The following is a 57671-nucleotide window of genomic DNA, read 5'->3' on the forward strand; positions in this document are numbered from 1 at the left end:
CCCCCCTCGGCCCGGGCCTGCCTCCGGACCAGCCTGCCACCCCTGTCAAGCGCCTCCCCCACACACCACGGGACCCACCAGCCACCGCCAAGGATTCGGCTGCCGGGGTGGGGGGCCGTGTAGCGCGGGCTTCCTTCGGCACCGCCAAGGAGGCGGTGGTCCGGGTGGGAGTGGAGTGGCGAAGCTCAAGACTCGCGCAAATCGATGGACCGTGCACGCATCCGCTTCCTAGGGTCGCGGCATGCCCGACATATCGCTGAACGTGATCGTGTTGTTGTGCCTGGCTTCCGCGGGAGCCGGCTGGGTCGATGCCGTGGTCGGCGGGGGCGGGTTGATCCAGTTGCCCGCGCTCATGGTGGGGCTGCCCGGGAACCTGGCCCCGACCTACGCCCTGGCCACCAACAAGGCCGTCAGCGTCGTCGGTACGACGGGGGCCGCGATCACGTACGTGCGGAAGGCGCCGGTCGACGTCCGGCTCGCCGTGCGCATCGGGGGTGCGGCGCTGCTCGGGTCGGCGGCCGGGGCGCTGCTCGCGGGCGGGATCAGCAAGGACGTGCTGAGGCCCGCGGTGATGGTGGTGCTCGTGCTGGTCGCCGGATTCGTGATCTTCAAGCCGGCCTTCGGGACCGCGCCGGCGAGCGGGCCGGTGACGCGGCGGCGGATCCTGCTCGCGATCCTGCTCGCGGGCTGTGGGATCGGCTTCTACGACGGGCTGTTCGGGCCGGGTACCGGGACGTTCCTGGTGCTCGCGCTGACCGCCCTGCTGCACCTCGACCTCGTGACCGCCTCCGCGACCACGAAGATCGTCAACGTCTGCACCAACCTCGGCGCCCTGGCGATGTTCTCGTACCAGGGGGTCGTGCTGTGGAAGCTGGCCGCCCTGATGGCGGTGTTCAACCTGGGCGGCGGGATGCTGGGGGCGCGGATGGCCCTCAAGAAGGGCAGCGGGTTCGTGCGGGTCGTGCTGCTGACGGTGGTGTGCGTCCTGGTGGTCAAGCTGGGGCACGACCAGTGGGTCGCATGGCAGCCCGCGGACGTCGCCGGGGGCGTTCCGGGGCGCTGACGCGGCCGTCGGTGCGTCAGTACGTGCCCGTCAGCCGGGCGAAGACCACCACGTTCCCGCGGTAGCCGGTGCGTGGGGAGAAGCCGCCGCCGCAGGTGATCACGCGCAGCTCGGCGCGCGGGACCGGCCCGTACACGCGCGCGTCCGGGAAGGCGGAAGCGTCGTACACCTCGACGGCGTAGACCGTGAACACCGCGGTGCGCCCGTCCCGGCGCGGCACCTCGACGGCCGCGCCGCGGTGCAGCGCGCCCAGGTCGTAGAAGACCGACCGCCCGCGTGCGTCGTCCACGTGTCCGGCCACGATCGCGGCGCCCGCCGCCCCGGGCGCCGTCCCGTCCCGGTACCAGCCGGCCAGGTCGTGGCGCTCCGGCGGGGGCACTTCGAGGCGGCCGTCGGGACGCAGGCCGAGCCCCGTGAGCGCGGCATCGACCCCGATGGCCGGGATCCGGATGCGCAGCGGCGGGGCGGCGGGCAGCGGGGCGACGGTCCGGCCGTACGCCGCCGCGGCGGGGTCGGAGCCGCGGGCCTCGGCGGGTGCGGGCTGGGGCGGGTTCACGATCTCGGCGGAGCCGCTGCTGATCAGCCAGATCCCGGTGCACGCGGCGATGGCGAGGAGCCCGCCGCGGCGCGCGGTGCGTGGATCGCGGTGCATGGGGCCTACCCCCTCGGTGAGGCCTCGGTGAGGTGGGCGGGTGGGCCGCCGCCCGGCTCCGCGGCGGGGACGCGCGCGGAGCGGGGCGGCGGGGGACGGTGCCGGGGGAGCGGTCCGTCGGGCCGCGGGCACGGCCGGGGGCGGGACGGTCCCTGTCCTGGGGCAGGGACGGTCGTGCCGGGTCCGGCCGGGCCGCGCGGGTACGGTGCCGCTCCGCCGCGTCAGGTCCGCGTGCCGCTCGCCCGGCGACGCAGGACCCAGGCACCGCCGACGGCGGCCGCGGCCAGAAGGGCCGCGCCTGCCGCGATCTTGGCGGGGTCGGTCTCGGTGGTGGTGCCCCCGCCGACACCGGTCTCGACGTGGCCGTGCGGGAGGCGCCCGCCGCCCTCGTCACGGCCCTGGCCCTGGTCGTGACCGGCCTGGCCCTGGTCGCGTCCCTGCCCCTGGTCGTGTCCCTGCCCCTGGCTGTGGCCCTGGCCCTGGTTGTGGCCCTGCACGTCGTGGCTGCCCGCCGTGACGACCAGGTCGCCGGTGGCGAACTTGCCGTTCGTGCAGGTGGCTCCGATGGGGTAGGTGCCCGGCGGGGTGTCGCGGCCGACCTTGAACTGGCCGACCACGTCCTCCTTGTGCGTGGTCGCGGCCAGCCGGAACCGGCCGCCGCCGACCATGGTGGCGTCCCCGTCCGCCGTCCCGCCCGGGCCGCAGGCCGTGGTGTTGACGGTGACGGTCGCGCCGGGCTCGGCGGACCGGGGGCTGACCTCCAGGTCGGCGAACTCCCCGGCGGAGGCGGCGCCGGCGGGGCCGAGCAGGGCGATGGCGATCAGGGTGCCGGTGATGAGGCGGGGGCTGCGCATGTCGCTCCTCGGGGCCGCGGTGGGTCATTTCCGAGGAAAGGGCGGCCGGAGCGTCCGTGCCTGCCGAGCCGGACCGACCGCGTCCGGCGGCCCCGGCGTGTCGCGCGTCCGTCGCCGCGTACCCGCACGTCAGAGCGTTGCCGAGGCCCCGTTCCGCCAACCCGGGGAGGCCCGCCCCAACCGGGTGACGGTGACCGCTGCGCCCCGCCCTGCCGGATGACGGGGCGTCGGGGGTCGGGCAGCCCCGACGGTGGGCCGGCGGCCCGGGTCCGTCGTGGCGCCGCGGTCCGGCCGCGGTGGGCCGATCCGGGTGCCGGGCCCGGGCGGGCGACCGCGACAATCGAGGGGCACCCGATCGACGCGCCCGCGGACTCCGCGGACGCGCAACCGCCGCACCACCGCACACACCGGCGGGTCCCCGGCCGCAGCCGGGCCGGGACCCCCACCACAACCGAGGGAGGCCCCGTGACACCGGTCGAACGGCCCATCCTGACCGTGCTCACCACCGTCGACGCGGCGGAGGTCGCACAGGACCTGGCCCGGGGCGCGGTCGAGGCGCGCCTCGCCGCCTGCGCCCAGATCGGCGGGCCGGTGACCTCCGTCTACCGCTGGGAGGGCGAGGTGCGGACCGCCGAGGAGTGGCAGGTCGTGTTCAAGACGACCGAGGACGCGTACCCGGCCCTGGAGGCGCACCTGCTGGCCGCCCACCCGTACGACACCCCCGAGGTCATCGCCACCCCCGTGGTGCGCGCCGCGGCCGGCTACCGGGCCTGGGCGGCGGCGGAGGTGCGGGGCGAGTGAACCGTACGGAGCTGCCCTTCTTCGTCTACGGGACGCTGCGCCCGGGAGAGTACAACCACGACCGCTACCTGGCCGGCCGGACCGCCGCCGAGGAGCCGGCCCGGCTGCCGGGCGCCGTCCTGTACGAGGGCCCGGGCTGGCCGTACGCCGTCGAGGCGGCGGCGGACGACCCGGCGGGGCCGGTGGTGGGCGCGCTGATCACGCCCGCGGAGGGGCTGTACGGCGAGCTGCTCGGCGTACTGGACCGGCTGGAGGACTACTACGGGCCGGGCCGGCCGCAGAACGTGTACGACCGGCTGCCCCGGCCGGCGGTGCGCGCCGACGGCACCACGGCGCAGGCGTGGGTGTACCTCGCCGCGCAGCCGCTCGCCCGGCGGCTGCGGGCCTCCGGGCGGCTGATAGCCAGCGGGGACTGGCTGGACCGCTAGCGGGCGCCGGCAGCGTGGTGGCGGCCGCTCAGGCGGCGGCCGCCCACGTGCCGGCCGCTCAGGCGGCGGCGTCCGTCGTGGTGGCGCCGGCCTCCGGCGTGGTCCCCGCCGAACCCACCGTCTCCACGCGCACCGCGCACACCTTGAACTCCGGCATCCGCGACACCGGGTCGAGCGCGGGGTTCGTCAGGGTGTTGGCGCGCCCCTCGCCGGGCCAGTGGAAGGGCATGAACACCGTGTCCGCCCGGATCGTGTCCGTGATCCGGGCCGGGGCCACCGCCCGCCCGCGTCGCGAGACCACCGCGAGCGGCTGTCCTTCCACGGCGCCCAGCGACTCCGCGAGCCGCGGGTGCAGTTCCACGAACGGCCCGGGCGCGGCCGCGTTGAGCTCGTCGACCCGACGGGTCTGGGCCCCGGACTGGTACTGCGCGACCACCCGCCCCGTGGTGAGCAGCAGCGGGTAGGCGGTGTCCGGCTCCTCGCCGGCCGCCCGGTGCTCGACGGGAACGAACCGGGCCCGGCCGTCCTCGGTGGCGAACCGGTCCAGGAACAGCCGGGGTGTTCCCGGGTGGTCGGCGGTCGGGCAGGGCCAGAACACCCCGTCCTCGCGGGCGATGCGCCCGTAGTCGATGCCCGCGTAGTCGGCCGGGCCGCCCGCCGAGGCGCGGCCCAGCTCGGCGAAGACCTCGGCCGGGTCGGTGGGGAACTTCTTCTCCAGGTCCGGTTTGCCGTGCCCGGACCCGAGCCGGGCGGCGAGGCCGTGCAGCACCTCCAGGTCGCTGCGCACCCCCGGCGGGGGCGTCAGCGCCCGGCGGCGCAGCAGCACCCTGCCCTCCAGGTTGGTGGTGGTGCCGGTCTCCTCCGCCCACTGGGTCACCGGGAGCACCACGTCCGCCATGGCCGCGGTCTCGGAGAGCACGACGTCGGCGACCGCGAGGAAGTCCAGGGCGCGCAGCCGCTCCTCGACGTGGCCCGCGCGCGGGGCGGAGACCACCGGGTTGGAGCCCATCAGCAGCAGGGCGCGCGGCCCGGTGTCCGTACCGAGGGCGTCGAGGAGCTCGTACGCGCTGCGGCCCGGCCCGGGCAGGTCGTCCGCGTCCACTCCCCACACCTCGGCGACGTGCGCCCGGGCGGCGGGGTCGGTGAGCTTGCGGTAGCCGGGCAGTTGGTCGGCCTTCTGGCCGTGCTCGCGGCCGCCCTGGCCGTTGCCCTGGCCGGTGAGGCAGCCGTACCCGGACAGCGGGCGGCCGGCCCGGCCGGTGGCCAGGCACAGGTTGATCCACGCGCCGACCGTGTCGGTGCCCTTGGACTGCTGCTCGGGCCCGCGGGCGGTGAGCACCATGGCCGACTCGGGCGCGCAGAACATCCGTACCGCCTCGCGGAGCTTGGGCACGGGGATCCCGGTGACGCGCTCGACGTGCTCGGGCCAGTGGGCCATGGCGGCGGCGCGGGCGGTAGGCCAGCCGGTGGTGCGTTCGGCGATGAACTCCTCGTCCGTGCGCCCCTCCGCGACGATCAGGTGCAGCAGGCCGAGCGCGAGCGCCAGGTCCGTGCCGGGGCGCGGGGCGAGGTGCAGGTCGGCCTGTTCGGCGGTGCGGGTGCGACGGGGGTCGACGACGATCAGGGTGCCGCCGTTCTCCTTGAGCTCCGTGAGGTAGCGCAGGGCCGGGGGCATGGTCTCGGCGAGGTTGGAGCCCACGAGGATCACGCAGCCGGTCTTGGGGACGTCGGCCAGCGGGAACGGCAGGCCGCGGTCGAGGCCGAAGGCCCGCTGGTGGGCCGCGGCCGCCGAGGACATGCAGAAGCGGCCGTTGTAGTCGATCTGGCTCGTGCCGAGCGCGACCCGGGCGAACTTGCCCAGCGCGTACGCCTTCTCGTTCGTCAGCCCGCCGCCGCCGAACACCGCGACGGCGTCCGCGCCGTGCGCGCGGCGGTTCCGGTCCAGGCCCTCGGCGACGGTGTCGAGGGCCTCCTCCCAGGTGACCGGTTCGAGCCTGCCCGTGGCGTGGGATCGGATCAGGGGCTCGGTGAGGCGGACCCGGGAGGAGAGCAGGGCGGGGGCGGTGCGGCCCTTGCCGCACAGCGCCCCGCGGTTGACGGGGAAGTCGGTCCGCTCCTCGACGGCGAGCGGGCTCTCGCCCCGGCCGGGGGCCAGGTTCATCCCGCACTGCAGGGCGCAGTACGGGCAGTGGGTCGGGGTCGCCGTCGCGGGGTGCATGCCGTCCAGCCTGCGGCGCGGCTGTTACGCCTGGTCGCGGCCCCGCGTTACGCCGTGGGTACGCCGACCTCCCAGTGCGGGGGCGGGGGCGGTGAGCCGCTGGGGCTGGGGCGGGGCGGGGCGGGGGCGGGAGAGGGGAGCGGGGGTGGGGCTCGGGCCGGCTTCGGGGGGATGCCGGGGTCGGGGTGGGCTCGCTTCGGGGGGTGGGCCGTGTGGGTCCCCTCGGCGCTTGACGGGGGCGGCCTGCAGGCCCTGCGGCAGGCCCACCCCGAGGGCTTCGGGGCTTCGGCCGGGCCTGCGGCCCCCCTCGGCCCGGGCCTGCCTCCGGTCCAGCCTGCCACCCCCGTCAAGCGCCTCCCCCACACACCACACGGCCCACCCGGCACCGCCATGGAGCCGGCAGCCGGGGGGACCCGCACAGGAGGCTCCGCGGGGCAGCACCACGGCGCACCGCTCCGAAGCGAGGCCACCCCGACACCGCCCGCGCCGGGGTCCGGCGTGGCTAGGCTGGCGGGGTCAGGACTGGAGGACACGATGACCGCCACGCTTCCCGAGTGGCTCTACCCGCCGCGCCCGAGCGGTTGGGAGGCCGACGACCTCGACCACATCCCGAACCTGCCCCGACACACGGAACTGATCGACGGAGCGCTGATCTTCATGATGTCGCCCCAGCGGTCGTGGCACGATCGCATCATCCGTCGCCTGACGTCCTCGCTGGAGGACCAGGCGCCGGACGGGAGCACGGTCGAGGCGCAGATGACCGTGCGGCTCAGCCAGAAGAGCCGTCCCGAGCCCGACATCGTCGCCGCCACCGTCCCGTACGACCCCGACCGGACGCGCTTCCTTCCGGACGAGGTGGCACTCGTCGTGGAGGTGGTCTCCGACGAGTCGCAGGAGCGGGACCGCGAGACGAAGCCGTTCAAGTACGCCCGCGCCGGGATCCGGCACTTCTGGCGCGTCGAGGAGGAGCACGGCCTTCCGGTGGTCCACGCCTACGAGCTGGACGACACGACCCGCACCTACGTCCCGACGGGCATCCACCGGGAGCGTGTGAAGACGAGCGTGCCCTTCGACATCGACGTCGACCTGGCCCGGCTCGCCGGATGACGGCGGGTCACTCCCCCCGGAGCCGACGCGGCGTGATCCCGGCCGTCCAGCCACCGTCCACGGCGAGTTCGGCGCCCGTGACGTAGGCGGCGGCGTCGGAGAGGAGGAAGGCGACCGCCGAAGCGATCTCCTCCGGGACGCCGACCCGGCCCAGCGGGGCGGCGGGGAAGAGCCCCGGGCCGGCCTGGATGCCCACCGGGGCCGTCATCGGGGTGAGGGTCATGCCGGGGTGGACGGAGTTCACGCGGATGCCCGCTTCGGCGAGCTCCAGCGCGCCGATCTTCGACAGGCCCCGGACGCCCCACTTCGAGGCGCCGTACCCCGCGGTGAGGGCGAGGCCGGTCAGGCCCGCGGCGGAGGAGACGTTGACGATCGAGCCGCCGCCGGCCGCGCGCAGGTGCGGGACCGCCGCCTTGATGCCGATGAAGGTGCCGACCAGGTTCACCTCCACGACCCGGCGGAAGTGCTCGACGCTCTCGTGCTCCAGCAGTTCCCCGGTCGGGACGCCCGCGTTGTTGACCAGGCCGTCGAGCCGGCCGTGGGCCGCGACGGCCTCGGCGAGGGCCGCCGCCCAGTCCTCCTCGCTGGTCACGTCGTGCCGGACGAAGCGCGCGCCGAGCTCCTTCGCCGTCGCGCGACCCTCGTCCTCCAGCACGTCGGTGACGACCGCCAGGCCGCCCTCCTCGACCACGGCCCGCGCGGTGGCGGCCCCCAGCCCGCGGGCGCCGCCCGTGACGACCACGACCTTGCCGGCCAGTCGGCCCCCGTCCCCGTCGCCACCCGCAGTCGGCCCCGTTGCGGCCCTGTCTCCGTCCCGCTCATGGCCCGACCCTCCATCCGCACCGGTGATATGACTGGTCGTCATATTCTGGCAGGGGTGAGTCGTCCGTGGGTCCCGAACCGGCTCAGGAGTGCGCGAGGATCGTGGTGACGCCCTGCTCCTTCGGCCCCAGGAAGTGCGGGTCCGGTCGCAGCACGGCGTCCACCACCGCCTTGCCCGCCGCGAAGACCTCGCGGACGCCGCCGTAGTACCAGGTGGCGTCGTGCACGTCGTCGACCCCGACGCCGTACGCGTCGATGCCCGCCGCCTCGCACAGCGCCACCGCACGGTGGATGTGGAAGCCCTGCGTGACCAGGACCGCCCGCCGGACGTCGAAGATCCGGCGGGCCCGCGCGCAGGAGTCCCAGGTGTCGAAGCCGGCGTAGTCGCTGACGATGCGGTGGTCCGGGACGCCCTGCCGCGTCAGGTACGCGCGCATCGCGTTCGGCTCGTCGTACTCGACGCGGCTGTTGTCGCCCGTGACCAGCACGGCCTTCACCTTGCCGGTCCGGTACAGCTCCGCGGCCGCCTCCAGCCGGCGGGCCAGGTACGGGGTCGGGCGGCCCTTCCACAGGCCCGCGCCGAAGACCACCGCCACGTCCGAGGCCGGCGCGTCGGCCGTGTCGCGCAGCCGCCCGGCGGACGCCGCGTGCGTCCACGTCGCGGGCAGCAGCGCCACCACGCACAACGCCATCAGGAGCTGTACGGCCCGCCGCCGCCCCCGCCGGGTCATCCGCCGCCACACGCGCATGCCGTCCCCTTTCCCCCGCCGCCGCGTCCGTCCGAACACAAGATCAGACGCGCGCGGGCCGCCCGGAGGTTCCCCCGCGGGCCCCTGACGTGCGGGGTGACGTGCCGGGTGAGCGGCTGGAAAACAGTCGTCACCGCCGCGCAACGGCCCGGCAACGTACACCCGTCAGGATCGGTCCATGACGGAGCCGGTGCACCCTCCCGAGACCCTGTCCCCTCCCGACGTCCTTCCCCACGCCCTTCCCCACGCCCTTCCCGATGCCTTCCGCGGTGCCCTTCCCGGCGCCCGCCCCGCCCCGCCGCCCCCCTCCCCGCCCATCGGCACCGCGGCCGAGCTGTTCGGCAGCATCACCGCGCAGCTCGGCACCCGGCTCAGCGGTCTGCGTCCGCCGAGGGCCCGGCCTTCCGGAGCACGCCCATGCCCACCCTCGTCCTCGTGGCCCACGGCAGTCGGGACCCGCGCGCCCGCCGCACCGCCGAAGCCCTCCTCCGACGCGTCCGCGAGCTGCGCCCCCGCCTCGACGCCCGCCTCGCCCACCTCGAGCTGAGCGAGCCCCTGCTCGACCCCGTCCTCGCCGGGCTGCCGGCCGGCGGATCGGCCGTGCTCGTACCGCTGCTGCTCGGGCGCGGCTACCACGTCACGCACGACCTCCCGCGGGCCGCCGCCACCGCCGCCCACCTGCACGTGCGCACCGCCGACCCGCTCGGCCCGCACCCGCTGCTCGTCGAGGCCCTGTACGACCGGCTCGACGAGGCCGGCTGGACCCCGGGCACGGCCGTCGTGCTGGCGGCGGCCGGCTCCCTCGACCACCGCTCCACCGCCGACACCCGGCGTACCGCCGACGCGCTCGCCGAGCGGCTCGGCGGGGTCCCGGTGGTCCCCGCGTACGCCTCCGCCGCCGCCCCCACCGTGCCCGAGGCGGCCCGTGCCCTGGCCGCGCGCGGGCACCACCGGGCCGCCGTGGCCTCGTACTTCACCGCCCCCGGCCGGTTCGCCGTGCAGAGCGCGGCGGCCGCACCGGGCATCGCCGCCGAGCCGCTCGGCGACCACCCGGCCCTGGCCCGGCTGGTCCTGCACCGCTACGACCGGGCCCTGGCGCGCCCCTGCCCGACCCTCCGGCCGGAACTCGCCACCGCCTGACCGCACACCGGCCCCCGCCCCCGCCGCGACCCATCCCGTCCCGGCCAGAACCCGGATTGTCGGTCCGCCTGATCCCGGATTGTCGGTCTGTCCGGTTAACGTCGAGGCATGGAAGGCACCGCGCACGACACGTACGACCCCTCCGCCACCGAACGCTGGGCGGCCGAGCCCGACAAGCGCCCCGGCCGCACCGCCTTCCAACGCGACCGCGCACGCGTGCTGCACTCCGCCGCGCTGCGCCGGCTCGCCGGGAAGACCCAGGTCGTCACCCCCGGGAGCAGCTCCCAGGACTGGGACGCCAGCCCCCGCACCCGCCTCACCCACTCCCTCGAGTGCGCCCAGGTCGGCCGCGAGCTCGGCGCCGCCCTCGGCTGCGATCCCGACCTGGTCGAGACCGCCTGCCTCGCCCACGACATGGGCCACCCGCCGTTCGGCCACAACGGCGAGGAGGTGCTCAACGACTTCGCCGCCGACTGCGGCGGCTTCGAGGGCAACGCCCAGTCCCTGCGCCTGCTCGCCCGCCTCGAACCCAAGCGCTTCGTGCCCGACCCGGAGAGCGGCGCACTCGTCAGCGTCGGCCTCAACCTCACCCGGGCCGCCCTGGACGCCGCCACCAAGTACCCCTGGCCGCGCGGCCAGCACCCCACCGACCCCCACTCGGTCAAGTTCGGCGTCTACGACGACGACCTGCCCGTCTTCGCGTGGCTGCGCCGGGGCGCCCCCGTCGAGCGCAAGTGCTTCGAGGCCCAGGTCATGGACTGGTCCGACGACGTGGCGTACTCCGTCCACGACTTCGAGGACGGCCTGCACGCCGGGCACCTCGACCCCAACCTGCTCTTCGCCGAGCCCGAGCGCCGGGACATCTTCGCCGTCGCCGTCGGCCGGTACGTGCCCGCCGACACCGACCCCGAGGAGCTGCGCGAGGCCCTCGACCGCCTGCTCGAGGAGGACTGGTGGCCGCACGGGTACGACGGCTCCGCCGTGGCCCAGGCCCGCCTGAAGGACGCCACCAGCCAGCTCATCGGCCGCTTCTGCCTGGCCGCCGAGACCGCCACGCGCGAGGCGTACGGGCCCGGCCGGCTGACCCGGTACGCCGCCGAGCTCGTCGTCCCGCGCGCCACCCGCAACGAATGCGCCGTCCTCAAGGCCGTGGCCGACCTCTACGTGATGCGGCGCGCGGCGCAGGAGCGGCTGCGCGCCGAGCAGCGCGTCCTGCTGGCCGAGCTCGCCGGGGCGCTGCTGGCCCGGGCGCCCGAGGGCCTCGACCCGCAGTTCCGCGCCCTGTTCGACGCGGCCCCCGACGACCGGGCCCGCAAGCGTGCGGTGATCGACCAGATCGCCTCGCTCACCGACGCCTCCGCCCTGTCGCTGCACGCCCGGCTCACGACGCGGCGCGGGGCGGGCAGCCGGACCGTCTGAAACCGCGCCGACCGGGCAGGAGCGGAGTGGAACGCCCGGATCCCGCACACCCCGCCCCCCCGACGGAAGTGGCCGAAAAGACCCCCGGCGTGCGGGCGGCCGGCGCACCCCGCCGGGTGGGCTGATCGGGCCACTCCCTCTTCCCGAGCCCGGCTCGGTGCGGGAGGCTCGCAAGAGGCCGCACATGGCGCAGAGGTAATGAGGAGGCATCAGGTGGTCGACGCACACCGGACGTTCGTCATCGTCGGCGGAGGGCTGGCCGGGGCCAAGGCGGCCGAGACGCTCAGGTCCGAGGGCTTCACCGGGCGCGTGATCCTCGTCTGCGACGAGCGCGACCATCCCTACGAACGTCCACCGCTGTCCAAGGGCTTCCTCACCGGCAAGGAAGAGCGCGACAGCGTCTTCGTCCACGAGCCCGCCTGGTACGCGCAGGCCGACGTCGAGCTGCACCTCGGCCAGCCGGCCGTCCACATCGACCGGGCCGACAAGGCCGTCCGCCTCGGCGACGGCACCGTCGTCCACTACGACAAGCTGCTGCTGGCCACCGGCGCCGAACCGCGCCGCCTCGACATCCCCGGCACCGACCTCGCCGGCGTCCACCACCTGCGCCGCCTCGCGCACGCCGAGCGGCTGCGCCGGGTGCTGTCCGGCCTCGGTCGCGACAACGGCCACCTGGTGATCGCCGGTGCGGGCTGGATCGGCCTGGAGGTGGCCGCGGCCGCCCGCGGGTACGGCGCCGAGGTCACCGTCATCGAGCCCCAGCCCTCCCCGCTGTACGCCGTGCTCGGCCCCGAGCTGGGCCAGGTCTTCGCCGACCTGCACGCCGAGCACGGGGTGCGGTTCCGGTTCGGCGCGCAGCTCGCGGAGATCGTCGGCCAGGACGGCATGGTGCTGGCGGCCCGGACCGCCGACGGCGACGAGCACCCGGCGCACGCCGTCCTGGCCGCCATCGGCGCCGTCCCGCGCACCGCCCTCGCCGAGGCGGCCGGCCTCGCCCTCGCCGAGCGCGGGCACGGCGGCGGCATCGCGGTCGACGCGGGCCTGCGCACCTCCGACCCCGACATCCACGCCGCCGGCGACGTGGCCGCCGCCCACCACCCGCTGCTCGGGCACCCGCTGCGCGTGGAGCACTGGGCCAACGCCCTCAACGGCGGCCCGGCCGCGGCCCGCGCGATGCTCGGTCAGGAGGTCTCGTACGACCGGGTGCCGTACTTCTTCTCCGACCAGTACGACATGGGCATGGAGTACTCCGGGTACGCGCCGCCCGGCTCCTACGACGAGGTGCTGATCCGCGGCGACGCGGCCAAGCGCGAGTTCATCGCCTTCTGGCTCGCCGAGGGCCGGGTGATCGCGGGCCTGAACATGAACGTGTGGGACGTCGTCGAGCCGATCCAGACCCTGATCAGGACCGGCGCCCGCCCCGACCGCACCGCCCTGGCCGACCCGTCCGTACCGCTCGCGTCGCTGGTCCCGTCGACGGAGGGTTAGCCCGGGTGCCACCGCCTGCGGGGATCGTCCGACCCCGGCCGTAGACTTCACGCGTGGCAGGCAGGATCAACGACGACGACGTGAAGGCGGTCCGGGACGCGGTCCCGATCGACGCCGTGGTGTCCGAGTACCTCCAGCTGCGCAACGCCGGCGGCGGCAACCTCAAGGGCCTGTGCCCCTTCCACGACGAGAAGTCCCCGTCCTTCCAGGTCAGCCCGAGCAAGGGCCTGTACCACTGCTTCGGCTGCCAGGCGGGCGGGGACACCCTCGACTTCGTCATGAAGATCGACCACCTCTCCTTCGCCGAGGCGGTCGAGCGGCTCGCCGGCCTCGCCGGCATCACCCTGCGGTACGAGGAGGGCGGCTACACCCCCGGCCAGAGCGGGCGCGGCGAGCGCATCCGGCTGGTCGAGGCGCACAAGGCCGCCGCCCAGTACTACGTCGAGCAGCTGGAGAGCCCCGAGGCGGAGATCGCCCGCCGGTTCCTCGCCGAGCGGGGCTTCGACCAGGCCGCGGCGGCCCACTTCGGCGTCGGCTACAGCCCGGCCGGCTGGGACCACCTCACCCGCTTCCTGCGCGGCCGCGGCTTCTCCGACAAGGAGGTGCTGCTCTCGGGCCTGGCCCAGGACAGCCGCAGCGGCAAGCCCATCGACCGCTTCCGCGGCCGCCTGATGTGGCCCATCCGGGACATCAGCGGCGAGGTCGTCGGCTTCGGCGCGCGCAAGCTGCGCGAGGACGACAACGGCCCGAAGTACCTCAACACCCCCGAGACGGCGATCTACAAGAAGTCCCAGGTGCTGTACGGCATCGACCTGGCCAAGAAGGAGATCGCGAAGACCTCCCGGGCCGTGGTCGTCGAGGGCTACACCGACGTCATGGCCTGCCACCTGGCCGGGGTGACCACCGCGATCGCCACCTGCGGCACCGCCTTCGGCGGTGAGCACATCAAGATCCTGCGCCGCCTGCTGATGGACAACGCGAGCGCCGAGGTGGTCTTCACCTTCGACGGCGACGCGGCCGGCCAGAAGGCCGCCCTGCGGGCCTTCGAGGACGACCAGAAGTTCGCCGCCGAGACCTCCATCGCCATCACGCCGGGCGGCATGGACCCGTGCGAGCTGCGCCTGGCCGAGGGCGACACGGCCGTCAGCGCCCTCGTGGAGTCCCGGACGCCGCTCTTCGAGTTCGCCCTCCGGCACATCGTGCAGCGGCACAACCTGGAGACCCCGGCCGGCCGGGCCGCGGCCCTGGACGAGGCCGCGCCGGTCGTCGCGAACATCAAGAACATCGCCATCCAGCACGAGTCCGCGGTCCAGCTCGCGGGCATGCTCGGCATCCTCGACACCCAGTTCGTGGTCAAGCGGGTCGCCCAGCTGGCCCGTTGGGCGCGCGAGCGCGGCACGAAGCCGCAGTCCGCCCCGCGGAACGCGCAGGCGGCGTACGAGAACGTGCCCGCGCCGGCCGTACGCACCCCCGGACCCGCGCTGAACCTGCGCAACCCGGTCCACCTGACCGAGCGCGAACTGCTCAAACTCGCCCTCCAGCGGCCGGAACTGGTCTCGCCGACCTTCGACGCGTACGGGGTCGACGAGTTCACCGCTCCGCCCTACGCGACCGTCCGCCAGGCCATCTCCGACGCGGGCGGCGCGGCCCAGGGCGGGGACGACTACCTCGCGAAGGTCCGCGACGCCGCGCCCGACGACACCGTCCGCGCCCTGGTCACCGAGCTGGCCGTGGAGGCCATCCGCGCCAAGACCGTGGACGACACGTACGCGGGCATCCAGCTCGTCCAGGTCCGGCTGCGCGCGGTCGACCGCCGCATCCACGAGGTCCAGGGCTCGATGGCTCGCATGGGCGGCCAGGCCCCGCCGGACCGGATCGCGGCGGTGGAGCAGGAGCTGTGGGTCCTCCAGCAGTACCGCCAGTCCCTGCGCAACAACGGGGCGGCGGCGCTCTAGGTCAGGGGCGCCCCGCCGTGCCCTGACCTTCCCGCCCGAACACCGGGCGCAGGACCGCGAGCAGCCGCTCCCCGTACCGGCCCCCGTCCGGGTCGACGTCGGGGTAGTCCGTGCGGAAGCCCTTCCAGTCCACGTACCGGAAGTCCTCGAACACCTCGATGTCGAGCGGTGCGTCCGGTGCGTTCGGCCACCACTCCTCGTGCGCGCGGAACACGCCGTGCACCAGCTCGTACGGCAGCGCGCAGGACTCGGCCAGCAGCACCGCGTCGTACAGGTCCTTCCCCTGCGGGTAGGAGTCGTAGCCCAGCCAGACCAGCTTCCACGCCAGGGACAGAGCCCGCGTGGCCGCGAGCACCCGCACGCCGGCGACCACGGCCGGCTCCGGCGCCTCGGGCAGCGGCTCGTTGAAGACGAAGTCCAGCTGGACCTGCCCGGTCGGCAGCCCCGGCGCGGACCAGGGCAGCACCAGGCGCCGGCCCGGGACCCGCTCGTACGTCCAGATGTCCTCCGCGACGGCGTCGGCCGCGCGCAGGGTGAGCCCGCCGTGCGCCGCGGCCAGCCGTTCGGCGGCGGCCGCGACGGAGTCGAGCATCCGGCCGGTGCGCTCCTCGCCGATCTCCCAGTCCCGGGGTACGACGACGAAGTCGAGGTCGTGCGGTTCGCGGGCGCGTTCCCCGAACCAGGCCGCCATCAGCATGCTGCCGCGCAGCACCAGCGAATCCGCCCAGCCGGACTCGGAGACCGCGCGCAGCACGAGCGCCAGGACCCGCTTGCGGGCCTCCTGCCAGGCCGGCCGCAGCGCCGGCGGCACGGTCGGATCGGCGGCGCGGTAGCCGTAGTCGAAGTGCTTGAGGGCCGGGTCGAACACCAACCGGTCCCGGTCGGGCACGCCCGTTCCGGCGGTCGTCGTGCGGGGCAGCTCCTCCCTGAGCCGGTCCAGCAGCGGATCCCGCTCCCCGCCGTGTCCCGTCCGGCCCGTCCCGCTCATACCGCCGCCCCCTCCTCGATCCGGTCCCCGTCGGTCCGGTCCGCGTCGATCCAGCCCGCGTCCACGGACAGGTCCGAGTCGTACACCACCAGCTCCCGCTCCTCCGAGCGGATTCCGTACCCGGCCGCCGTCAGCGCGGCCACCAGCGCGTCGCAGGCCGCGTCCGCCTCCGCGGCGGTCGCCCCGTGGCAGCGCTGGGTCACGAACCGCTCGTGGTTCCCGCCGGCCACCGCCCGGCGCGCGTTCCACGACAGGTGCGCGGCGTGCCCGACCGCCAGGGCCTCCAGGGCCGGCCGGTCGAAGTCCGCGGGCAGCAGCAGCTTCACGTGGTGCTCGAAGTACCCGCCGCCCGGGCCGGGCGGCTGCGTCGACCACGGCACGGTCTCGATCTTGACGCGGACCGGGGCGAAGCCGTCCGCCCGCAGGGCGGCCGCCAGTTCCTCGGCGGCCGCGCGCCGGGCCGCGTACGGGCCCTCGCCGCGCACGGTCAGCATCGGCTGCGAGGGCGTCCGGCCCCGGGACAGGACGATGTGCGTGACCTTCAGGCCGCGCGGGGCGGCCCAGCGGGCGAGCTCGGCCGGCTCGCAGCGCACGGTCACGTGGGTCTCGTACGGCTCGTGCTCGGACATGCCGGAGATCTTCGCAGGCGCCGCCGACAGCGGGGCCGGCCGGGCCCCTCGGCGGCCGGACATGCGTGCGATCGGCTTCGGCCACTCCGGCGGGGGGTAACCATCCGGTCACGCACCGGACTCAAAAAGTGCTCGCACGCCCCTCGTGGCGGCGATGTGTCGTACCCCACACTGAGTCGCGGTGCCTGAGGATTCGGAGCCGTGGAGGTCGCCCCCGTGCAGACCCAGACCCTGAGTGAAGCCGTGTCCCCGCAGAGCCGGGCCGAGGAGCACCACGAAGCGGGTCCCGGGACGCCGGGCGACGAGCCCGACGGAGCGGTGTACGACGAGGCGGGCGCACCGGGCGCACCGGGCGGCACCGATGAGCCGGACGAAACGGGCGGGCCCGACGGGCCGCCCGGAGCCGAGGCCCCCGACGGACCCGACGCACCCTACGGCGAGGCCGCCCTCCCCGTGCAGCGCGGCAGCGGCAGCGGTGACGGCAGCGGGCCCGGCTCGGACCTGTTCCGCCAGTACCTGCGCGAGATAGGCCGGATACCGCTGCTCACCGCCGAGGAGGAGGTGGAACTGGCGCGCCGCGTCGAGGCCGGCCTGTTCGCCGAGGAGAAGCTCGGCAGCACCCCGGACCTCGACACCCGGCTCGCCCACGACCTCGACCGGCTGGTCGTCATGGGCCGGATGGCCAAGCGCCGCCTCATCGAGGCCAACCTGCGGCTGGTCGTCTCCGTCGCCAAGCGGTACGTGGGGCGCGGCCTGACCATGCTCGACCTGGTCCAGGAGGGCAACCTGGGCCTGATCCGGGCCGTGGAGAAGTTCGACTACGCCCGCGGCTTCAAGTTCTCCACCTACGCCACCTGGTGGATCCGGCAGGCCATGTCCCGCGCCCTCGCCGACCAGGCCCGCACCATACGCGTCCCCGTCCACGTCGTGGAGCTGATCAACCGCGTCATCCGCGTGCAGCGCCGGATGCTCCAGGAGCGCGGCTACGAGCCCACCGCCGAGGAGGTCGCCGGCCACCTGGAGCTGGCCCCCGAGCGGGTCAGCGAGGTGCTGCGGCTCGCCCAGGAACCGGTGTCCCTGCACGCGCCCGTCGGCGAGGAGGACGACGTCGCCCTCGGCGACCTCATCGAGGACGGGGACGCCGCCTCGCCCGTGGAGTCCGCCGCCTTCTTCCTGCTGCGCGAGCACCTGGAGGCGGTGCTGTCCACCCTCGGCGAGCGCGAGCGCAAGGTCGTCCAACTGCGGTACGGGCTGATGGACGGGCGGCCGCGCACCCTGGAGGAGATCGGCCGCATCTTCGGCGTCACGCGCGAGCGGATCCGCCAGATCGAGTCCAAGACCCTCAACAAGCTCCGCGACCACGCCTTCGCCGACCAGCTGCGCGGCTACCTCGACTGACGGGACACGCGGAAACCCCGACCGGCGGGACGCGGCCTCCGTTACGCGGCCTCCGTGACGCGGCCGGCGGTACGCGAAGGGCCGCGGCACCGGCCCCCCTTCCGGGGAGCCCGCGCCGCGGCCCTCGTGCGTACCGCCCGGGTCAGTCGACCTCGGCGACCGCCTGCGCGAACTGGGCCGCGTACAGGCGCGCGTACGCGCCGTCCGCCGCCAGCAGCTCCTCGTGCGTGCCCTGCTCCACGATCGCGCCGCTCTCCATCACCAGGATCACGTCCGCGTCGCGGATCGTGGACAGCCGGTGCGCGATCACGAACGAGGTCCGGCCGCGCGCCAGCCCCGCCATGGCCTTCTGGATGAGCACCTCGGTACGGGTGTCGACGGAGCTCGTCGCCTCGTCCAACACCAGGATCACCGGGTCCGACAGGAACGCCCGGGCGATCGTGACGAGCTGCTTCTCGCCCGCGCTCACGCCCTGGCCCTCGTCGTCCAGCACCGTGTCGTAGCCGTCCGGCAGGGTACGGATGAACCGGTCGGCGTGCGCGGCCCGCGCCGCCGCCTCGATCTCGGCCCGGGTCACCTCGCGCGCGGCGCCGTACGCGATGTTCTCCGCGATCGTGCCGCCGAACAGCCAGGTGTCCTGGAGCACCATGCCGATGCCCGAACGCAGCTCCTCGCGCGTCATCTTCGCGATGTCCACCCCGTCCAGCGCGATCCGCCCGCCGGTCACCTCGTAGAACCGCATGAGCAGGTTGACCAGCGTGGTCTTGCCCGCGCCGGTCGGACCCACGATCGCGACCGTGTTGCCCGGCTCGACGGCCAGCGACAGGTCCTCGATCAGCGGCTTGTCCGCGTCGTACCGGAACGCCACCTTCTCGAAGGTGACCTGCCCGCGCAGCTCCTCGGGCCGCTCCGGCACCGCCGGCTCGGCCTCCTGCTCGGGCGCGTCCAGCAGCTCGTACACCCGCTCCGCGGAGGCCACGCCGGACTGCACCAGGTTCGCCATCGACGCCACCTGCGTCAGCGGCATCGAGAACTGGCGCGAGTACTGGATGAAGGCCTGCACGTCGCCGATCGACAGGGTGCCGGAGGCCACGCGCAGGCCGCCGACCACCGCCACCAGCACGTAGTTGATGTTCGAGATGAAGAGCATCACCGGCTGCATCAGACCGCTGACGAACTGCGCCCTGAACGTGGCCCTGTACAGCGCCTCGTTCTGCTCGGCGAAGAGGTCCGCGGACTCCTTCTGGCGACCGAAGACCTTCACCAGGGTGTGGCCCGAGTACATCTCCTCCACGTGCGCGTTCAGCGCACCCGTGGACTTCCACTGCGCCACGAACTGCGGCTGCGACCGCTTGCCGATCTTCGTGGCGACCACCACCGACAGCGGCACCGTCACCAGCGCGACCAGCGCCAGCAGCGGCGAGATCCAGAACATCATCGCCAGCACGCCGACGATCGTCAGCAGGGAGTTCAGCAGCTGGCCCATGGTCTGCTGGAGCGTCTGCCCGATGTTGTCGATGTCGTTCGTCGCCCGGCTCAGCACCTCGCCGCGCTTCTGCTGGTCGAAGTACGACAGCGGCAGCCGCGACAGCTTCGCCTGCAGCTCCTCGCGCAGCCGGAAGACCATGCCGTTCATGACGCGGTTCGACAGCCGCGTGGCGACCAGCATCAGCAGGGCCGCCGCCGCGAACACCGCCAGCGCCAGCAGGGCGACCCGGCCCACCGCGGCGAAGTCGATGCCCTGCCCCGGGGTGAAGTCGGTGCCCGCCAGCATGTCGGCCGTGCCGCCGTGACCCCGTGCGCGCAGGCCCGCCAGGGCCTGCTCCTTCGTGAGGCCCGCCGGCATCCTGCGGCCCACGATGCCCGCGAAGACCAGGTCGGTGGCCTGCCCGAGGATCTTCGGGCCCAGCACGCTGGCCGCGACGCTGCCCACGACCGCGGCGACCATGCCCCACAGCCGGGGCCGGTCCGCGGCCAGCTGCCCCAGCAGCCGCTTCCCGGACCCCTTGAAGTCCATGGACCGTTGGGTCGGTCCCATCATCATCCGTCCGCCGGGCCCGCTCATGCGGCTTCCGCCTCCGTCAGCTGGGAGAGGACGATCTCCCGGTAGGTCTCGTTGTCCGCCATCAGCTCGTGGTGGCGGCCGACGCCCACGACCCGGCCCTCGTCCAGGACCACGATCCGGTCGGCGTCGCGGATGGTCGACACGCGCTGGGCGACGATGACGACCGTCGCGTCCTCGGTCTCCCGGGACAGCGCCGAGCGCAGCGCCGCGTCGGTCGCGTAGTCCAGGGCCGAGAACGAGTCGTCGAACAGGTAGATCTCGGGGCGCTGGACGAGCGTCCGGGCGATCGCCAGGCGCTGGCGCTGGCCGCCGGAGACGTTCGTGCCGCCCTGGGTGATCGGCGCGTTCAGGCCGCCTTCCAGCGCGGAGACGAACTCCTTGGCCTGGGCCACCTCCAGCGCCCGCCACAGCTCCTCGTCGGTCGCGTCGGGGCGCCCGTACCGCAGGTTCGTCGCCACGGTCCCGGAGAACAGGTACGGCTTCTGCGGCACCAGGCCGACCGTACGGGCCAGCAGCGCCCCGTCGATGCGGCGCACGTCCGCACCGTTGACCAGTACCTCGCCGCCGGTCACGTCGAACAGCCGGGGCACCAGCCCGAGCAGCGTCGACTTGCCGCTGCCCGTGGAGCCGATGACGGCGGTGGTCTCGCCCGGGCGGGCCACGAGGTCCACGCCGTGGAGTACGGGCGCCTCGGCGCCGGGGTAGCGGAAGTCGGTGCCGCGCAGCTCCAGCGAGCCGCGGCCGGCCAGCTCGCGCACCGGCTCGGCCGGCGGAGCGAGCGAGGACTCGGTACCGAGCACCTCCTGGATCCGCTCGGCGCAGACCTCGGCGCGCGGCACCATCATGAACATGAAGGTGGCCATCATCACGGACATCACGATCTGCATCAGGTAGGCGAGGAACGCCGTCAGCGCACCGATCTCCATGCCGCCGCTGTCGATCCGGATCGCACCGAACCAGATGACCGCCACGCTCGAGACGTTGATGACCACGAGCACGGTCGGGAACATCAGCGCCATCAGGCGCCCGGCGGACAGCGAGACCTCGGTCAGCTCCGTGTTGGAACGGCCGAAACGCTTCTGCTCGTACGCGTCACGGGTGAAGGCGCGGATCACGCGGTTGCCGGAGATCTGCTCGCGCAGCACCCGGTTCACGGTGTCGAGGCGGGTCTGCATCGACCGGAACAGCGGCCGCGTCCTCCAGACGATCGCCCCCACCGCCAGGCCCAGCACCGGGACCACCGCGACGAGGACGAGCGAGAGCTGCAGGTCGAGCGAGAGCGCCATGATGATGCCGCCCACGCACATGATCGGCGCGGACACCATCAGGGTGAAGGCCATCAGCGCCAGCATCTGGACCTGCTGGACGTCGTTCGTCGTCCGGGTGATCAGCGAGGGTGCCCCGAACTGGCCGAGTTCGCGCGCGGAGAAGCTCTGCACGCGCGCGAAGACGGCGGCCCGGACGTCCCGGCCCAGGGAGGCCGCGGTGCGCGCGCCGAAGTACACCGCGCCGATGTTGCACATCAGCTGGACGAGGCTGATCCCCAGCATGAGGGCGCCGAAGGTCAGGATGTAGCCGGTGTCCCCGCTGACGACACCGTTGTCGATGATGTCGGCGTTGAGGGTCGGCAGGTACAGGGTCGCGCTGGTCTGCAGGAGCGTGAGCAGCACCAGCAGGGCGATGGGTTTCCGGTACGGGCCGAGGTGGGTCCGTAGAAGTCTTATGAGCACGCGCAGGCTCCGGGTCGCAAGATCGGGGGGGTCGACCCATCATCTTGCGTCACCGGATGGCGTGATCCCCACCGGTTTTCGTAAAAGCGGTTCAAAAGCCGGAGGTCGGTCGCCGGTGGTCCTAGGACCCCCTGCGACCGACCTCCACCGCCGCCCGCCGGCGACCCGTCCGGGCGGCTCAGAAGGCGCCGGGGTGGACCTGCTCCCGCGTCGCGACGTACTGCTGGCGCACCGCCCGGCCGGCCGCGAGGTCGTCGCCCGGCTCGAAGACCTGCGCCACCGCGCCCTGCCAGGCCGGCGGGGTGTGCGGGGCGAGCGTGCCCTGCTGGACCCCGAGGGCCCAGGCGGCCTGCCGGGCCGCGCCCAGCGCCGCGTAGTCGGCCGGCTGCGGGACGACGACCTGCGTGCCGAACAGCGCCGGCGCCGCCGCCTGCACGGCGGGCAGCTCGGCGGCCGCACCCAGCAGGAAGATCCGCCGGATCTCGGCGCCGCGGCCGCGCAGCACGTCCAGCGCGTCCGCGAGCCCGCACAGCATGCCCTCGAACGCCGCCCGTGCCAGGTGCTCGGGCTTCATCGAGTCGCGGCGCAGCCCGGTGAGGGTGCCGGCGGCGTTCGGCAGGGCCGGGGTCCGCTCGCCCTCCAGGTAGGGCAGCAGCACCAGGCCGTGGGCGCCGGGGGTGGACTTCAGGGCGAGGTCGTTCAGGCCCTCGAGGTCGGTGCCGAGGAGCTCGGCGGTGCCGCGCAGGGTCCGTACCGCGTTCGACGTGTACACGACCGGGAGGTGCATGCCGGCGGCGTCGGCGAGGGAGGTGATCAGGCCGTTCGGCTCGGACAGGGCCTCGTGGTGGACGGCCATCACCGACCCGGAGGCGCCCAGGGAGACCACGGCGTCGCCCGGGCCCAGCCCGAGCCCGAGCGCGGCCGCCTGGGTCTCGCCCGTGCCGGCGGAGATCAGCAGCCCCTCGGGCGTGGTGCCCGCGGCGTCGGCCGGGCCGAGCACCTCGGGCAGCGCGGCGCCGTGCCCCAGCGCCAGCTCGACGAGGTCGGGGCGCCAGGAGCCGGTGGCCGCCGACCAGTAGCCGGTGCCGGAGGCCGCGCCGCGGTCGGTGGTGCGGCGGGCGGGGCGGCCCAGCAGCTGCCAGACCAGCCAGTCGTGCGGCTGCATGAGCACGGCGGTGCGGCGGGCGGCCTCGGGCTCGTTCTTCGCCAGCCAGCGCAGCTTCGCCACCGGCTGGGCCGACTGCGGGACGCAGCCCACCGCCTCGGCCCAGGCCTGCCGGCCGCCGAACTCGTCGATCAGCTCGGCCGCGGCCACCTGGGCGCGCTTGCTGCCCAGCAGCGCGGGGCGCACCAGGGCGCCCTGCGCGTCGAGCGGGAGCAGTCCGTGCTGCTGGGCGGAGACGCCGATCGCCTGGACGCCCTCCAGCAGCCCGCCCCCGGCCGCCTCGCCCAGCGAGAGCAGCCAGGACTGCGGGTCGGTCTCGGTCGGCTTCGCCTCGCCCGCGGGCTGCGGATGGGCCGCGTACCCCTGGCGCAGTACGGCACCGGTGTCGGTGTCGCAGACGACGATGCGAGTGAAGGCGGAAGAGCTGTCCAGCCCGGCGACTATCCCCATGTGAACGATTCTGCCGCACGTGCGGCCAGGTCACGGGACGGGCGGTCGCCGGGCGAACGGCGCGTGTCGTACCGGCGTCCCTCAGGTGTTGCTGGTGCCCCAGTCGTCGTCCGCGGAGGCCTTGCCGGAGCCGTTGCCCATCACGCGGTGCAGCCGCTGGGGCAGGTGGTCGCCCACCGCCACGAACGCCTTGCCCGCGTACTGCCGCCCCTGCTGCGCGGCCGACTCGGCGGCGTTGCGCACCGCCGGGTTCTGGGCCACCCGGCTGGCGGACTTCTTCAGCTGTTCGTAGCGCTCCCGCCCGGCGGCCGTGCCCAGGACGTAACCGATGGCCAGTCCGGCGAAGAACGTGATCCTGTAGCGCATCCCTGCCACCCTTCTGCATCGCTCTGCGTCGCGGTGCCGCGTCGCTGCCTGCCTGCTGCGTCGGTGCCTTGCCGCCCACCTGGGGGGCCGGGAGCACCCGGGGCGATACCGATTGGCGGAGCACCCCCCTGCTTGCGCTAATGTATGTCTCGCAACGGGCGGTCGCCCCCTGGCAAGGCCGGTGGTGAGACTGTTCGGTGCAACGCAGCAATCCCCTGTAGCTCAATTGGCAGAGCAGCCGGCTGTTAACCGGCAGGTTACTGGTTCGAGTCCAGTCGGGGGAGCGCGATCCCCTGTAGCTCAATTGGCAGAGCATTCGGCTGTTAACCGGAGGGTTGCTGGTTCGAGTCCAGCCGGGGGAGCCAGACGAAAGAGGACCCCTGGTGGGTCCTCTTTCGCGTGTTCGCGGCCGTCATCGGGAACCGGGCAGCGTGCAGCGCGGTCTCCATGAAGGAGCGAAGCCGATCACGCGAGGCATCCGGAGCAGGAGATCGTATGAGCGGCTATGCTGCGGCAGACGGCGCGCACAAATGTGCGCGACGCGCCGTTGGGGGCGGTAGCTCAGCCGGTTAGAGCAGCGGACTCATAATCCGTCGGCCGTGGGTTCGAGTCCCACCCGCCCCACCGCAGGTCTGGTCAGAAGAAACGTTCTGACCTGCCAGCTTGGTGCCCCGCCCGGTCTTGCCGGGTCGGGGCACCTTGTCGTTTACCCCCTCGTGCGTGAGCGATGCGTGAGCGGCGGTGTCGGAGCCCACCGCCTGCCGAGCCCGCGGCACGACCCGAGCAGCTCCCTCTGCGGCAGCCCTGTCCACCTCCGGCAGCAGACTCGTGTACGTGTCCGAGGTGAGCGTGATCGTGGAGTGCCGCAAGGTCTCCTTGATCGTGTGAAGGTCCCCACCACCCGCGTGCGTCAGCGTCGCAGCCACATGACGTAGATCACGAAGGCTGATCGGCGGCAGATCGGTGCTCGCAAGGATCCGCCGAAAGGTCTCGGACACCGTCTCCGGATGCAGCCAGGACCCGTCCTCCTGCGTGAACACCTTCCCGGTGTCCTGCCACGCCGCCCCGAACCTCAGCCGTTCCCGGTTCTGCCGAGCCCGGTGGGCCCTCAGGACCTCCACAGTGCCGCTGTCGAGGGCGATGGTCCCCGCGCTGCCGTCGGTCTTCGGCGCGGACTCGTACGCCTCCCAGTTGTCCACGACGATCTCCTTGGCCGGCGTCAGCAGCCCCGCATCCAGGTCCACGTCGGTCCACTCCTGCCCGACGCCCTCACCGCGGCGCAGCCCGCGGAACGCGATCAGATGGAAGAACGCGTACAGCCGGTCCCCTTCCGCTGCATCGAGGAAGGTGCCGACCTGAGCCGGCGTCCACACCATCACGGGGCTCGGCTTCACGCCGCTCTCGTGCCACCGCTGCACCCGCTCCTCGGTCCACAGCTGAGCCTTGGGCCGCTTCCCGGACGCCAGCTCGACGTGCGCGGCCGGGTTGAACGTCAGCAGCTGCTGGGCGATCGCAGCGTTCAGGGCGGCCCTGAGCGTCCGGCGGATGCTCTGCTGGGTCGCGGGCCCAGTGATCTTCCGAAAGGGCGGCATAGCGGCGAGCTTGGCCTTCTCCGCATCCAGTCGCGCCCGCTCGGCGGCCGGGGGCCTGCTGTCCCTTCCCCACTTGCACCGGGCCGCCTGCTCGCGCCGGGCCTGGTTCTCGGCGGCGATCACCTCGTTGTCGTCCGCGATCGCGCCGAACATCTCTTGCAGGTGCCCAACGTTCAGCCGGTCGAGCCGCACATGCCCGATGCCGGGATTGAGGTGTACGCGAACGTGGGAGCTGTACCCGCTGGTCGTCGTCCTGCGGGTCTTCTTACCTGCCAGCCACATGTCCAGCCAGTCGCCCACTGTCAGACGGGACGTGAGCTTCTGCCCGGTCACGAACCGCCGCCGCGTCTCCTCCAGGTCCGGGATCGGCGCCTTCTCGTCAGCGACCAGCTCCAGCAGCGCGGCGATGTGCCGCCGTCCCTCCTCGTCGTCCGCGTCCGGCAGCGCGAGCAGCGCCCGTATGTGGTCGAGGTCGGCCTGGGCCGCGACCTTCGTCTCGTACCCGCCCCGACTGAACGACCGACGCCGGCCGTCCTCGTACGGCGGCAGCTCCTGCCGCACCGAGTAGCTACCGTGCCGCCGCTGCTTCAGCTTCGGGCATTTACTGCCGAGGGGTTTCCCCGTCTCGGCGTCCCTGCAATGGCAGCGACGGTACGTCGAGCCCTTCATGCACTGTCTCCTTGCTGGCTGTTCTGAAATATCGACCGGCGCATGGGCGTGGTCGAAGCTGCCCCTACCTGACCCTAGGCGCCCTCGCCTTTCCCTATCTTTCCTTATCTGTCGAGATTCCTTGAATTCGATATCGGTGTGGCGGGCGGCTGGGGTGGGGATCGTGCGACGCGGCGACCTTGGAGGCGAGAAACATGGCTCTGACCTGCTAGAGATGCCGTCTCTGGGTGATCATAGGCAACGGCCCGGCAAGGTCAAGTCGCGCTGGAATCGCTACATAGGTGGTCGGGAGCGCCGCTCGTTGAGCGCCCCGGGAGTGCCGATTTTCGGCCTCGCGAACCATGCGCTTCACTACAGTATTCTTCGCCCATCGCCGCGGCCTTTGTTCAATGCCCGGAGTTTTGAATTCGGAAAAACATGGGCTAGGTTCGGGCCATGATCAATGCCGACGTTCTGAGTCTTTCCCGTGTCAGGGAAGAGGCGATATCGGGTGCAGCGCGCCGTACTCGGCTGGCAGCACGGTTGTCCCTAGCCGAGATCGCAGCCCTCTGTGAGGTCGATCCCTCCACGGTCTGGCGGTGGGAGCAGGGCAAACGCGCCCCACGGGGCGAGCCGGCCCTCAGGTACGCGCAGGTGCTGGGCGATCTGACGGCCCAGGTCGCAGCGGAGGGCAGTCGATGAGCGGTTCGGCCCTCACCCGCGACGAACTGCTGGCGCTACCACCAGTGATCGACCTCGAGACGGCGGGTCGAGCCTTCGGGCTCAAACGCAGCACGACATACGACCTCGCCAGGCGCGGCGAGCTGCCAGTCGCCACCCTGCGCCTCGGCAGGGCGCAGCGCGTACTCACCGCCGAACTTCTGGAAGTCCTCGGCATTCAGCCGGACACGGCCACCACAGCAACCGCTGCATAGACCAGACGGCGGCACGGGGTGTGAACGACCAAGCCCGCCCCGCGCCGCCGCACAGGAGGTGCATATGACGAACCCTAACCCGCGTCCCGCCTGCGACTTCATCGTCACCGAGCGGGGTGACCGGTGAGCCTCGACGCCATGGACTGGGTCTGGAACCACTCAACTGCCCGGGGCACGGCCCGCCTGGTGCTGCTCGCCATCGCCGACAAGGCCCCCGGCGCGGACTGCACTGCCTACGCTGGCACGGCGATGCTGATGCAGCGCACCAACACCACCCGTGTGAGTGTGCGAACGTCCATCGCCAAACTCATCCAAGCCGGTGAGCTTGCCGTCGTGGACGGGTCACGCGGTCCCAAGGGGGAGTCGGTCTACCAACTCCCGCTGGCAGTCGGCCATGCCCGTCGGGACAACAGCGGTCTCCGCAGGATCGGAGCCGGGGGTGGACCGAGGCCTGGAGCGGGTCGAGAAGTAACCCCCAGGGGGCCAGAACGTGACCTGACGGGAGAAAGGCCTATACCCCCGGAGGGGTATGAAACTAGCCCCCATAACGCATGGAACCAGAAGCAACACAAGGAACAGCAGCTGCGCGTGCCTTCTGCCAGCCTCATCGGCAGCGAAGCGGTGCGGCAGCTGGCGGACGCCCTCAAATGTGAGGCACTGCCGATCCACTGGAACCTGGGGGCCGGCGAGCAGCAGGACCTCGAACGCCTCGTTCAGCAGCACGGCACCGAGCAGTTGGTCGAGGTCGTAGCTCGTCGTGCCGTTCCCGGCGACGCCCCCAAGCCGGCTCGGTACTGGCTACGTGCCTGGTCCGACCTCGATGCCACCCTTGCCCGGCCGGCGGCAACCGCGAGCGCCGTCGCGCGGCACCACTCGCCCCGGCGAAACCACTCCGATGCCCTCATGGCCGGACTCGCCTTGCTCGCCGAGGAAGGAGGAGATGTCTGAATGGATCAGCTTGAGACCACCGCACTGCTGCACCACATTGGAACCCTTGACGGCCGGATACACCGCTTGATCGCCTCCGGTCAGCAGTCCGCGCAAACGATCCAGACGTGGGCGAACGCCCTGGCCGACGTCCCGCCCACGGCGCCGGCCGTCCACTGGGACGTCCGCCGGGCAGTCGACCGATTCTATGAACAACGCGGCGGTGACCGCTCCGCCCAATACCGCCACGTCGAACCGGTTGACATCCTCGCCGCGTGGGCCCCCTGTAAGACCGAACTCGTAAACCGGCACGTGGACCCGCTTCCGGAAGCCAACCCGGACGACATCGCTGCCTACCTGGCAGAGGTGCGGGCCAGCCGCCAGGCAGTCGCTGCCGGCGTCACCCCGCCGCTCGAGCAGCGTGAGCTGACGAGTCGGGAACCGAGCCCTGAGCTCGCGGCTCGAGTGGCGGCTACAGGCAGCCCGATACCTCCTGAGGCCCGCCGCGCCCTCGCCTCCTACCGTGCGCTCCGCACGCGCCGCGAAACCTTCGCCGCGTAGCTCGAGACGACTACGGCATTGGAACGTTTCCTCCTCTGCCCGTTTTCAGCCTCGTAGTGACCAGGTGGCCTGTACCGGCCGAGTCGAAGGTCACTTGGTCGCGATGACGTAGACGCTGGCCCATTCGCGCTTCGGGTTGGCCATGGTGGGATCGAACTGCCACGGCTCGATGTTCTTGAACCCCGCCTCCGTGAACAGCTGGCGGAGCTTGTCGAAGTCGTACGCCCAGAGGTGCGGGGTGTACGTGGGGTCGTCGTCCTGGTCACGGAAGACGTAGTTAATCAGGTCGAGGTAGGTGTTGATGTCCTGGTGGCAGTTTCGCTTGGCGTACCAGCGGTCGATCATCTCCTCGGCCTGCTCGGGGCCGGCGGGGTATCGGCTGAGGACGAACGATGCGTCCGGGACGCCGGTGATGAGCTGGCCGCCGGGGCCGAGGACGCGGTGGGCTTCGCGGGCGTACTGCTTGGCGGAGACCGGGTAGTCGATGTGCTCGAGGAAGTGCTCGGAGAACAGCATCTCCACCGTGCTGTCCTGGAGCGGCAGCCCTTCGCGGACGTCCCACAGAAGGTCGGCCGGCGGTACGGCGTCGATGTTGAAGAACCCGTCGATGCGGTGGGCGCCGCCGCCGACCTGGACGTGCTTCGGGGTCTCGTCGATCCGGCCGCTGGGGAATGCCTTCTGGCTGGCCCGGTGGTACCGGCTGAGAGTGATCTCCTTGGCCGCGGCGCGGAGCGTCCGGGCGAGGCCGTGCGTGGTGGCCGGGTCGGCAAGGAGCGCGGTGATCTGCTCGCCGAGGTAGTCGATGGAGGTGCTGTTCGTGCCGGGGGCGTTCATCGGCTCTGAGTCCTCTCGCGTCGGGCGGTGGCAGGGGCGGGTGCGGTCCACTGGTTGTTGCGCATGAGCGTGTACTTGATGTCGACCAGGCGCGGCGCGATGGTCAGGTCGAGTTCCTCGGCACGGTGCAGGCAGCCGGCATCGTCTTGCTCAGCACGCCAGACCCGGTACGCGAGGTCCGGGTACGCAGGGTTGATGCCGATCTCGCCCTTGGGGATGGTCCCGTTGAAGGGCGTGATGATGTCCATGTGGTTCCAGTAGTTCCACGCCTGGAGCGCCTTGTGCTGGTCGAAGTAGAAGTAGAAGTCCGGGTACCGGCCGAAGGTGCGCAGCTCTCGGTGGATGAGGTGGCCGAGGAGCGGCCCGAGCTGGGTGGAGAGGCTGTCGAACTCCCAGCGGGTGCGGTGCCAGGCTTCGGGGAACTGCCCGGGGGTGAAGAGTCGGGACGCGACGAGGTGGCTGATCCGCTCGGCCAGGTAGCCGCGGGCGTGACGCACGTCGAGATGCGGGTCGATGCGGCCGAGGAGCGCGGCCAGGCCCGTGGGTGAGGGCCTGAACTTCGCCAGGTCGAACTTGCCCGCCATGTCCGGGAAAGACGCGAACAGCATGTCCTTGTACAGCCAGTTGTCGAATTCGCCGTGCTCGGCCCGCTCACGCGTGCCTGGCGTGGTGGAGTGCAGCATCAGGTACTCGGCCAGGGCCTCGAAATACACGTAGCCGAGGATCGGGAGGCGGGGGATCGTCTCGTCCAGCAGCCGCAGGAAACTCTCAGGCTGGATGGTCGCACCCTGGGAGGCGACGGCAGCCGCCAGGGCGAGGAAGGCAGTGGAGTTCTTGATCCGGCTGACGATCGTCTCGCGCAGCTGATGGCGCTCAGCCTTGGAGAGCAGGTACTCCAGGCGGCTGTAGATCTGCAGGTGGATCGTGCCGAGGCGAAGGTAGTCCACCCCGGCCAGCCCCCGGTACGCCTGCGGCGGCAGCGTGACCTCGAAGATCAGCGGCGTCGGCGCCCGCCTGGACGCGCTGGCCTTGGCCGCGAAGGCGGGGGCCTCCTTCGTCAGGATGTACTCCCCGAGGTTGTGCATACGGAAGCCCTGCCCCGCGGCGGTGAGCGGCGCGCAGTAGACGCTGCCGACCAGGCAGCCGCCGGAGGGGTAGAGCGTGCCGTGCTCGCTGATCTCCTCCAGAGCGTGCGTGACGTGGAGGAGATGGAGCTTGCCTTCTCCGCTTAACGCGCGGAAGAGCGCGTTGTCCCGCAGCAGGTGGCCGTTGGGGGCGCCGGCCAGGCGGTTCTCCCATGCCGTGGTCTGCCTGGCCAGGGGGTCCTGGCCGTCGGCAGGTCTGGGGATGAGGGTGGTGTCGAAGAAGGCGTGGGCGTCGGCCCACTGCTCGTAAGCGTCGAGGAAGTCCATCAGCCGATCAGCTCCAGCTGTGCCAGCCCGGTGAGCACCGCGTCCGCGCTGCTCGCTCCGTCCAGCCACGCGGCCTCGGAGCGGACGACGAGCTCGAAGGCCGTGGCGCGTAAGCCTGCGAATGCCCTGGAGCGGACGCGGTCAGGGTCGGGCCACCACGTGAGCTTCGGCAGGCGGTAGCGGTCCAGGGCGTCTGCGGCCTTGAGGAGGTCGGTGATCGCCTCGGCGCGAGCGTGGTCGGTGCGGTCGTCCGGGGAGAAGTGCTCGTACGGCAGGTCGTGGAGGCGGACGGCTGTGCCGGCGGCGGCGATGCGGCTTGGCGTCGCGGGGAGCCCGAAGTGGCTCCAGATGTCGTCGGCGTTGCCCGTGAGCCAGATGGCAGCTCGGGCGCCGTGACCGTGGTCGTCCTTGTCGTGGAGGCGGCGGCAGTCGTGGACCGCCGCGGCCAGGACGAGGGTGGCGGTGTCGTTGTCGCTGAGCCCTGTGGCCTCGGCCAGGAGCGCCGCCAGGGCGGCGGTGCGCATGGCGTGCCGGACTCCGTGGAGGGAGTCATGGCACTTGGGCTGGGCGAGCCAGTCGCGGGGGATGGCCGCGCGGGTCACGAGCTCCTGCGAGCTCGGCCGGAGGGTGGGAGGAGGCGGGCCGTCGGGGAAGTCCGGCCGGTTGGCGGTGATCCAGTGGACGGTGGCGGGATCGGTGTACTGGTGGTGCGGGAGCTGCTTGCGGGCAGCCAGCTCGACCAGACTGTCGGCCGGCGAGGTCGTGCTCATCGGACCCACCTCCTCGTGGTGGTCTACGAAGCGGATGCCTAGCTGGCGGGCGCGGCGACGGTGGCCGCGTCCTTCTCCTTGCGTTCCTGCTCGGCGGCCTCGAAGGCGGCCGTGAAGTCGGCCAGCTCCTGCTCCGTCATCAGGCGGACGCCGAGCTCGTCGGCGACGTTGCGGATGCGGGCGGCGGCCTCCTCCTGCGCCGTGGACCCGGCGGCCTCGTTCAGCAGCACCTCGAACTCGGCGTGGTGGCCCCAGGCCTCGCTCCACTTCACGGCGATCTCGACGCCGCGGAAGCGGAAGTTATGCCGCTGGTTGAACGCCTGGTGCATGGTGCCCTCGAAGCCGAGGGCGTTGAAGATCCGTACCGCGGCCGACACGTCCTCGCGGCCGATGGCGATCTCCGTCTCGGGGAAGGCGGCGCCCTGGCCGATCTTGCTGGCTTTGAGCGTGACCTTCGCCGAGCCGGCGGCCACGTTGTCGGTGACCTTCAACAACTGGTCCGGGAGCACGTAGAAGAAGATGTTCTTGTCGTCGCAGCCGAGGTCCTCGGCCTCCGCCGTGAGACGGTCGATGAGCTGGTCGTAGGCGTCCTTGTCGAACCGGGCGCGCATCTCGATCTCGATGGCCACAGGGGCTCCTTTCCGGAATCGGGCATGGGTGATCCGCCCGAGCCAGGCCACGCATGGGGGGTGGCTCGGTTGGATGCGATGTGTGGTTGATCAGCGAACGGCGGCGGTGCGGTCCGCGGCCGCGTGCCGCACCGCCGCCGGGTAGGACGTCAGTCGATGTCGCCGAAGCGGTCGCGCAGGACGCCTTCGTGCAGGTAGTTCGGCAGTGGTACGCCGCCGACGGACACCCGCTTGGTGGCGACGTCGCCCTCGGTCTCGTCCGGGAAGCCGGCCAGCAGGGTCAGGCACTGCTTGGCCCACTCGCGGGACTTGTCCCATTCGCCGAGGTCACGGCTGCGCGTGGCGAGGGCGAAGGCGGTCTCCGCGGCAGCCCACAGGTCGGTGGCCAACTCCTGCTGGAAGACGTTCTCCAGCTCGGCTACGGAGGCGACGCGGGTCGGATTGGTCATGATGTCTTCTCTCCTACGGTGGTGCCTGGTGGTGTTCAACGCGTCGACAGCCGATAGGTGACATCGGTCCGGGCTCAGTACGTGAAGATCTCCGCGAGCGTGCGGTAGTCGTGGAGCTCGTCCTTGTCGAACCAGAGGTCAACCTCCATGTCGGCCTCCTCCTTGTTGCCCGAGGCGTGCACGAGGTTCGCCACAGCCTTCCCGGACGCCGCGCTGGCGCCGCGGCTGTAGTGCGAGAAGTCGCCACGGATCGTTCCGGCGGGGGCGTCGTTCGGGTACGTGCTGCCGACGATCTTCCGGACCGTCGCGACGGCGTCGAAGCCCTCCAGGACGAGCGCGATGACCGGGCCCTGCTGCATGAAGGTCGCGGTGAGGTTGTAGACCTCCGGGCCGAGCCGCTCCTCCAGGTCGAAGTAGTGGCGCCGGGTGAACTCGGCGTCCATCTGCTTCATCTTGATGCCGACGATCTTCAGCGCCGCGTCCTCGAAGCGGGTGATGATCTTCCCGCCGAATCCGCGGACCAGAGCGTCGGGCTTGAGGAGGACGAGCGTGCGCTCCACGGTGTTTTCCTGATCCTGGGCCATCGATTCCCTTTCAGCTTTCAGGCAAGCCATGTGACGGGCGCTCAGCGCCTCGCCCGCCCGAGGTTACCGGCGCCGAAACCCCCTTATGCGCCAGTCAGTTGACAGATAGAAGGGTTATCGGCCAACTGGCTAAGACTGTCGCCCGACGAGGATCCAGTGCAGCTGCTCCAGGCGGAAAACACACTTCCGGCACGCGTGGATCTCGACCTCGACGTCGCCCACGGCGATGGAGCCGATGACGGCCACCTCGACATCAAGCCGTTCGCACCGGAAGCAGCTCCCGCTGGTCCACTCGAACCGCTGCCACAGCTGCTGAGGCTTCACGCGGCCGGCTGGCCGCGAGCCGGCCGCAGGCTGTCGATCGAGGCAGTCCACTCCCTCCCGCCGCCCTCTGGCCGCAGCCAGACGCTGGTGGGCGGCCTCTCGGAGTAGTAGGGCCACGGCTGCACCTCACCCCGGCGGCTGGTGCCCGTGTCGATCACGAGCGCGCGAAACGTGAGCCACTCCGGCAGTGAACTCCAGCCGGCCGCGGCTTCGACGGTCACGGGGCGCTGCGATACGGCCTGGACCGCTCCTTCGGGGTCATGCGGTGCGGGCTTCATGGCTTTGCCATCTCCGATCTCTCGGCCTGAAGAAGAGGGGTGCAACGGACGAGCGCCATCAGCAGAAACCAGCGGATGCAGGACGAGTTGTTCGCATCCCCCAGCGGGGTTCTCGGTCTACTGCGACAGTAGCCAGGGCGCCCGGTGATACCCCGGAAAAACCTTCCGGGGTTCACTTCGGCCACGAGGTGATGATCAGGACATGCGAGGTATGACACAGAACCTGACCATCGGCGAGCGCGTCGCCTGGTACCGGCGCCGCCGAGGCCTCTCCCAAGAGGTACTGGCCGGCCTTGTCGGCCGTACCACGGACTGGCTGAGCAAGGCGGAAAACAACCGGATCGAGCTTGATCGCCTCTCGGTGATCACCTCACTCGCGGAAGCCCTCGACATCTCGCTCGGAGACCTGCTTGCCGAGCCGGCGCTCATGGAGTGGTCAGCCGACAGTGGCCACCGGACGGTTCCCGCGCTGCGCGAAACGCTGATGGACTACAAGCAGCTCGCCCCCTTACTCGGAGCCGCCAGCGACGAGGAACCACCCGCCCTGCAGGACCTCCGAGGCAATGTCAGCGACGTGCTCGACGCCTACCAGGCATCTCGGTACGGCTTTGCTACCCGACGTCTCCCCCTTGTCCTGGCCGATGCCCTCACCGCGTCCCGCGCCTACTCGGGGCACGAGGCGGAGGAAGCCCACGCCCTGCTCGCTCTCGCCTACCACGGGGCGGCCATGGTGCTGGGCAAGGTCGGAGAGTCCGAGCTGGCATGGATCGCAGCGGACCGCGGTCTGGCAGCAGCGCAACACAGTGGCCGCAGCGAAGTCACCGGATCGCTCTTCCGAGCGGTCACGCACTGCCTCCTGGCCACCGGACGCTTCACAGCTGCGGTCCAACTGGTGAACGACGCGGCAGCCGTCATGCAGCCCGAGCTGGGCAACGCCAACGACGAATACCTCTCGGTGTACGGCACGCTGTTCCTCACCGGCGCGATGGCCGCCGCGAGGGCAGAAGACCGGGCGACCACGCAGAGCTTCCTCCGCGAGGCGAACGAGGCCGCGCAACGACTCGGCGCCGACGCCAACCACATGTGGACGGCCTTCGGTCCAACCAATGTGGCCATCCACTGCGTAGCCACCGCCGGCGAACTCGGCGATATCCAGATCGCCGCGGACCTGGGCTCACGAATCGACACGACTGGCCTGCCCGTGGAGCGGCGCGTACGGCACAGCCTTGAAGTCGCCAGGGCGCTGAGCTCCTGGAACCGCACCGACGAAGCCCTGGCCGTCCTGCTGGAAGCGGAACAGGCCGCCCCCGAGCAGGTGCGCCACCACTACCTGAGCCGAGAACTGGTCATCGGCTGGATACGCGGCACCAGGGGCCGGCCTGCCCATCCCGTGGCAGACCTGGCCCGCAGACTGGGCGTCGTGTCGGGCGGCTAGAGTCCAAGCCGTGAGCGAGAACGAGCACGAAGCGAAGATGGCCCGCCCCCGCATGGCAGCTGGCGCTCTCTTCTTCGACGAAGCCGATCGAGTCCTCCTCGTCGAGCCGTCTTATAAGGACTACCGCGACATCCCCGGGGGCTACGTTGAGGAGGGGGAGTCGCCCCGAGCGGCCTGTGTGCGTGAGGTCCAGGAGGAGCTCGGTATCGCACCGAGCATCGGCCGCCTCCTCGTCGTGGACTGGGCACCGAACCCGGGAGAGGGGGACAAGGTCCTCTACCTCTTCGACGGCGGCCGCTTGAGCCCGGACCAGTGCCAGCAGATCGTACTGCAGGCGGACGAGCTCCGTGGTTACGACTTCCACCGTGCCGAACAGGTGCCTGATATCACCATCACCCGCCTCGCGCGCCGAATCGAGGCTGGCATCCAGGCCCGGACGAACGGCCTAACCGTCTATCTGGAGCACGGAAAGGCACCGGAAACTCGGGCCTGACGATCACATCTGCGTTCGATCGTCACGCGCAAGGCTTCGAAGTTGTCTGGGCCGCCGCGCGGCCCCGGATTCCCGACCAGGAGGGGACCGTCACACAAGGGCAGGACTGAGTACTACAACGACCCGGCCGCGCCGAAGGCGAACACCCTCATCCCCGCGAGCAACCTGCTCGTCGTCGACGACGAGGGCGCCATCCTGCTCCAGCGGCGCCGCGACACCGGCCAGCGGGCCCTGCCCGGCGGCGCCCAGGACATCGGTGAGACCGCGGCCCAGTGCGCCGTACGCGAGTGCCTGGAGGAGACAGGCATCGTCGCCGAGATCACAGGTTTCCTCGGCGTCTACACCAACCCGAACCACATCGTCGCCTACACCGACGGCGAGATCCGCCAGCAGTACGAGAACACCTACATCGGCCGTCCCGTCGGCGGTGGTCCCACGATCAACGACGAGGCCGACGGCGTCCGCTTCGTCCAGCCCGCAGACCTCGACCAGTACGACGTCCACCCGAGCATGCGCCAGCAGATCGGCGACTACCTCGCCAGCACCTACCCCTACCTCGGCTGAGGCGGCAGGGCCGTTGCCCTCCGCACGACTGCCGTAAAGATCTCCGGCGCCGCCGACGGATGAACCACCCCACGTTGCTGTCGACCCTCCAGCGGCCCACGATCTCCGCCCCCCGTGCCACGGCGGTGGTCTGCTTTCTGTGGGGCATCGCCGTGATTAGACGAGCGCGTCCACGAGCAGAGGCCCATGCAACAGCGGACACTCGCCCTCCAGGATCTCCCTCAGCTCGCGCTCCTCGGCCTCCAGCAGCGCGAACGAATCGCCGCACGGCGCAACTCAACGAACACCGCGAACCGCCATGTGGGTTACGTAGCGAGGTAGCCCTCCCGAAGCCGATCGCCCGACTACCTGGAACCGCTTCGGGAAGCCGTGAGACAGATCTAGGGTGGGCTCCGTCACCGAACGAGGGAGCACCAGCATGGACCCGATCACCGCAGCGGCCCTCGCCGCACTAGCAGGCGGCCTCGGCGGCGAAGCGGGACGTCAGGCGTGGCAGGGACTCACGGCGCTGGTGCGGCGGCCGTTCTCGCGCGCAGCGACACAGGGAACACAAAGTGACGAGACACCCCAGGTTAGCTCCGGCGAACTGGAACTCTCCGTGCTGGAAGGCGACCCGGCAGACCTGATGCGCGCGCAGACACTGGCTACCGCCCTCGCCGTCAGAGCGGCTCTGGACGGGGATTTCCGAGTGCTGCTCGATGAGTGGTGGCAGCGGGCACAAGCTGGTTCCGCGAGCGGTGACGTGCACAACAGCATCACCGGCGGTACCCAGAATGGCCCCGTTCTCCAAGGTCGGGATTTCTCCGGCCTCACCTTCAACGTGGGCCCCACCACGCCCCCGCCGGCAGGGACTGCTCGGTAGGGACTCGAGAAGGCTCGCAACGGCGCGTCGCCGGGTGAGGGGGCCGTGAGGGTGATTGGCGCGCGCCGCTGGAGTGTTGTGAGTGCGTCAGAGGATTTGTGTGAAATTCATTCAGGTTGCGCGTTCAGCCAGGCTTCGATAACCATCGAGGCCTCCTTCACCTCGGCCGCGGATTGTTGCAAATCCTCTTCCCAAGCCACGCTGCGAAACAAGCCGCGTTCCCGCCATTCATTCAACGGCTCTTCGAGGTCCTCGCCGTTCGCCTCATCGAGAACGCGCATTGCCGCGCTATAGATCAGGCGCAACTCGGAACCGGCGACATGATAGTCATCAAACTTCGGAAGAAGCCGTTCATGCAAGGGCAGCTTTCTGTCCACCTCGACGCATCCGAGGTAGCTCGCAACTCCTTCGCCCATCGCCTCGTGTAGGTCCGCCATCTGCTCCTCGCTGAGTCCGGAGACTGTAGAGACCGCGAGATTGCAGGACCTGATCAAGGTAGAAAGGCCAGGCACTGTGAGGGACTTCCAGAGTGCAGGTTCCCGAGCGAGGAAATGAGCAGCGAGATCAGCAACAGCAACGCCCTGGCCGTTGAAGAATAGGCTGGCAACGGCCACGCCCACATCACGTCGATACTCGGGGACCACCCGCGAGATCTGGGCCAGCACATCTCGGTCGATCTGTCCGGGCAGCACCTCATCTTCATCAAACAGCAGAGCGACGCTCTTGCGGTTCATGGCTCCTCTTTCTCGCAGGTGTTTTCCGTAGAGGTGTGGAAAATCCGACCTCGACAGTTCGTTGCGAAAGTCCGCCGAAGTTAAGCCGGGCGGTTCCTTGATGGCAGAATTCTTTGCATATTCAAACTGGGCCTGCGCCATGGTTTCCGGCTGCCCGAATACAAGTGCGGAAATTCGAATCTGTCCTCGCTCCGATACCGACGCCACAGTTCCGATACCTGAGAAGGTCAGCGACTCCCGAGCAGCTTCATGAAGCGTCGTATTCGCGGTCGACGTCGTCAGCCAACGTGGATCGAAGGTGATGACGACCTTCCTTGTCCCGACACGAAAGACGAGGTGGGGATCTTTGGTCACGACTCCAGTTGGCTCCTTGAGCGGAAACGCGGGCGGATTGTTGCAGCGCATAGCGCCTTCGAAGGAGACCAGAAGGCCACGATGCACCTTCTCTGCCGTGCGCTCGCAGAGCGTCACCGCCTCCGCATCCCATGTCTGGAACAGAGGGCGAACCGTCCGGACGAACTCCCCCGGCGCCATCCCTTGCCCGCTAAACGGCCTCGTGCTGTCGAGTCCGGCTCTCCTGGCCGCAGCTGCAACCGCGTTGCCTTGCGAGAGCATCGCAACTCGCGGCAGGTTGACCAAGTCGACACTGGAGAACCGTGCTCGCCAGATCTGCGACGACCTGCGCAGTTCCTCGGCGAGGGTCTCGTCGGTAGGTTCGGCTACCGGCGGGCCCGTCATCGTGATGTTCACGTCGCCATGGATCGTCCCTGCTTGGATGGCTGGGCCAGCCACCTGCCCGGAAAGCTCGTTTCTGACACTGGACGGTTTCGGGAAGGTGCCTTCTCCGCCCCCTACTTGCTCCACTGCTGTCTCCCCCTCATCCTCACGCTGCCTGGTCAACCCTGACAGGCAGTAAACACCATCTGCCGTACCCTCCAGGTGTGTTCAACGCACCGCGAAGGGTCGCGGGTTGGTGGCAAGGTGAGCGCGTTCGTATCGGTTGAGGGGCGCCTCTCACCGCAGGGCCGAAGGCGGAACGGGTACTCGTCGGCACGCGCGTCGCCACCTTCAAACACCTGCTCGTGTGGCGCGCCCGAAGGAGGGCCTCCGCAAGCCTTGAGCAGGTCGGGAGGTACCGATTCAGTTCAGGCGTCATTTGGTCGGAATCACTCCCGATATGCAGGACTGCCCCGCTGCTGCTAGACATGGAACCGTGCACTCAGCTCTCTCCCCCTCGCAGCTTGAACTTCTAGATCACCTCATGACCGCAGAGATTTCATGCCTTGATGCGGTAGCGGTGGCAGCCCGAGATCTCGACGAGACGAGCGTCAAAGGTGACGTGCAGACTCTGAGTTGGATGGGCCTGCTGGAGGTCGCTGGGGAGAGTCTCACCATCACGCCACGCGGCAGGGCAGCGCGCCTCGAAGCTGAGTGCGCCAGGCTTGAGGAACGATTGGTCGAGGTGAGCGTCTTCGCGGACCAGCTGCAGCGCCGCGCTCCGTCCCTAGGCGCGGAAATGCACGCGCTCCGTCAGCTCGCAGAGGGGGCGTGGAGCATGACGGAGGCGGCAGCGTACGTGGAGCGCCGGGCGAAGAGGCACTGACGCGCCTACGGCCCCTCGCCGATGTGGGTGGGAAGCTCGACTCGACGATGGGGTTTGCGGGCCTTGGCGGGCACAGGCAGGATGCCAGCCTTTTCCAGGTCGGCCACCGTCACCTTAGGAGCGGCGAGGATCCGGTCCAGCAGGCCCTGCTGCGCGGGTGCGAGGTCGACGAGCCGGCGCAGCACGGAGAGCAGTTCCATGAGCTCGCGTGACCACTCGGCTGGCCAGGACTCGACGTGCAGATCGTCTAGGGGACTGGTCTTGCGACTGTTTGGGCTCGCCTTGCGGTAGCCGAACCACTTCTTGACGATTTGCATGCCACCGACGTCGTAGCTCCACACCTCTGACGGCACCGGGCTGATGTATCCAGCACCCAGGTGCAGGGTTCCGTTCATCTCGGCGTAGTTGATCTCGGGGGGGACTTCCGTCCCGATGTGCTGGTCGTAGCGGAGCCGGCGCGGATCGCCCTGCGGGAAGAGGACGTCGCCAGCTGGCCGACCGTTTTCCGGATCGACGTACCGTTCCCCGTACGTCGAGGCCCACAAGAGCTGCCTGCCCAGCTGTACCGCCTCCTGCCATATGGCGGGATCGCGGGTGAGTGGCAGCCGCACGCCTGGGGTCAGGAGTTCTTCGGTGAACTGCTTGGTGAATCCGGCGTGGCCGGCGACAGCCGCTGCGTACGCGGCCAGATCGTGCACCGTGACGTGGTCGAGGCCGAGTTCGGCAGCGAGGTATGTGAGGAGGCGAGGGTGGACGTTGGGGGTGCCGTCTGGGTGGAGGATCGGCATGATCTTGCCACCACGGCCGTTGAAATGGTGGGTGTCAGGGAGCAGGGAGGTGGCGACGATCGCTGGGCCGGTCTCGATCTCATGCGAGGACTGCTGATTCAGGAAGAGCTGATCCGGCTGCATCGCTTCCCACAACTCAGGCCGGGGACGGTCGATGACACGGCTGTCGGAGATCAACCATTGCCGGTCGAAGCTTCGCATGGCGACGGGTACCACGTCAGGTGTCAGTTCTGTTTCGTCTGCGAGTGACCGGATGTGCTCAGGCTGTCCGTACAACGGAGCCCTGCTGGCCTGCAGTGAACGATCTCCTGTCTCCTTGAAGAATTCCGCCTTCTTGACCGGGTCGTCTTCGTGGATCAGCCGTGCCCATCGCTTCTCAAGCACCTGCTTGCTGGGGCCGTTCACCCAGGAGCGGTTGGCCTTGATGCCTGGGTTACCCCAACGGAAGAGGTCGTCGAGAGCGGGGTAGTCCTCCCACCCGGTCTCGGTGGTCGGGCGGAAGGGGCGGGTGGCATCCGAGTGCGTGTCCTGCCAGCCTTCATCGTCCAGTCGGATCTCTTTGAGCTGACGGTACTTGACGACTCGCTTGCCGTGCACAGCGCGGTAATGAATACGGGCGGGCCTCGTAGGGTCGGTGTCCTTGGCGCGGACGAAGATGCAGATGGCCAGAGGCTGGGCAACGCCGGGGAAGATCCGACTGGCAACATCGGGGCGGTGCCCTTCCGGAGACAGGTCGATGATCCAGCCCTCGTCACAGGTGCGCCGCAGGTAGTTCCGCATGCCGCGCTCGCCCGGTCCGGTGGTGAACCCGGAGGGGGTGATGAAGCAAACGACGCCCTGCTGGTCCTGGGGATGAGCGTCAAAGACCTTCCAAGACGCCCAGCGCCAGAAGTAGATGTACAGGTTCTTGAGCACATGCTCGTAGCGACCGTTACCTGGCCACTTGAAAGCCTCGAGGGGGGCAACGCCCTGAGCGAGGGTGCCCTTCTCGATCCAGCCGCCGCGTCCCTTGGCCTTGTCGTCGTAGGGCGGGTTGCCGATCGCGACGGTGACTGGCGTACTGGCTTTCACCTCGTTCGCCCGCTTACGGGACTCCGAAATCACGCCGTACGTTGAGGCGAGAGATTCCTCAGCCAGGTACGGGTCGTCCAACGTGTCCGTTACGAAGACCTTCATGCCGCCCGGCGGCGCAACCGCTTGGTGGCGCTTGAGCAGGTCCGAAGCGCGTAATTCTGCGACGGCGAAAGGGCCCATCTGCAACTCGAAACCGATCAGGCGCTTCGCCAGACTGCCTATCGCGTCTGGTGTCGCCCCAGGTCCGACGTTCTCCGAGGTCCAGGCAGCGACATGTTCGATGACTGCATGAAGATACGTGCCCGTTCCCATCGCCGGATCGACGATGCGCACGCTTTCGTCCGCGTACCCGGCCGTGCGCCCCAGGCGCGTGCGCAGCACGTCCTCTGTGAGGCGCACCATCTCCTCGACTACCTCGCGCGGGGTGTAGTACGAGCCGCTCTTCTGCCGCAGCTTCTCGTCGTACACCTCCAGGAACGACTCGTAGAGGTGTAGGTACGCATCCCGGCGGCCCTTGCGAATTGCTGCCCAGTCGACTGCGTCGATCACTTGGATGAGCAGGTCGAGGCTGACCTCGAAGCTCACCGTAATGTTGTCGGTCAGGAGCTGAAGGGCTTTGCCCATCAGGGCGTGTCCGGCATCCAGGCGCCGGCCGACCTCGTGCAGCCCCACCCCCTTCAGGGAGATGCCCTCTGTGCGTGCGAGCAGCAGCGCGAAGGTCACCGTCTGGGCGTATCCATCAGCGAAGGTGGCGTCGTCAGCTGTCGGAAAGAGCAGCCTGCGCCAGTCGTTCTTCAGCCCGGTGAACCGCAGCTCCTCAGGGCGGGCGCCCTCCGCCGCATACCGCCCCTCGAACTCCAGCTGTTCCAGGACCGCTGCTCGTAAGAGGCGGCACAGCGGGGCAGTGCGCCGAACAAGAGCGGAGGCCTGACGGATTGGCTCGGGAACCCAGTGCAGGAAGGTTCGCAGGAGACTGCTGAACGCGGCAGGTTCACGGGCGGCCAACGAGCGTCCGGCAGTCGCTAAGTTGCCCTCGAAGATGACCGGGGTGCCGACTGGCTCCCCGGTGCGGAAGAGGCGCCATTCCGTGCCGTTGGTGTAGAGCACGTTCGGCAGATCGCGCAGGCGCTCCCACTGCTGCTTGTTACGCCCGGTGAACTTCCCTGGATCAACAGGGTGACCAGGACGCTTGACCTCGATGTAGCCGACGATGTCGCCATGCACCTCGACCGCGTAGTCGGGGCGCACGCCCACATCACGCAGAGGTGTTTCGGAGTGCCACAGAACGCCGTCCATGGCGTCGTGACTGCCCACGGTCTCCAAGAGCTTCTGCAGCGGCGGGCGGATGGCGGCCTCCGGGTCGCCTGGACCCTGCACCATGTCCTTGCATGAGGCGCCAAAGGTCGATATGGCTTCCGAGAGCCAGCCGAACTGCTCCTGCGTCACTGCCGCACCCCCACCCACTGTCGATCATGACTCAAGGAGTATGTCAGGCGCGCGCGGTGCGTGAGGCCACATCAACTCAGTCTATTTTGAGCCTCTTTGACTCAAGGAGCGTCGCCGCTTGCAGGTCGATCCCGGGGCCAGCCACGTCAATGCCGCAGTGCTCGATGGGTGTTTCGGCGGCGCCATGACCTAGGCTTCAGAACTGGAAGCCGCCCACGTCGATCAGGTGCCGGATGCCGATGGAGGGGGTACTTCATCAACTCGTCCGTGCGTGCGGGTAGGTCGCTGCTTAGCGTTCCGCGACCAGCCGTGCGGCGACTTGATGCTGCTCCACCCTCGGGCCCAGCGAGCACGATCCGCGCTCGCTGGGGCAGGCCCTGCGCTAGGCGAGTCCCGCTTTGCCCAGCTCTCCAGCGTCAGCCGCTCAGCCTCCGACAGAACTCTTGGCCTCAACCTGTTATCGCCCATCTGGCCAGGAAACCCGACGGATACCGGCCCCGTCAGGCAGAACCCAAGATCTGAAACGGAACACACCTCATGAGGTGAGCCATGACCTCAGAACCAGATCACTAATGACCTGAGTCGGAGATCCTTTGCTAGATGCAACGTTCGATCGCCGTTGCCTCTCCCGTGCGGGGCAGGCGAACAGCCGAGCCTGGCAGGCGAAAGGTCACGGAGATCTAGCGAAGGGTCTCTGATTCAGGTCACTAGCTAGCTCGTCCCAGATCGCACCAGCCGGCCTCGGCTACGTCCCCGTGCGTCCCGAGGTCTTCTCCGGGCAGGCGGCAGCATACGGGCGCATGCCGCAGAGTGCTGACGTGTCGAGCACCCGCCGAACAGTCCTTCTGTGACGAAAGGGCGAAGCGAAGGCTATCTAGGCGCTCGGATCCGTTCCGCCAATGTTGGCCAGCTGGCCATGCGTTGGCGCACGAGGGCGAGCACCCTCCTATTGGAGCTGAAGTGGCGTACGAGGTCGCCATCGTGAGGAAATCCCGCTGCGATCAGCAGCCTCAGTACGATGGTGATCTGAGTGAACCTGAGAACAGTGACAAGAGCTCCCGGATCGCTTTCGACATTGTGATGTGTTGTGTAGCCGTGGCTTAGGGCATTGCGAATTGTGGCCGAAACCAAGGCCCAGTCCTTCATCATTCCATCGAATAGCCATGCCGAACCTTCATCGCCGAATGCGTTTGCGATCTCTTGGAGTCTCCTCTCGAGTGAAATTTCGGAATATGAGAGTGAAGAAGCTACTTTCCGTCGCTCGCTGCTGTTGAATTTTCCGTGCTCCGTCATGACCTCTAGTACGCGCTCGGCAAGCGCCGACGTTTCCTTCTTCGGGTCGGGCATGAGGATGCGATGGAGCGTCTCTGCCGCGCTCACCATGCTTACCACCTGGACAGTCAGATCCTCGGAGCGGTCGTGGGGTTCGGCTACGCTGAGGGGGACCTGGCAGGCTCGGGCGATCTCCATCCACCGGGGTAGGAAGTTGACCAAGTCAAGGGTCTCGGCTGTGAGTAGAGGGGAGAGCTCTCTGGGATCTTCGTATGCGCAGCCTGGATCCACGACGAGCGGCGTACGTGACTGGAGAGCTTCGCGATTGCCGTCAACCTTTTGAGTCAACTCAATGCTGTGGACGTGCGATGGGGAGTTGAGGGAAATTGCTACGAGCCCCCGCAGGGGGGCGATTACGCTTTCGATTAGGTAATCAAACGTGAACTCTTCGCCCCCTTGGAAGAAGATCGTCACATTTTCTTCGAGTGATCGAACTCGAAGGCCGTGGACATGCCTCTCGCGTACCCACAGCTTCAACGTGGACCCATCGTTCAGGTCTACCGTCAACGGCTCTGGTGGCTCGTAATCGTCGATACTGCGCGCTGCGCTGGGTCCGCGCAGGCCGCTGAACGGCCACCAGGTCGAGAGGCCAGTGAATTCGAATGAGGCGCTTGAGAAGAGGGCGTCCTTCGGCACCGTGTCACCTGCGATTAGCACCGTTCCGCACCACCTCTGCCAGCATTGATCCCCTGTGAGCTCCGGGTCGAGATGCTGCTGGGTCAGAACAGGGCCTCGTGAATTTGTGAGGCGAGCTCCGTCAAGGGTGTACTTGACACCGTGGCAGGCCCCGTAGATACGCTCCAGCGGAACCAGGGAAAGACTGTCCGTCCAATAGGTGTTGACTGGCAGTGTCCCGATGAGGTCCAGTTGCCAGTGGTCGTCAACGCGAGTCAACGTTCCTGGGACCGCAGCGACAGGTGAGTCGCCCGCCCACCACATGCCGCTCCTGGGTTCTGTCATCGAGGGCTCCAGTTGTTTTGCTGCGCACATGCGGCTGACGCGTCCACCCGCGCGATGGCGTTTTCAGGGTTACCCATAAAATCCTTCAGAGCTGTGCGCAGCGCAATAGGTGGATTCTTCATTCTGCGGGCAAGTGCGGGGCCGTCCTGAGCCTTGCTGTAGCCGCGGCTCAGGAAGTGCATCCAGATCCCTTTGAGCACATCTGCGCCCGGAGCGAGGTTCTCCCACTCGCTGTCCCAGGAGCTCTCGATGGCCTGCGAGTGGATCGCCCAAGCAGTGCCAATCCGGGCTTCTACCTCCGTACGCTCCGGAATACGGGAGACTGCGGCAGCAGTCAATGTCTCTTCGGTGGGGATGGAGCGCGCGAGAGTCTTGCGCATGTTGTTGTCGACTAGGCGGATTGGCTCGGCCAAGTCAGCCATCACTCGCTTCATGACCACGGTCTGCTTGAGCCTGTCGGCCGTGGACCTAGCCACGCCAGCGACTTGCTCGCCGGCTATCAGGGGATTCCCTTGTCGGCGGAGTTCTTCGTTGATGACCTCGGCGATGGCCTCGTAGTCAAGTAGGAGATTCTCGATTTCGCGTCCCGGGAGCATAAAGACGTTCTTCGATGCCTCCAGCTTGCTGAGGAAATCCCCAGACAGCTCGTCTCGGTCGCGTATGTACAGGATGCGCCGCTCGCTAAGTCTGTCCGCGGCCTCCAACCACTCAGCCAGGAGGTCGGCATGGCGGGCGTCATATCCTCCACCGCCCATGAGAACCACCATCTGAGGACTGCGTAGGACGTCGTGGAACCAGGCGTCAAGGATTTCCTTGTCGGTGGGTCCTTCTAGGATCAGGATCCGTTCCGCCGACAGGACATCACTCATCCGCACGCCGAGTTCCCGCAGGACCTCGGCACGCTCAGTGGTGACTAGGGAAGCGGTGGAGACGCCGGCTCTGCGGCGCACAGCGATCACTGTGGACGAGGGTGACGTCCAGTCGAGCATCGTGGCCGAATGGGTAGCTGCAAGGACTACTCGACGACGCGACCAGTCCTGCAGAAGGCTCAGCAAAGCTCGCTGCGCACTGGGGTGAAGGCCAATCTCTGGATCCTCGAGGACCACTGTCGTGGCCGCTCTCGTCAGCCCGACGACAAGCAGCATGAGTAGCTGCTCGACGCCTGTGCCAAGGTCCTTCAAGTTGTGCTGGAATCGGCCCTTCACTGCAGGGTCCATGAAGGTGATCTCGCACGCCCCACCACTGACCGGGGTCATCAACTCGCCCACGTCGGGGATGATGCTGGCAATGAGCCGCAATAGTTTGGACCAGGTGTGCTGCTCGTTGGTCTGGAGGTACAGCAGCACGGTCGCGAGGTTGGAACCATCGGCAGCTAGCTTCGGGGAGACGTTAGTCAGGGGGGCGGAGCGTCCGCTGACTTGTCGTAGTGGCCGGAAGTGAAAGTAGCCGCTTCGCCACTTCCGCAGCACGTCCCGGGCTACAGGGATGGCATGGAAGTGCTCCAACGAGTCCCGAATGGGGTCTCCGTTGCCCGAGGTCCTCGATGACTTATCTAGCTCCTCGCCGTTGAGCGCATCCTGAGCGCGAGCGGTGTGCATCTGCCATCCACCGCGACTGCTAGTGGCCTCAAGCCGAGCCAGGTATCGCCAGTCATCCCGGTAGTTGAATCGGACTGCAGTCGGCTGGATGAGCCCATGCAGTTCGCCAAACTCCCAGACGAGGTGCTGAGCAACGCCGCCGGAGACAAGGCGTTGGGGGTCAGGTGTCCGCCCCAGGAGGGCTAGCCGCTCCTGCTCGTCGAGGAGCCACATTGCGGTCACACCGGCTCGGTCGCCGAAGTAGTGGTGCACCTTTTCCGGCGTTGTCCCCGCGAGCACGTCGAAGACTGAGAGGAGTGCACTCTTGCCGCTGTTGTTGGGGCCAGCCACGAGGACAAGCCCACTGGTGCTGAGGGAGATGGTGGCAGTTGGGAAGGCGCGGAAGTTGACCGCCTCCACCTGGACGAGTTCTGCCATCGGACCCCTCCTGGTGCCGTTAGGTGCAGAGATCCTATGGCTCTGTGGTCATCTGAATGGCAGATCTGTGCAAGTCCAGCCGCTGATCAAGCTCTCACGGCGCCAAACATGCAGGTGACAAGAGTGGGCTGCGTGAGCGATGCGTGAGCGGGCGGGCTCGGACGGATGTGGTCCGAGCCCGTCGGGGCTCACTCAGCTGGACGGCGGGAGGCCGCTGACCAGGCACTTAAGGACAGGTGGGGGTCAGGAGTGGTCGTCCTGGACGATCTGCTCGGGACTCATAATCCGTCGGCCGTGGGTTCGAGTCCCACCCGCCCCACCGCAGGGTTGGCACGCAGAAACGATGCGACCAGCCCACTCGGTGCCCCGCCCGGAGTCCACGGGCCGGGCACCTTTCTGTTTCCGGCCCCGCCCGGCCCTTGCCGCGTGGTGTGATGGCGCTCACGGCGGCCGGGAGGGGGCGCAGTGGGGGAGTTGCCCGAACGGATTACGGCGGGGGCCGCGCCCCGGACCTCGTCGGAGGTCGAACGGCGGGAGGTGCCGGAGCTCCTCGCCCTCGGCCGCACGCTGACCGGGCTGTTCGCCGGCCTGGGCATCACGCAGCGGGCCTTCGGAACGCGCGTACACCTCCACCACACGGCCGTCTCCCGGTACCTCGGCGGCGGGCGCAGGCCGCCGCGGTCGTTCGTGGAGCAGCTGCTCGCCGAGGTGGAGAAGGAGCAGGGGCGGCCGCTGAGCGGGACCGTCCGGCTCGCGGTGCACCAGCAGTTCCTGGCCGCGGTGCAGGCGACGGGCCGGGAGGGCGAGTACGAGCTCGAGGCCACGCGGGACGAGCTGGAGCGCGTACGCCGCGAGGTGCGCGATGCGCGACGGGTCGTCGAGGGCCTCCAGCGGCTCTTGGAGGCCAAGGAGGACGAGGCCCGCGACCTGCGGGACGACCTGGCGCGGGTGGAACTGGAATGGGCCCGCGACCGGTCGGCGGCGCGGGCGGCGGCGATCGAGGTGCGGGCGGGTGCCGCACGGCGGACCGAGGACCTGCTGGGCGAGGTCGCGGAGCTGCGCCGCCAACTGGCGGAGGCGGAGGCGCGGCGGCGGGACGCGGAGGAGCGGGGCGAGGAGCTGCGCGGGCGGGTCGTACTCCTGGAGGAGCGGCTCGCCGGGCTGGCGGCGGAGGCGCGCGGGCCCGCGTCCGCACCGCTGGCGGAGCTGCTGCCCGATCTGGCGGCGCGGTGGGACGACCGGCCGGCGGCGGAGACGGAGCGGATCCTGTCGGAGGCGGTGTCGACTCGGCCGCTGGACGAGGTGGTGGAGCTGTACACGTCCCTGGTCGACCGGCCGCAGACGGTGGTCGAGCGGTTCGTGACGGACGTGACGCGCTTCCGGGAGGTGGCGGAGGTGCTGGAGTTCGGGGTGCGGACCATGGCCGGGGCGCCCGACCACGGCCTGCGGGCGTACGTGGAAGGCCTGTCCCACCTCGTCGCGGAGGACACCGTGTCGCGCGTCAGCGGTGCCCTGAAGGACGTCACCGTCCCGGACGGCTCCCGCAGCTACGCGCTCGCCGACCGGGTCCTGTACACGGCCGGCCTGTGGGTCTCGGTGGACCGGCTGACCGACCTGATGGTGCTGGTCCGGCCGGAGGACCGGTGCGCGGAGCCGTCGTGGACGGCCAGGGCGCTCACGCACGTACGGCTGCCGGACTCCCGGGGGGCGGCGTTCGACAGGGTGCTTCGCCTCGACGGGGCGGGGTGGGAGGAACTGGCCGTGCGCACCCTGGCCGCGCTCATGCAGGACAGCGTCTTCGACCACCAGCTCCGCAGGCTGGACGACGCCAGGTGGGCGAAGGTGATGCGGATCGCCGGGGCGCGGGAGGCGTCGTTCCGGGTCGTGGTGAGGACCTACCGCAACGCGCAGGACGAGCTCGGCGTCGCCTGCCGCTTCGCCGAGATGCTGTGCCGCCCGCAGGACCGCCCCCGCCTCACCGAGTACGCCGGCGTCCTCGCGGGCGTCGGCCGGCTCGACGTGCTCGCGGCCTCGCCGCTCGACGAGGTGCGGGCGTTCCTGAGGAGCCCCTGACGGTACGAGGCCGGGGCCGCCCGGGCCGGGGCCGCAGGCGCGGGGGTGGTGCACCTGCGGCTCGGGCGGGTCGGCCGGGCGGGAGCCGGCGGGGCGGGCCGGGGACCGGGGTTCAGACGGACTCGGTGGCGTCCGCCAGGTGGTGGAGGACGTCCGAGAGGTTCTCGCGGCGGGCGAAGATCGCGCGTTGGCGGTGCGCGCCCGAACCGTCGCGGAACAGGGCGGTCAGGGTGGCCGACGCGTGTTCCAGGTCGCCGGCCGCCGCGAGGTCGGGGGCCAGCAGGTCCAGCAGGGTCTCGGCGAGGGTGGCCGCCGGGAGCTCCGTACCGGTGAACGGGTCGATCGCGTAGCCCTCCAGGCCGTCGTGCGCGGCACGCCAGCGGGCCAGGCGCAACACGTCGTCGGAGACCTGCGGGGCCGGTTCGCCGGCCGCCAGGGCGGCCAGCGAGGTGGCGACCAGCGCGCGCCCGAGCGCCGCCTGGAGCACCGCCACGTCCAGCTCCGGGGACATGTCGGGCGCCCGGATCTCGAGCGTCGGCCACGTCCCCGAGGGTCGCATGTCCCAATAGACCATCTTCGTGTCGAGCGCGGCGCCGGAGGTGAGCAGCAGCTCGACCGCGTTCCGGTAGTGCGCGGTCGACGCGAAGTGCGGCGGCAGCCCGGCGGACGGCCAGGTGCCCCAGGCCATCGCGCGCCAGCTGGCGTGCCCGGTGTCCCGGCCGTTCCAGAAGGGCGAGTTGGCCCCGATGGCGATCAGGGTCGGCAGCCAGGGCCGGACCCGGTTGGCCACGGCCACCGCCGTGTCCGTGTCGAGGGTGCCGACGTGCACGTGCCGCCCGCAGCCCACGAGGTTGTCGGTCAGGGCGCCGAACCGCCGGAACTGCTCGCGCTGGCGCGGTTCGTCGTCGTTCAGGTGCGGTGGCGTCCGGACCGGCAGGACGGGTGAGGGGCTGGCCAGCAGCCGGCAGCCCTGCGCCCGCGCCTCCTTGGCCAGCATGCGGCGCAGCGCGGCCAGCTCGTCGCGCAGCCGGTCGGCCGTGTCGGCCACCGGGGTCGCGATCTCCACCTGGTAGCGGGTGCCCTCCGCGTGCACCTGCGGCCGGGTGGCGACGGCCGACAGCACCTGCGGGGCGGCCGGGACGACCCGCCACGTACGGGCGTCGACCAGCAGGAACTCCTCCTCGACTCCGAGGGTGAGCAGGGGGCCCGGAACGGTGCGCCGGTCGCCGTCGTCCGGCGCGGGGGACCACGTGCGCGACGTGCCCGAAGTGCTCTTGCCAGGTTCGATCACTACGCCTCCCCGGACATACGAGTCGCCTTCATGGTGGGCCGACCAGCGGGGGCGTGGCGAACGTCCTTTCGGTCAATCGCGGGTGAACGGGCCGGGCGTGGCGGGTACTCGCCCCTGGCCGGTGCGCCCGTGGGGCGCCCGGGAAACGGGTGTCCGGCAGTGTCTGGGCAGGTGCGGCCGCGGGGCGCCGCGTGCCGCCGTGTGCCACCGTGCGCGGCCCCGTGCCGCGGCGTGCCGCCGCGTGCGCCCGCCGGTCCCGCGCGACGCGGGAGTCCGGCGGGCGGCCGGTGGTATTCGGCCGTGTCCGCCAGATGAAATCCATGGTGGGTGCAACGAGAATCGATTTAGCATCCCGTGTGACCCGAACAGCCTCGCAGGCGCAGCACGAGCAACCGGACCGGGAGGGCGTGGCCCCCGGTGAGCCCCCTGCCAAGCGGCGGATCTTCGCGGACCTGACCCCGCTGCGGATCTCCGCCGACTACCGGCGGCTTTGGTTCGGCAACACCATCTCCTGGCTCGGCCAGGCCATGACCGCCCTGGCGATATCCCTCCAGGTCTACGACATCACCGGCTCCAGCTTCTCGGTGGGCCTCGTCGGGGTGTTCTCGCTCGTACCCCTCGTCCTCTTCGGCCTGTACGGCGGTGCCATCGCGGACACCGTCGACCGCCGCAAGCTCGGCCTCTACAGCTCCGTCGGCGCGTGCCTGCTGTCGGTGGCGCTGGCGGCGGCGGCCTTCGCCGGGTACCAGCGGGTCTGGTTCCTGTACACCGTCGTGGCCCTGCAGGCCGTCTGCTTCGCGCTGAACTCGCCGGCCCGCTCGGCCATGATCCCCAAGCTGCTGCCGGCCGAGCACCTGCCCGCCGCGAACGCCCTGACCTCCATGACCAACACCTCCGGCGCGATGGTCGGCCCCATGCTGGGCGGGTTCTTCGTCGGGCTGTGGGGCTATCAGGCGGCGTACGCGATCGACGTGGTCACCTTCGGCGCCGCGCTGTACGCGATGTGGCGGCTGCCGGCGATGCGTCCCGAGCGGGACGAGGGCAAGCGGGGGCGGGCCTCGGTGGTGGACGGGTTCCGGTTCCTGGCCACCACCCCGAACGTCCGCATGACGTTCTTCACCGACATGTGCGCGATGGTGCTCGCCCACCCGCGGGCGCTGTTCCCGGCGGTGGCGGGGCTGTGGTTCGGCGGCGACGCCAAGACCGTCGGCCTGCTGGTGGCCGCCCCGGCCGTGGGCGCGCTGCTGGGCGGGCTCTTCTCGGGCTGGCTCGGCCGGATCCGCCGGCACGGGCTGGCGGTCCTGGCCTCCGTGGCCGCCTGGGGGACGGCGGTCGCCGTCTTCGGCCTGACCCGCAACCTGTGGCTCGGACTGCTGTTCCTCGCCCTCGCCGGCGCCTCGGACACGGTCTCGATGATCTTCCGCACCACGATGCTGCAGACGGCGACGCCGGACGACATGCGGGGGCGGCTCCAGGGCGTCTTCATCGTGGTGGTCGCGGGCGGCCCGCGGGCCGGCGACTTCCTCGCCGGCACGGTCGCCGACCTGACCTCCCCGGCCCTCGCCATCACCGGCGGCGGCCTCGCCTGCGTCGCGGCCGTCGCCCTCCTGGCCCTCCGCTGGCCCGCCTTCGCCCGCTACGACTCCCACACCCCGACCCCTTGACCCCGCACCGGGCCCGGTCCGGGCCCGGCTCCGGATCCTTGCTCCGGATTCCTTGCTCCCGCCCGGGTCGCCCCTGTCCGGCCTTGGGCCCGGGCCCGGTGACCACGACCGGGCCGACTCCTTGCCGCCCGGCTCGGGTCCTTGCCCCTCCCGGCTCGGGTCCAGAACCGTCCGCGAAGAACGCGAGGGTGGCCACGCCCTTCGAGGGGCAGCTCCCGGGGTGCCGCCCCGCGGTGTGCGGGTCCCCTCGGCGCTTGACGCGGTAGGGCCTGGTGGCCCTGCGGCAGGCCCACCCCAGGGGCAAGGGGCTTCGCCCTGGCCTTCGGCCACCCCTGGCCCGGGCTTGCCTCCGGACCAGCCTGCCCTACCGCGTCAAGCGCCTCCCCCACACACCACGGGGCGGCTGACGGGGGCTTCGCGCCCCTAGCCGTACCCAGCACACCGACCCGTCCCAGACCGTTCGACCCGCCCGTGCTGTCCCTCATTCGGTGAGGCCGGGGCATGACCGATCCGCCCCGCCCCCGTTCACATGGAGGTGCGCGCACGCCTTGCCGTAGCGACGCCCCGAGGGGGTAGGTGTCCGAGGGGGGAAACGGATCGCGGGGGAGGGGGTGCTGTTCGCTACGATGAACGGCGGTTCGCAGTCCCCGGCCCGTCACCGTGAGCGACGGGCGGGCGACCGGCTGCGGCCTCATCGACCTTGGCCCGCCATGGCTCCACCGCCATCGGCGCCGTACGTACGAAATGGAGCATCCAAGGATGGCTCGACACCTGGTAACCAGCGCGCTTCCCTACATCAACGGGATCAAGCACCTGGGCAACATGGTCGGGTCGATGCTCCCGGCGGACGTGTACGCCCGGTACCTGCGCCAGACCGGCCACGACGTCCTCTACATCTGCGCGACGGACGAGCACGGCACCCCGGCCGAGCTCGCCGCCAAGGAGGCCGGCCTGTCCGTGGCCGAGTTCTGCGCGCAGGCGCACGACGCCCAGAAGGCGATCTACGACGGCTTCGAGCTGTCCTTCGACCACTTCGGCCGCAGCTCCTCGCAGCAGAACCGCGAGATCACCCAGCACTTCGCCCGTCAGCTGCACGCGAACGGGTTCATCGAGGAGCGGGCGATCCGCCAGGTCTACTCGCCGGTCGACGGCCGCTTCCTGCCGGACCGCTACGTCGAGGGCACCTGCCCCCACTGCGGCTACGACAAGGCCCGCGGCGACCAGTGCGAGAACTGCACCCGCGTGCTCGACCCGACCGACCTGATCGACCCGCGCAGCGCCATCAGCGGGTCGACCGACCTCGAGGTCCGCGAGACCAAGCACCTCTTCCTCCTGCAGTCCAAGCTGCAGCACGAGGTCGAGGAGTGGGTCTCCCGCCACGAGGACCAGTGGCCGCAGCTGTCGTCCTCCATCGCCCGCAAGTGGCTGACCGAGGGCCTGCACGACCGCGCGATCACCCGCGACCTCGACTGGGGCGTCCCGGTCCCGGCCGACACCTGGCCGGAGCTCGCCGCCGACGGCAAGGTCTTCTACGTCTGGTTCGACGCGCCCATCGAGTACATCGGCGCGACGAAGGAGTGGGCCGACGCCGCCGCCGACGGCGAGACCCGCGACTGGAAGTCCTGGTGGTACGAGGCCGACGACGCGGTCCGCTACACCCAGTTCATGGCCAAGGACAACGTCCCCTTCCACACCGTCATGTTCCCGGCCACCGAGCTGGGCGTGCGCGAGCCGTGGAAGAAGGTCGACGTCGTCAAGGGCTTCAACTGGCTGACGTACTACGGCGGCAAGTTCTCCACCTCCCAGAAGCGCGGCGTCTTCACCGACCAGGCGCTGGAGATCCTGCCCGCCGACTACTGGCGCTACTTCCTGATCGCCAACGCCCCCGAGTCCGACGACTCGTCCTTCACGTGGGAGCACTTCACCGCCACGGTCAACAAGGACCTCGCCGACACCCTGGGCAACTTCGTCAACCGCGTGCTGTCCTTCTCCCGCAAGCGGTTCGGCGACGAGGTCCCGGCCGGCAACCCCGCCGGCGAGGCCGAGGCGCGGCTGGGCGAGGAGATCGCCCGCCTGCTCGCCGAGTACGAGGAGCACATGGGCGCCCTCCAGTTCCGCAAGGCCGCGGCCGCGCTGCGCGCGCTGTGGTCGGCGGGCAACTCGTACCTGGAGGAGAAGGCCCCCTGGCTGGAGATCAAGACCGACCAGGAGGGCGCGGCCCTGACCCTGCGCACGGCGATGAACCTCATCCACCTGTACGCGGTGGTCTCCGAGCCCTTCATCCCGGCCACGGCCGCCGCCATGCGCGGTGCCTTCGCGCTGGCGGACGACACCGCGAGCTGGGTCACGGCCGAGCAGGCCAAGGCCCTGGACGCGGTGCCGGCGGGTACGCCGTTCACGGTTCCGCCGGTGCTCTTCGCGAAGATCGCCGACGAGGACCTGGAGGGCTACCGCACCCGCTTCGGCGGGTCGGAGGGCTGATCCGCTGCGAGGGCTTGAGGGTCTCGAAGCCTGAGGGCCTGGCGTCCTGACGTCCTGTGCCGAGCGCCCGTACCGCTGATCGCGGTACGGGCGCTCTGCGCGTGCGGGGCGGGACGGTGTCCGGCCGGGATCGCGGTCCCGCGGTCAGTCCCGGTCGGTGGCCGGGCGGACGATGCCGCGGGCCACGCCCAGGTCCACCAGGTCCTGCGGCCGCACCCGGAGCTGGTCGGCGGTGGCCGGGGCCTGGTCCGCGGGGCGCTTGAGGATGGCCGCGGCGAGTTCGGGGGCGATGACGGAGAAGTAGCTGTCGGGGGTCACCCACGTGTTCTCCGGCGCCGCCAGGGCCAGCGCGCCGCCCGAGCCGCCCTCGCCCACCACCAGCGTCGTCACGGGTACGGTCGCGCCGGCGACGGCGGCGAAGGTCTCCGCGATGGCGGCCCCCGCGCCGGCCCGCTCCGCGGCGGCGTCGTTCGCGGCCCCCGGGGTGTCCACCAGGGTCAGCACCGGGACGCCGAGCCGGTCCGCGAGCCGGACCAGCCGGGCGGCGGTGCGGTAGCCGGCGGGGCGGGTGGCGGTGCCGCACTGGGCGGCGTACGCGATGGTCCGGCCGCCGCGGAGCCCGAAGCCGCACAGCATGCCGGGGTCGGTGCCGCCGGCCCGGTCGCCGGAGAGCGGCAGGCGGAGGTCGAAGTACGCGTCCAGGTACGCGGCCGCGCGCGGCCGGCGCGGGTCGCGGGCCCGCCGGACCGCGTCCCAGCCGGTGGGTGCGGGGTCTGCGGCGGCCAGGGCGGCCGGGGGTTCGGCGGGGAGCACGGGGGCCGGGGCGTCGGTACCCGCGGGCCGTGCGGTCCCGGCGGGCCGTGCGGTCCCGGCGGCGGGTACGCCGGACAGCAGGTGCAGCCAGCCGCCGAGGACCTCCGGGAGCTCCGCCGCCGGCACCACCGCGTCCACGTGACCGGCCGCGAACTGGCCCTCGGCCGTGTACGCGGCCGGATCGGCGTCGGCCGGGCGGACCCGGGAGCCGGCGAAGCCGACCTGGGCGCCCGGGAGGGCCAGGACCACGTCGGCCCCGGCGCCGAGCGTGGCCCAGCCGCCGCCCGTGGTCGGATCGCGCAGCACGGCCAGCTGCGGCAGCCCGGCGGCCCGGGTGAGCACCGACTGGCGTGCCACGCGCTGCAGTTGGGTCAGCGCGAGCATGCCCTCCTGCATGCGCGAGCCGCCGGTGGCGATCAGGGAGACCAGCGGGAGTCGGTGCTCGCGCGCGTACGCGTACGCCGCCTCCAGCCGGTCGCCGGTGCGTTCGCCGAGGGAACCGCCGAGGAAGCCGAACTCGAAGGAGATCAGGACGGCTGCGCGGCCGCGCACGCGCGCGGTGCCGCACACGACGGACTCGGCCTCGCCGGTCCGGCGGGCGGCGCGGGCGTGCGCGTCGTCGTAGCCCTGCCAGCCGAGGGGGCCGTCGGGGCGTACCGTCCGGGCAGGAACGGGGAGTTCGGCGAAGCTGTCGGGGTCGGCGACGGCTGCGACGGCTTCGCGGGCGGTGAGACGGGTGGGGGGTGCGGGGGCCGGTGCGGGTGTGGGTTCGGGGGTGGGGGTGGGTTCGGTGACCCGTTCGGTGACCCGTTCCGTAGGGCCGGTGGTGGCGCCGGGCAGGGCGCGCTTCATGATCTTGCCGAGGTCGTTGCGGGGAAGGGCGGCCAGGAAGCGGACCTCGCGCGGCCGCTTGTGCGGGGCCAGGCGGCGGGCGACGTGGTCGGCCAGCTCCTCGGCGGCGGGCGGCGCCTGCTCGTCGGCGGCCACGATCCATGCCACGATCCGCTCCCCGAGGTCGGGGTCGGGCTCGCCGGTGACGGCGGCCTCGCGCACGCCCGGGTGGTCGAGGAGGGCGTTCTCGATCTCGCCCGCGCCGATCTTGAACCCGCCGCTCTTGATCAGGTCGGTCGCCTTGCGGCCCACGATCCGCACCTGGCCGGTCGCGTCGCGGGTGGCCATGTCACCGGTGCGGAACCAGCCGTCCGGCGTGTGCGCGTCGGCCGTGGCCCCGGGACGGTTCAGGTACTCCGTGAACAGGTTCGCCCCGCGCACCTGGATCTCGCCGATCGTCTCGCCGTCGTACCCCGCCGGGCCCGTGATCTCGGTGCCGGCCTCGTCGACCAGGCGGAGTTCCACGCCGCGCACCGGGACGCCGACCGTGCCGGGTGCGGTGGTGGTGTCGTCGGCGCGCACGCTGGTGTTCATCAGGGTCTCGGTCATGCCGTAGCGCTCGATGACGCGGCGGCCGGTGGCGGCGGCGAGCCGCTCGTGGTCGTGGAGCGGCAGCCCGGCGGAGCCGGAGACCAGCAGCCGGGCGCCGGCCAGGGCCTTGGCCAGGGCCGGGTCGGCGGCCACGGCCTCCGCGAGCCGGTGGTACATCGTCGGCACGCCGAACAGCATCGTCGTACCGCCGGGCACGGCCGGCTCGCCGAGGGCGCGGGCCACCGCCTCGGCCGAGAACCGGCCCAGGTGGTGGAAGGCGCCACCGCGGCGGAGCGGGCCGAGGGTGCCGAGGACCAGGCCGTGGACGTGGAAGAGGGGGAGGGCGTGCACGACGGTGTCGGCGGCGGTCCAGCCCCACGCGTCGGCGAGCGCGTCGAGGGTGGCGGCGACGGCGCGGCGGGGGAGGACGGCGCCCTTCGGGGGGCCCGTCGTGCCGGAGGTGTAGATGACGAAGGCGGGGGCCTCGTCGGGGATGTCGTGCGGGGGGTGGTTGTGGGGGTGGGCGTGCGGGTGCGGGTGGGGTTCCGCGGGGGGCGGTGCGTCGGCCGTCACGTCGACGCGGGGCAGCGCGGCCAGTTCGAGCGGGAGCCGAGCGTCGCTCTCCGCGAGCACGAGCGAGGGTGCGCTGTCGGTCAGGATGTGCGCGAGTTCCTGCCGGCCGGTCTTCGGGTTCAGCGGTACGACGGGTACGCCCGCCAGCAGGCAGGCGACCGCCCCGACAGCGGTCTCGAGGGTGGGGGTGGCCCACAGGGCGACCCGTCCGGCGTCCTTGACGCGGGCCGCCAGCCCGCCTGCTGCGGCGGCGAGTTCGCGGTAGCTGAGGGTGCGGTCGCCGCTGCGCGCGGCGGTGCGGTCGGAGGGCGCTTCCAGCGCGGGGAAGAGGGTGGCCACGCGCGTACCCTACGGGCTCACGGGAGGGGCAGGGCGATCTTCACGGCGTAGAGCGCGACCAGTCCGTAGCCGGCTCGGAACGTCCAGGCGCGGGCCGTGGCCGAGATGCGCGAGCCGGCGAAGGAGCCTGCGAAGACCAGGAGTTGCTGCCACGCGAGGCTCGCGAGGCCGGCCGCGGCCACGAACACGGCGCCGGCCGAGCCGTGGGCGAGGGTGCGGCCCTGGGCGGTGGTGAGGGCGGCGAAGTACAGGGCGGTGGTGGGGTTCACGGCGGTGAGG

General features: G+C 70.8%; 47 protein-coding genes, 3 tRNA genes and 1 pseudogene (1 of these 51 running past the window's edge). 24 read left to right on the forward strand and 27 right to left on the reverse strand.

From position 1 onward, the window contains the following. Positions 1-241: 241 nt before the first annotated feature. The gene (locus ACIQCH_RS22395; RefSeq protein ID WP_402583405.1) at positions 242-1063 is read left to right on the forward strand and encodes a sulfite exporter TauE/SafE family protein; all 822 of its coding nucleotides are present in this window, start codon (positions 242-244) and stop codon (positions 1061-1063) included. Positions 1064-1079: 16 nt separating this feature from the next. On the opposite strand, the gene ACIQCH_RS22400 is transcribed toward ACIQCH_RS22395, so the two are convergent. After that, complete coding sequence (locus ACIQCH_RS22400) at positions 1080-1715, reverse strand: class F sortase (RefSeq protein ID WP_402583407.1); 636 nt, start codon at positions 1713-1715, stop codon at positions 1080-1082. A 221-nt stretch (positions 1716-1936) separates the two neighbouring features. After that, a complete protein-coding gene (locus tag ACIQCH_RS22405) occupies positions 1937-2569 on the reverse strand; it encodes a hypothetical protein (protein WP_402583409.1) in 633 nt (210 codons plus the stop codon). A gap of 465 nt (positions 2570-3034) precedes the next feature. On the opposite strand from ACIQCH_RS22405, the gene cutA reads away from it, so the two are divergent. Next, positions 3035-3370: a divalent-cation tolerance protein CutA gene (gene cutA, locus ACIQCH_RS22410; protein ID WP_402583411.1), complete on the forward strand. Its 336-nt coding sequence runs from the start codon at positions 3035-3037 to the stop codon at positions 3368-3370. Then, positions 3367-3798, forward strand: a complete 432-nt coding sequence (locus tag ACIQCH_RS22415) for a gamma-glutamylcyclotransferase family protein (protein WP_402583413.1) — start codon at positions 3367-3369, stop codon at positions 3796-3798. The genes cutA and ACIQCH_RS22415 overlap by 4 nt, the downstream gene beginning before the upstream one ends. 58 nt (positions 3799-3856) lie before the next feature. Here ACIQCH_RS22415 and ACIQCH_RS22420 read toward each other — a convergent pair whose 3' ends face one another. Continuing rightward, positions 3857-6016 (reverse strand): molybdopterin oxidoreductase family protein, encoded by a 2160-nt coding sequence (locus tag ACIQCH_RS22420; RefSeq protein ID WP_402583415.1) that lies wholly within the window; start codon positions 6014-6016, stop codon positions 3857-3859. Positions 6017-6550: 534 nt separating this feature from the next. On the opposite strand from ACIQCH_RS22420, the gene ACIQCH_RS22425 reads away from it, so the two are divergent. Next, a complete protein-coding gene (locus tag ACIQCH_RS22425; protein ID WP_402583417.1) occupies positions 6551-7123 on the forward strand; it encodes a Uma2 family endonuclease in 573 nt (190 codons plus the stop codon). A gap of 7 nt (positions 7124-7130) precedes the next feature. Here ACIQCH_RS22425 and ACIQCH_RS22430 read toward each other — a convergent pair whose 3' ends face one another. Next, complete coding sequence (locus tag ACIQCH_RS22430) at positions 7131-7865, reverse strand: SDR family oxidoreductase (RefSeq protein ID WP_402583419.1); 735 nt, start codon at positions 7863-7865, stop codon at positions 7131-7133. Between the two features lie 163 nt (positions 7866-8028). Further along, positions 8029-8694 (reverse strand): vancomycin high temperature exclusion protein, encoded by a 666-nt coding sequence (locus ACIQCH_RS22435; RefSeq protein ID WP_402583420.1) that lies wholly within the window; start codon positions 8692-8694, stop codon positions 8029-8031. A gap of 417 nt (positions 8695-9111) precedes the next feature. On the opposite strand from ACIQCH_RS22435, the gene ACIQCH_RS22440 reads away from it, so the two are divergent. From ACIQCH_RS22440 to dnaG, 4 genes are all read left to right on the forward strand, one after another. Beyond that, on the forward strand, positions 9112-9834 hold the full coding sequence (locus ACIQCH_RS22440; RefSeq protein WP_402583422.1) for a sirohydrochlorin chelatase: 723 nt from the start codon (positions 9112-9114) through the stop codon (positions 9832-9834). A gap of 108 nt (positions 9835-9942) precedes the next feature. Further along, on the forward strand, positions 9943-11253 hold the full coding sequence (locus tag ACIQCH_RS22445) for a deoxyguanosinetriphosphate triphosphohydrolase (RefSeq protein WP_402583424.1): 1311 nt from the start codon (positions 9943-9945) through the stop codon (positions 11251-11253). A gap of 213 nt (positions 11254-11466) precedes the next feature. After that, on the forward strand, positions 11467-12741 hold the full coding sequence (locus ACIQCH_RS22450) for an NAD(P)/FAD-dependent oxidoreductase (protein ID WP_402583425.1): 1275 nt from the start codon (positions 11467-11469) through the stop codon (positions 12739-12741). Between the two features lie 53 nt (positions 12742-12794). Continuing rightward, the gene (dnaG, locus tag ACIQCH_RS22455) at positions 12795-14696 is read left to right on the forward strand and encodes a DNA primase (RefSeq protein WP_402583427.1); all 1902 of its coding nucleotides are present in this window, start codon (positions 12795-12797) and stop codon (positions 14694-14696) included. 1 nt (position 14697) lies between these two features. Here dnaG and ACIQCH_RS22460 read toward each other — a convergent pair whose 3' ends face one another. Together ACIQCH_RS22460 and ACIQCH_RS22465 are read right to left on the reverse strand one after the other, a co-directional pair. Beyond that, positions 14698-15684 (reverse strand): nucleotidyl transferase AbiEii/AbiGii toxin family protein, encoded by a 987-nt coding sequence (locus ACIQCH_RS22460; protein ID WP_402583429.1) that lies wholly within the window; start codon positions 15682-15684, stop codon positions 14698-14700. Continuing rightward, the gene (locus ACIQCH_RS22465) at positions 15681-16313 is read right to left on the reverse strand and encodes a hypothetical protein (protein WP_402583431.1); all 633 of its coding nucleotides are present in this window, start codon (positions 16311-16313) and stop codon (positions 15681-15683) included. The genes ACIQCH_RS22460 and ACIQCH_RS22465 overlap by 4 nt, the downstream gene beginning before the upstream one ends. Positions 16314-16514: 201 nt before the next feature. Between ACIQCH_RS22465 and ACIQCH_RS22470 the strand changes: the two genes are divergently transcribed. Continuing rightward, positions 16515-17711, forward strand: coding sequence for a sigma-70 family RNA polymerase sigma factor (locus ACIQCH_RS22470; protein WP_402583433.1), 1197 nt, complete (start codon positions 16515-16517; stop codon positions 17709-17711). Between the two features lie 142 nt (positions 17712-17853). On the opposite strand, the gene ACIQCH_RS22475 is transcribed toward ACIQCH_RS22470, so the two are convergent. The 4 genes from ACIQCH_RS22475 to ACIQCH_RS22490 form a co-directional block, all read right to left on the reverse strand. After that, positions 17854-19776 carry an ABC transporter ATP-binding protein gene (locus ACIQCH_RS22475; RefSeq protein WP_402583435.1) on the reverse strand — a complete coding sequence of 641 codons (1923 nt, stop codon included), beginning with the start codon at positions 19774-19776 and terminating at the stop codon, positions 17854-17856. After that, positions 19773-21506: an ABC transporter ATP-binding protein gene (locus ACIQCH_RS22480; protein WP_402583437.1), complete on the reverse strand. Its 1734-nt coding sequence runs from the start codon at positions 21504-21506 to the stop codon at positions 19773-19775. Before ACIQCH_RS22480 ends, ACIQCH_RS22475 begins: the two co-directional genes overlap by 4 nt. Positions 21507-21684: 178 nt before the next feature. Then, positions 21685-23121 carry an FGGY family carbohydrate kinase gene (locus tag ACIQCH_RS22485; RefSeq protein WP_402583439.1) on the reverse strand — a complete coding sequence of 479 codons (1437 nt, stop codon included), beginning with the start codon at positions 23119-23121 and terminating at the stop codon, positions 21685-21687. An 81-nt stretch (positions 23122-23202) separates the two neighbouring features. Continuing rightward, complete coding sequence (locus ACIQCH_RS22490) at positions 23203-23487, reverse strand: YtxH domain-containing protein (RefSeq protein ID WP_402583441.1); 285 nt, start codon at positions 23485-23487, stop codon at positions 23203-23205. 211 nt (positions 23488-23698) lie between these two features. On the opposite strand from ACIQCH_RS22490, the gene ACIQCH_RS22495 reads away from it, so the two are divergent. The 3 genes from ACIQCH_RS22495 to ACIQCH_RS22505 all read left to right on the forward strand — a co-directional run bounded on the left by ACIQCH_RS22495 (position 23699) and on the right by ACIQCH_RS22505 (position 24111). Continuing rightward, a tRNA-Asn gene (locus ACIQCH_RS22495) sits at positions 23699-23771 on the forward strand. A gap of 5 nt (positions 23772-23776) precedes the next feature. Continuing rightward, positions 23777-23852, forward strand: a tRNA-Asn gene (locus ACIQCH_RS22500). 185 nt (positions 23853-24037) lie between these two features. Continuing rightward, positions 24038-24111: transfer RNA gene (locus tag ACIQCH_RS22505), tRNA-Ile, on the forward strand. A gap of 59 nt (positions 24112-24170) precedes the next feature. Here the strand turns inward: ACIQCH_RS22505 and xerC are convergent. Then, a pseudogene (gene xerC / locus ACIQCH_RS22510) lies at positions 24171-25748 on the reverse strand (tyrosine recombinase XerC); the annotation flags it as partial. Between the two features lie 435 nt (positions 25749-26183). Here xerC and ACIQCH_RS22515 point away from each other — a divergent pair. From ACIQCH_RS22515 to ACIQCH_RS22530, 4 genes are all read left to right on the forward strand, one after another. Next, entirely contained in the window at positions 26184-26429 is a 246-nt protein-coding gene (locus ACIQCH_RS22515; RefSeq protein WP_402583443.1) for a helix-turn-helix domain-containing protein, read from the forward strand. After that, positions 26426-26662 carry a hypothetical protein gene (locus ACIQCH_RS22520; protein WP_402583445.1) on the forward strand — a complete coding sequence of 79 codons (237 nt, stop codon included), beginning with the start codon at positions 26426-26428 and terminating at the stop codon, positions 26660-26662. The genes ACIQCH_RS22515 and ACIQCH_RS22520 overlap by 4 nt, the downstream gene beginning before the upstream one ends. Before the next feature lie 123 nt (positions 26663-26785). After that, positions 26786-27610: a hypothetical protein gene (locus ACIQCH_RS22525; protein ID WP_402583446.1), complete on the forward strand. Its 825-nt coding sequence runs from the start codon at positions 26786-26788 to the stop codon at positions 27608-27610. Beyond that, positions 27611-28150 carry a hypothetical protein gene (locus tag ACIQCH_RS22530; protein ID WP_402583448.1) on the forward strand — a complete coding sequence of 180 codons (540 nt, stop codon included), beginning with the start codon at positions 27611-27613 and terminating at the stop codon, positions 28148-28150. A 90-nt stretch (positions 28151-28240) separates the two neighbouring features. Here ACIQCH_RS22530 and ACIQCH_RS22535 read toward each other — a convergent pair whose 3' ends face one another. The 8 genes from ACIQCH_RS22535 to ACIQCH_RS22570 all read right to left on the reverse strand — a co-directional run bounded on the left by ACIQCH_RS22535 (position 28241) and on the right by ACIQCH_RS22570 (position 33373). Beyond that, complete coding sequence (locus tag ACIQCH_RS22535; RefSeq protein ID WP_402583449.1) at positions 28241-28984, reverse strand: class I SAM-dependent methyltransferase; 744 nt, start codon at positions 28982-28984, stop codon at positions 28241-28243. Next, the gene (locus tag ACIQCH_RS22540) at positions 28981-30396 is read right to left on the reverse strand and encodes a hypothetical protein (RefSeq protein ID WP_402583451.1); all 1416 of its coding nucleotides are present in this window, start codon (positions 30394-30396) and stop codon (positions 28981-28983) included. The genes ACIQCH_RS22535 and ACIQCH_RS22540 overlap by 4 nt, the downstream gene beginning before the upstream one ends. Then, positions 30396-31166 (reverse strand): hypothetical protein, encoded by a 771-nt coding sequence (locus ACIQCH_RS22545; protein ID WP_402583453.1) that lies wholly within the window; start codon positions 31164-31166, stop codon positions 30396-30398. Before ACIQCH_RS22545 ends, ACIQCH_RS22540 begins: the two co-directional genes overlap by 1 nt. Positions 31167-31204: 38 nt before the next feature. Further along, a complete protein-coding gene (locus tag ACIQCH_RS22550; RefSeq protein ID WP_402583455.1) occupies positions 31205-31795 on the reverse strand; it encodes a hypothetical protein in 591 nt (196 codons plus the stop codon). A 149-nt stretch (positions 31796-31944) separates the two neighbouring features. After that, positions 31945-32244, reverse strand: coding sequence for a hypothetical protein (locus ACIQCH_RS22555; protein WP_402583457.1), 300 nt, complete (start codon positions 32242-32244; stop codon positions 31945-31947). 74 nt (positions 32245-32318) lie between these two features. Next, positions 32319-32828 carry a nucleoside-diphosphate kinase gene (locus ACIQCH_RS22560; RefSeq protein WP_402583459.1) on the reverse strand — a complete coding sequence of 170 codons (510 nt, stop codon included), beginning with the start codon at positions 32826-32828 and terminating at the stop codon, positions 32319-32321. 129 nt (positions 32829-32957) lie between these two features. After that, positions 32958-33152: a hypothetical protein gene (locus ACIQCH_RS22565; RefSeq protein ID WP_402583460.1), complete on the reverse strand. Its 195-nt coding sequence runs from the start codon at positions 33150-33152 to the stop codon at positions 32958-32960. Further along, the gene (locus ACIQCH_RS22570) at positions 33149-33373 is read right to left on the reverse strand and encodes a hypothetical protein (RefSeq protein WP_402583462.1); all 225 of its coding nucleotides are present in this window, start codon (positions 33371-33373) and stop codon (positions 33149-33151) included. Before ACIQCH_RS22570 ends, ACIQCH_RS22565 begins: the two co-directional genes overlap by 4 nt. A 268-nt stretch (positions 33374-33641) precedes the next feature. Here ACIQCH_RS22570 and ACIQCH_RS22575 point away from each other — a divergent pair, with 268 nt between their 5' ends. The 4 genes from ACIQCH_RS22575 to ACIQCH_RS22590 all read left to right on the forward strand — a co-directional run bounded on the left by ACIQCH_RS22575 (position 33642) and on the right by ACIQCH_RS22590 (position 36784). Further along, positions 33642-34865 carry a helix-turn-helix domain-containing protein gene (locus ACIQCH_RS22575; RefSeq protein ID WP_402583464.1) on the forward strand — a complete coding sequence of 408 codons (1224 nt, stop codon included), beginning with the start codon at positions 33642-33644 and terminating at the stop codon, positions 34863-34865. Positions 34866-34875: 10 nt separating this feature from the next. Then, positions 34876-35358, forward strand: coding sequence for an NUDIX domain-containing protein (locus ACIQCH_RS22580; RefSeq protein WP_402583466.1), 483 nt, complete (start codon positions 34876-34878; stop codon positions 35356-35358). A gap of 42 nt (positions 35359-35400) precedes the next feature. Beyond that, entirely contained in the window at positions 35401-35922 is a 522-nt protein-coding gene (locus ACIQCH_RS22585) for an NUDIX hydrolase (protein WP_402583468.1), read from the forward strand. Between the two features lie 418 nt (positions 35923-36340). Further along, a complete protein-coding gene (locus tag ACIQCH_RS22590; protein ID WP_402583470.1) occupies positions 36341-36784 on the forward strand; it encodes a hypothetical protein in 444 nt (147 codons plus the stop codon). A 107-nt stretch (positions 36785-36891) separates the two neighbouring features. On the opposite strand, the gene ACIQCH_RS22595 is transcribed toward ACIQCH_RS22590, so the two are convergent. Further along, complete coding sequence (locus tag ACIQCH_RS22595; protein ID WP_402583472.1) at positions 36892-38268, reverse strand: hypothetical protein; 1377 nt, start codon at positions 38266-38268, stop codon at positions 36892-36894. A 511-nt stretch (positions 38269-38779) separates the two neighbouring features. Between ACIQCH_RS22595 and ACIQCH_RS22600 the strand changes: the two genes are divergently transcribed. Further along, on the forward strand, positions 38780-39121 hold the full coding sequence (locus tag ACIQCH_RS22600; RefSeq protein ID WP_402583474.1) for a hypothetical protein: 342 nt from the start codon (positions 38780-38782) through the stop codon (positions 39119-39121). 5 nt (positions 39122-39126) lie between these two features. Here the strand turns inward: ACIQCH_RS22600 and ACIQCH_RS22605 are convergent, their stop codons facing one another. The 3 genes from ACIQCH_RS22605 to ACIQCH_RS22615 all read right to left on the reverse strand — a co-directional run bounded on the left by ACIQCH_RS22605 (position 39127) and on the right by ACIQCH_RS22615 (position 46736). Then, positions 39127-42429 carry a type ISP restriction/modification enzyme gene (locus tag ACIQCH_RS22605; protein WP_402583476.1) on the reverse strand — a complete coding sequence of 1101 codons (3303 nt, stop codon included), beginning with the start codon at positions 42427-42429 and terminating at the stop codon, positions 39127-39129. 870 nt (positions 42430-43299) lie between these two features. Continuing rightward, complete coding sequence (locus tag ACIQCH_RS22610; RefSeq protein WP_402583478.1) at positions 43300-44721, reverse strand: HEPN domain-containing protein; 1422 nt, start codon at positions 44719-44721, stop codon at positions 43300-43302. Beyond that, complete coding sequence (locus ACIQCH_RS22615; protein ID WP_402583480.1) at positions 44718-46736, reverse strand: AAA family ATPase; 2019 nt, start codon at positions 46734-46736, stop codon at positions 44718-44720. The genes ACIQCH_RS22610 and ACIQCH_RS22615 overlap by 4 nt, the downstream gene beginning before the upstream one ends. A 474-nt stretch (positions 46737-47210) precedes the next feature. On the opposite strand from ACIQCH_RS22615, the gene ACIQCH_RS22620 reads away from it, so the two are divergent. Continuing rightward, positions 47211-48809: a hypothetical protein gene (locus ACIQCH_RS22620; RefSeq protein ID WP_402583482.1), complete on the forward strand. Its 1599-nt coding sequence runs from the start codon at positions 47211-47213 to the stop codon at positions 48807-48809. A 112-nt stretch (positions 48810-48921) separates the two neighbouring features. Here the strand turns inward: ACIQCH_RS22620 and ACIQCH_RS22625 are convergent, their stop codons facing one another. Further along, positions 48922-50100, reverse strand: coding sequence for a glutamate--cysteine ligase (locus tag ACIQCH_RS22625; RefSeq protein WP_402583484.1), 1179 nt, complete (start codon positions 50098-50100; stop codon positions 48922-48924). 356 nt (positions 50101-50456) lie between these two features. Here ACIQCH_RS22625 and ACIQCH_RS22630 point away from each other — a divergent pair, with 356 nt between their 5' ends. Both ACIQCH_RS22630 and metG read left to right on the forward strand, forming a co-directional pair. Then, positions 50457-51764 carry an MFS transporter gene (locus ACIQCH_RS22630; RefSeq protein WP_402583486.1) on the forward strand — a complete coding sequence of 436 codons (1308 nt, stop codon included), beginning with the start codon at positions 50457-50459 and terminating at the stop codon, positions 51762-51764. Positions 51765-52523: 759 nt separating this feature from the next. Beyond that, positions 52524-54245 (forward strand): methionine--tRNA ligase, encoded by a 1722-nt coding sequence (gene metG, locus ACIQCH_RS22635; protein ID WP_402583488.1) that lies wholly within the window; start codon positions 52524-52526, stop codon positions 54243-54245. 144 nt (positions 54246-54389) lie between these two features. Here metG and ACIQCH_RS22640 read toward each other — a convergent pair whose 3' ends face one another. Next, complete coding sequence (locus ACIQCH_RS22640) at positions 54390-57392, reverse strand: AMP-binding protein (protein ID WP_402583490.1); 3003 nt, start codon at positions 57390-57392, stop codon at positions 54390-54392. A gap of 17 nt (positions 57393-57409) precedes the next feature. Continuing rightward, positions 57410-57671, reverse strand: the 3' end of a protein-coding gene (locus ACIQCH_RS22645) for a hypothetical protein (RefSeq protein ID WP_402583492.1). Its footprint extends 707 nt past the window's final position; only the last 262 of its 969 coding nucleotides appear in the window; its start codon lies beyond the right edge, outside the window — the gene reads right to left on this strand; it ends in the stop codon at positions 57410-57412.

This window comes from Streptomyces sp. NPDC093225 (assembly GCF_044753805.1).
Taxonomy (GTDB): domain Bacteria; phylum Actinomycetota; class Actinomycetes; order Streptomycetales; family Streptomycetaceae; genus Streptomyces.

Bases quoted from the DNA above. Each gene is read 5' to 3' on its own strand.
- ACIQCH_RS22395 (WP_402583405.1), top strand. From the start codon at position 242: ATGCCCGACATATCGCTGAACGTGATCGTGTTGTTGTGCCTGGCTTCC.
- ACIQCH_RS22400 (WP_402583407.1), bottom strand. From the start codon at position 1,715: ATGCACCGCGATCCACGCACCGCGCGCCGCGGCGGGCTCCTCGCCATC.
- ACIQCH_RS22405 (WP_402583409.1), bottom strand. From the start codon at position 2,569: ATGCGCAGCCCCCGCCTCATCACCGGCACCCTGATCGCCATCGCCCTG.
- ACIQCH_RS22420 (WP_402583415.1), bottom strand. From the start codon at position 6,016: ATGCACCCCGCGACGGCGACCCCGACCCACTGCCCGTACTGCGCCCTG.
- ACIQCH_RS22425 (WP_402583417.1), top strand. From the start codon at position 6,551: ATGACCGCCACGCTTCCCGAGTGGCTCTACCCGCCGCGCCCGAGCGGT.
- ACIQCH_RS22435 (WP_402583420.1), bottom strand. From the start codon at position 8,694: ATGCGCGTGTGGCGGCGGATGACCCGGCGGGGGCGGCGGCGGGCCGTA.
- ACIQCH_RS22440 (WP_402583422.1), top strand. From the start codon at position 9,112: ATGCCCACCCTCGTCCTCGTGGCCCACGGCAGTCGGGACCCGCGCGCC.
- ACIQCH_RS22445 (WP_402583424.1), top strand. From the start codon at position 9,943: ATGGAAGGCACCGCGCACGACACGTACGACCCCTCCGCCACCGAACGC.
- ACIQCH_RS22460 (WP_402583429.1), bottom strand. From the start codon at position 15,684: ATGAGCGGGACGGGCCGGACGGGACACGGCGGGGAGCGGGATCCGCTG.
- ACIQCH_RS22465 (WP_402583431.1), bottom strand. From the start codon at position 16,313: ATGTCCGAGCACGAGCCGTACGAGACCCACGTGACCGTGCGCTGCGAG.
- ACIQCH_RS22475 (WP_402583435.1), bottom strand. From the start codon at position 19,776: ATGAGCGGGCCCGGCGGACGGATGATGATGGGACCGACCCAACGGTCC.
- ACIQCH_RS22485 (WP_402583439.1), bottom strand. From the start codon at position 23,121: ATGGGGATAGTCGCCGGGCTGGACAGCTCTTCCGCCTTCACTCGCATC.
- ACIQCH_RS22490 (WP_402583441.1), bottom strand. From the start codon at position 23,487: ATGCGCTACAGGATCACGTTCTTCGCCGGACTGGCCATCGGTTACGTC.
- ACIQCH_RS22515 (WP_402583443.1), top strand. From the start codon at position 26,184: ATGATCAATGCCGACGTTCTGAGTCTTTCCCGTGTCAGGGAAGAGGCG.
- ACIQCH_RS22520 (WP_402583445.1), top strand. From the start codon at position 26,426: ATGAGCGGTTCGGCCCTCACCCGCGACGAACTGCTGGCGCTACCACCA.
- ACIQCH_RS22530 (WP_402583448.1), top strand. From the start codon at position 27,611: ATGGATCAGCTTGAGACCACCGCACTGCTGCACCACATTGGAACCCTT.
- ACIQCH_RS22535 (WP_402583449.1), bottom strand. From the start codon at position 28,984: ATGAACGCCCCCGGCACGAACAGCACCTCCATCGACTACCTCGGCGAG.
- ACIQCH_RS22540 (WP_402583451.1), bottom strand. From the start codon at position 30,396: ATGGACTTCCTCGACGCTTACGAGCAGTGGGCCGACGCCCACGCCTTC.
- ACIQCH_RS22545 (WP_402583453.1), bottom strand. From the start codon at position 31,166: ATGAGCACGACCTCGCCGGCCGACAGTCTGGTCGAGCTGGCTGCCCGC.
- ACIQCH_RS22555 (WP_402583457.1), bottom strand. From the start codon at position 32,244: ATGACCAATCCGACCCGCGTCGCCTCCGTAGCCGAGCTGGAGAACGTC.
- ACIQCH_RS22560 (WP_402583459.1), bottom strand. From the start codon at position 32,828: ATGGCCCAGGATCAGGAAAACACCGTGGAGCGCACGCTCGTCCTCCTC.
- ACIQCH_RS22575 (WP_402583464.1), top strand. From the start codon at position 33,642: ATGACACAGAACCTGACCATCGGCGAGCGCGTCGCCTGGTACCGGCGC.
- ACIQCH_RS22590 (WP_402583470.1), top strand. From the start codon at position 36,341: ATGGACCCGATCACCGCAGCGGCCCTCGCCGCACTAGCAGGCGGCCTC.
- ACIQCH_RS22600 (WP_402583474.1), top strand. From the start codon at position 38,780: ATGACCGCAGAGATTTCATGCCTTGATGCGGTAGCGGTGGCAGCCCGA.
- ACIQCH_RS22610 (WP_402583478.1), bottom strand. From the start codon at position 44,721: ATGACAGAACCCAGGAGCGGCATGTGGTGGGCGGGCGACTCACCTGTC.
- ACIQCH_RS22615 (WP_402583480.1), bottom strand. From the start codon at position 46,736: ATGGCAGAACTCGTCCAGGTGGAGGCGGTCAACTTCCGCGCCTTCCCA.
- metG (WP_402583488.1), top strand. From the start codon at position 52,524: ATGGCTCGACACCTGGTAACCAGCGCGCTTCCCTACATCAACGGGATC.